Source organism: Winogradskyella sp. PC-19, from assembly GCF_002163855.1.
GTDB lineage: Bacteria > Bacteroidota > Bacteroidia > Flavobacteriales > Flavobacteriaceae > Winogradskyella.
Window position 1 is genome coordinate 723,145 of record NZ_CP019332.1, and the last position, 57,671, is coordinate 780,815.

At 33.4% G+C, this 57,671-nt stretch carries 49 protein-coding genes and 1 other RNA gene; 24 read left to right on the forward strand and 26 right to left on the reverse strand.

Annotation, left to right across the window (positions count from 1 at the left end; all coding sequences use genetic code 11):
• The 4 genes from BTO05_RS14090 to BTO05_RS03360 all read left to right on the forward strand — a co-directional run.
• Positions 1–6,801 (forward strand): Ig-like domain-containing protein (locus tag BTO05_RS14090; RefSeq protein WP_087491296.1); only part of this gene is annotated, 6,801 nt, incomplete at its 5' end.
• Between the two features lie 27 nt (positions 6,802–6,828).
• Positions 6,829–7,746 carry a type IX secretion system membrane protein PorP/SprF gene (locus BTO05_RS03350; RefSeq protein WP_087491297.1) on the forward strand — a complete coding sequence of 306 codons (918 nt, stop codon included), beginning with the start codon at positions 6,829–6,831 and terminating at the stop codon, positions 7,744–7,746.
• A 15-nt stretch (positions 7,747–7,761) separates the two neighbouring features.
• Complete coding sequence (locus tag BTO05_RS03355; RefSeq protein ID WP_087493276.1) at positions 7,762–9,681, forward strand: OmpA family protein; 1,920 nt, start codon at positions 7,762–7,764, stop codon at positions 9,679–9,681.
• 433 nt (positions 9,682–10,114) lie between these two features.
• Positions 10,115–10,672 (forward strand): DUF1572 family protein, encoded by a 558-nt coding sequence (locus tag BTO05_RS03360; protein WP_087491298.1) that lies wholly within the window; start codon positions 10,115–10,117, stop codon positions 10,670–10,672.
• Positions 10,673–10,826: 154 nt separating this feature from the next.
• Here BTO05_RS03360 and BTO05_RS03365 read toward each other — a convergent pair whose 3' ends face one another.
• The 7 genes from BTO05_RS03365 to rpsA all read right to left on the reverse strand — a co-directional run bounded on the left by BTO05_RS03365 (position 10,827) and on the right by rpsA (position 16,853).
• Entirely contained in the window at positions 10,827–11,324 is a 498-nt protein-coding gene (locus BTO05_RS03365; RefSeq protein WP_087491299.1) for a CAP domain-containing protein, read from the reverse strand.
• A 186-nt stretch (positions 11,325–11,510) separates the two neighbouring features.
• Positions 11,511–12,158, reverse strand: coding sequence for a pyridoxamine 5'-phosphate oxidase (pdxH, locus tag BTO05_RS03370; RefSeq protein WP_087491300.1), 648 nt, complete (start codon positions 12,156–12,158; stop codon positions 11,511–11,513).
• 12 nt (positions 12,159–12,170) lie between these two features.
• Entirely contained in the window at positions 12,171–13,076 is a 906-nt protein-coding gene (locus tag BTO05_RS03375; protein WP_087491301.1) for a ribonuclease Z, read from the reverse strand.
• Positions 13,077–13,079: 3 nt separating this feature from the next.
• On the reverse strand, positions 13,080–13,412 hold the full coding sequence (locus tag BTO05_RS03380; RefSeq protein ID WP_087491302.1) for a ribonuclease Z: 333 nt from the start codon (positions 13,410–13,412) through the stop codon (positions 13,080–13,082).
• Positions 13,413–13,414: 2 nt separating this feature from the next.
• Complete coding sequence (locus BTO05_RS03385; RefSeq protein ID WP_087491303.1) at positions 13,415–14,344, reverse strand: aspartate carbamoyltransferase catalytic subunit; 930 nt, start codon at positions 14,342–14,344, stop codon at positions 13,415–13,417.
• 4 nt (positions 14,345–14,348) lie between these two features.
• Positions 14,349–14,888: a bifunctional pyr operon transcriptional regulator/uracil phosphoribosyltransferase PyrR gene (pyrR, locus tag BTO05_RS03390; RefSeq protein WP_087491304.1), complete on the reverse strand. Its 540-nt coding sequence runs from the start codon at positions 14,886–14,888 to the stop codon at positions 14,349–14,351.
• A 123-nt stretch (positions 14,889–15,011) separates the two neighbouring features.
• Positions 15,012–16,853 carry a 30S ribosomal protein S1 gene (rpsA, locus tag BTO05_RS03395; protein ID WP_087491305.1) on the reverse strand — a complete coding sequence of 614 codons (1,842 nt, stop codon included), beginning with the start codon at positions 16,851–16,853 and terminating at the stop codon, positions 15,012–15,014.
• 286 nt (positions 16,854–17,139) lie between these two features.
• On the opposite strand from rpsA, the gene BTO05_RS03400 reads away from it, so the two are divergent.
• Complete coding sequence (locus BTO05_RS03400; protein WP_087491306.1) at positions 17,140–17,517, forward strand: LysM peptidoglycan-binding domain-containing protein; 378 nt, start codon at positions 17,140–17,142, stop codon at positions 17,515–17,517.
• A 48-nt stretch (positions 17,518–17,565) separates the two neighbouring features.
• Here BTO05_RS03400 and cmk read toward each other — a convergent pair whose 3' ends face one another.
• From cmk to lon, 3 genes are all read right to left on the reverse strand, one after another.
• Positions 17,566–18,252, reverse strand: a complete 687-nt coding sequence (gene cmk, locus BTO05_RS03405; protein WP_087491307.1) for a (d)CMP kinase — start codon at positions 18,250–18,252, stop codon at positions 17,566–17,568.
• A gap of 1 nt (position 18,253) precedes the next feature.
• Entirely contained in the window at positions 18,254–19,273 is a 1,020-nt protein-coding gene (gene porQ, locus BTO05_RS03410; protein ID WP_087491308.1) for a type IX secretion system protein PorQ, read from the reverse strand.
• A 97-nt stretch (positions 19,274–19,370) separates the two neighbouring features.
• Positions 19,371–21,824, reverse strand: coding sequence for an endopeptidase La (lon, locus tag BTO05_RS03415; protein WP_087491309.1), 2,454 nt, complete (start codon positions 21,822–21,824; stop codon positions 19,371–19,373).
• Between the two features lie 229 nt (positions 21,825–22,053).
• Between lon and BTO05_RS03420 the strand changes: the two genes are divergently transcribed.
• Genes BTO05_RS03420 through BTO05_RS03435 form a run of 4 tightly spaced genes read left to right on the forward strand, consistent with a single transcriptional unit; the run spans position 22,054 to position 25,011 of the window.
• Positions 22,054–22,605 (forward strand): RNA polymerase sigma factor, encoded by a 552-nt coding sequence (locus BTO05_RS03420; RefSeq protein WP_087491310.1) that lies wholly within the window; start codon positions 22,054–22,056, stop codon positions 22,603–22,605.
• 3 nt (positions 22,606–22,608) lie between these two features.
• The gene (locus BTO05_RS03425; protein WP_087491311.1) at positions 22,609–23,160 is read left to right on the forward strand and encodes a hypothetical protein; all 552 of its coding nucleotides are present in this window, start codon (positions 22,609–22,611) and stop codon (positions 23,158–23,160) included.
• On the forward strand, positions 23,138–24,229 hold the full coding sequence (locus BTO05_RS03430) for a hypothetical protein (RefSeq protein WP_087491312.1): 1,092 nt from the start codon (positions 23,138–23,140) through the stop codon (positions 24,227–24,229). Before BTO05_RS03425 ends, BTO05_RS03430 begins: the two co-directional genes overlap by 23 nt.
• A gap of 47 nt (positions 24,230–24,276) precedes the next feature.
• Positions 24,277–25,011 carry a head GIN domain-containing protein gene (locus BTO05_RS03435; RefSeq protein WP_087491313.1) on the forward strand — a complete coding sequence of 245 codons (735 nt, stop codon included), beginning with the start codon at positions 24,277–24,279 and terminating at the stop codon, positions 25,009–25,011.
• Positions 25,012–25,079: 68 nt separating this feature from the next.
• Here BTO05_RS03435 and BTO05_RS03440 read toward each other — a convergent pair whose 3' ends face one another.
• From BTO05_RS03440 to BTO05_RS03455, 4 genes are all read right to left on the reverse strand, one after another.
• Positions 25,080–26,270, reverse strand: coding sequence for a lipocalin family protein (locus BTO05_RS03440; RefSeq protein WP_087491314.1), 1,191 nt, complete (start codon positions 26,268–26,270; stop codon positions 25,080–25,082).
• Positions 26,271–26,312: 42 nt separating this feature from the next.
• Positions 26,313–27,692 (reverse strand): MFS transporter, encoded by a 1,380-nt coding sequence (locus BTO05_RS03445; protein ID WP_087491315.1) that lies wholly within the window; start codon positions 27,690–27,692, stop codon positions 26,313–26,315.
• A 69-nt stretch (positions 27,693–27,761) separates the two neighbouring features.
• Entirely contained in the window at positions 27,762–28,589 is an 828-nt protein-coding gene (locus tag BTO05_RS03450) for a M48 family metallopeptidase (protein ID WP_087491316.1), read from the reverse strand.
• Between the two features lie 84 nt (positions 28,590–28,673).
• Positions 28,674–31,076: a TIM-barrel domain-containing protein gene (locus tag BTO05_RS03455; protein WP_087491317.1), complete on the reverse strand. Its 2,403-nt coding sequence runs from the start codon at positions 31,074–31,076 to the stop codon at positions 28,674–28,676.
• Between the two features lie 328 nt (positions 31,077–31,404).
• On the opposite strand from BTO05_RS03455, the gene msrB reads away from it, so the two are divergent.
• Both msrB and lpdA read left to right on the forward strand, forming a co-directional pair.
• A complete protein-coding gene (gene msrB / locus BTO05_RS03460; RefSeq protein ID WP_087491318.1) occupies positions 31,405–31,884 on the forward strand; it encodes a peptide-methionine (R)-S-oxide reductase MsrB in 480 nt (159 codons plus the stop codon).
• A 128-nt stretch (positions 31,885–32,012) separates the two neighbouring features.
• Positions 32,013–33,389 (forward strand): dihydrolipoyl dehydrogenase, encoded by a 1,377-nt coding sequence (gene lpdA / locus BTO05_RS03465; RefSeq protein ID WP_087491319.1) that lies wholly within the window; start codon positions 32,013–32,015, stop codon positions 33,387–33,389.
• Positions 33,390–33,463: 74 nt separating this feature from the next.
• Here lpdA and aroQ read toward each other — a convergent pair whose 3' ends face one another.
• Both aroQ and BTO05_RS03475 read right to left on the reverse strand, forming a co-directional pair.
• Positions 33,464–33,880 carry a type II 3-dehydroquinate dehydratase gene (aroQ, locus tag BTO05_RS03470; protein WP_087491320.1) on the reverse strand — a complete coding sequence of 139 codons (417 nt, stop codon included), beginning with the start codon at positions 33,878–33,880 and terminating at the stop codon, positions 33,464–33,466.
• Between the two features lie 75 nt (positions 33,881–33,955).
• Positions 33,956–34,498 carry an outer membrane beta-barrel protein gene (locus tag BTO05_RS03475; RefSeq protein WP_087491321.1) on the reverse strand — a complete coding sequence of 181 codons (543 nt, stop codon included), beginning with the start codon at positions 34,496–34,498 and terminating at the stop codon, positions 33,956–33,958.
• A gap of 214 nt (positions 34,499–34,712) precedes the next feature.
• Here BTO05_RS03475 and xerD point away from each other — a divergent pair, with 214 nt between their 5' ends.
• A complete protein-coding gene (gene xerD / locus BTO05_RS03480; protein ID WP_087491322.1) occupies positions 34,713–35,621 on the forward strand; it encodes a site-specific tyrosine recombinase XerD in 909 nt (302 codons plus the stop codon).
• A gap of 49 nt (positions 35,622–35,670) precedes the next feature.
• Here the strand turns inward: xerD and rny are convergent, their stop codons facing one another.
• From rny to BTO05_RS03500, 4 genes are all read right to left on the reverse strand, one after another.
• Entirely contained in the window at positions 35,671–37,248 is a 1,578-nt protein-coding gene (rny, locus tag BTO05_RS03485; RefSeq protein WP_087491323.1) for a ribonuclease Y, read from the reverse strand.
• 61 nt (positions 37,249–37,309) lie between these two features.
• Positions 37,310–37,435: non-coding RNA, 6S RNA (gene ssrS / locus BTO05_RS03490), on the reverse strand.
• A gap of 61 nt (positions 37,436–37,496) precedes the next feature.
• The gene (locus BTO05_RS03495; RefSeq protein WP_087491324.1) at positions 37,497–37,784 is read right to left on the reverse strand and encodes a cell division protein ZapA; all 288 of its coding nucleotides are present in this window, start codon (positions 37,782–37,784) and stop codon (positions 37,497–37,499) included.
• Between the two features lie 15 nt (positions 37,785–37,799).
• Positions 37,800–38,090, reverse strand: coding sequence for a hypothetical protein (locus tag BTO05_RS03500; RefSeq protein WP_087491325.1), 291 nt, complete (start codon positions 38,088–38,090; stop codon positions 37,800–37,802).
• 176 nt (positions 38,091–38,266) lie between these two features.
• On the opposite strand from BTO05_RS03500, the gene BTO05_RS03505 reads away from it, so the two are divergent.
• From BTO05_RS03505 to BTO05_RS03515, 3 genes are read left to right on the forward strand one after another with little or no spacing between them, the layout of a single operon-like run.
• Entirely contained in the window at positions 38,267–39,955 is a 1,689-nt protein-coding gene (locus tag BTO05_RS03505; RefSeq protein WP_087491326.1) for a M23 family metallopeptidase, read from the forward strand.
• Positions 39,956–39,966: 11 nt separating this feature from the next.
• Positions 39,967–42,435, forward strand: a complete 2,469-nt coding sequence (locus BTO05_RS03510) for a carboxypeptidase-like regulatory domain-containing protein (RefSeq protein ID WP_087491327.1) — start codon at positions 39,967–39,969, stop codon at positions 42,433–42,435.
• 8 nt (positions 42,436–42,443) lie between these two features.
• Positions 42,444–43,073 carry a hypothetical protein gene (locus tag BTO05_RS03515; RefSeq protein WP_087491328.1) on the forward strand — a complete coding sequence of 210 codons (630 nt, stop codon included), beginning with the start codon at positions 42,444–42,446 and terminating at the stop codon, positions 43,071–43,073.
• Between the two features lie 2 nt (positions 43,074–43,075).
• Here the strand turns inward: BTO05_RS03515 and BTO05_RS03520 are convergent, their stop codons facing one another.
• Positions 43,076–44,221, reverse strand: coding sequence for a cysteine desulfurase family protein (locus BTO05_RS03520; protein WP_087491329.1), 1,146 nt, complete (start codon positions 44,219–44,221; stop codon positions 43,076–43,078).
• A gap of 87 nt (positions 44,222–44,308) precedes the next feature.
• Here BTO05_RS03520 and BTO05_RS03525 point away from each other — a divergent pair, with 87 nt between their 5' ends.
• The gene (locus BTO05_RS03525; protein ID WP_157662528.1) at positions 44,309–45,262 is read left to right on the forward strand and encodes a hypothetical protein; all 954 of its coding nucleotides are present in this window, start codon (positions 44,309–44,311) and stop codon (positions 45,260–45,262) included.
• Here BTO05_RS03525 and BTO05_RS03530 read toward each other — a convergent pair.
• Both BTO05_RS03530 and BTO05_RS03535 read right to left on the reverse strand, forming a co-directional pair.
• The gene (locus tag BTO05_RS03530) at positions 45,259–45,819 is read right to left on the reverse strand and encodes a Smr/MutS family protein (RefSeq protein ID WP_087491331.1); all 561 of its coding nucleotides are present in this window, start codon (positions 45,817–45,819) and stop codon (positions 45,259–45,261) included. The genes BTO05_RS03525 and BTO05_RS03530 overlap by 4 nt on opposite strands.
• On the reverse strand, positions 45,809–46,024 hold the full coding sequence (locus BTO05_RS03535; protein ID WP_232459770.1) for a hypothetical protein: 216 nt from the start codon (positions 46,022–46,024) through the stop codon (positions 45,809–45,811). Before BTO05_RS03535 ends, BTO05_RS03530 begins: the two co-directional genes overlap by 11 nt.
• Before the next feature lie 75 nt (positions 46,025–46,099).
• Between BTO05_RS03535 and BTO05_RS03540 the strand changes: the two genes are divergently transcribed.
• Positions 46,100–46,366: a DUF2752 domain-containing protein gene (locus BTO05_RS03540; protein ID WP_317041915.1), complete on the forward strand. Its 267-nt coding sequence runs from the start codon at positions 46,100–46,102 to the stop codon at positions 46,364–46,366.
• A gap of 10 nt (positions 46,367–46,376) precedes the next feature.
• Positions 46,377–46,712: a CCC motif membrane protein gene (locus BTO05_RS03545; RefSeq protein WP_087491333.1), complete on the forward strand. Its 336-nt coding sequence runs from the start codon at positions 46,377–46,379 to the stop codon at positions 46,710–46,712.
• A gap of 73 nt (positions 46,713–46,785) precedes the next feature.
• Here the strand turns inward: BTO05_RS03545 and rocD are convergent, their stop codons facing one another.
• Positions 46,786–48,066, reverse strand: a complete 1,281-nt coding sequence (gene rocD / locus BTO05_RS03550; protein WP_087491334.1) for an ornithine--oxo-acid transaminase — start codon at positions 48,064–48,066, stop codon at positions 46,786–46,788.
• 189 nt (positions 48,067–48,255) lie between these two features.
• Between rocD and rlmD the strand changes: the two genes are divergently transcribed.
• From rlmD to BTO05_RS03565, 3 genes are read left to right on the forward strand one after another with little or no spacing between them, the layout of a single operon-like run.
• A complete protein-coding gene (rlmD, locus tag BTO05_RS03555; RefSeq protein ID WP_087491335.1) occupies positions 48,256–49,710 on the forward strand; it encodes a 23S rRNA (uracil(1939)-C(5))-methyltransferase RlmD in 1,455 nt (484 codons plus the stop codon).
• On the forward strand, positions 49,710–50,294 hold the full coding sequence (locus BTO05_RS03560) for a DUF6452 family protein (RefSeq protein ID WP_087491336.1): 585 nt from the start codon (positions 49,710–49,712) through the stop codon (positions 50,292–50,294). The genes rlmD and BTO05_RS03560 overlap by 1 nt, the downstream gene beginning before the upstream one ends.
• Positions 50,275–51,033, forward strand: coding sequence for a DUF6048 family protein (locus tag BTO05_RS03565; protein ID WP_087491337.1), 759 nt, complete (start codon positions 50,275–50,277; stop codon positions 51,031–51,033). Before BTO05_RS03560 ends, BTO05_RS03565 begins: the two co-directional genes overlap by 20 nt.
• A 152-nt stretch (positions 51,034–51,185) precedes the next feature.
• Here BTO05_RS03565 and holA read toward each other — a convergent pair whose 3' ends face one another.
• Complete coding sequence (gene holA, locus BTO05_RS03570) at positions 51,186–52,190, reverse strand: DNA polymerase III subunit delta (RefSeq protein ID WP_087491338.1); 1,005 nt, start codon at positions 52,188–52,190, stop codon at positions 51,186–51,188.
• A gap of 84 nt (positions 52,191–52,274) precedes the next feature.
• On the opposite strand from holA, the gene BTO05_RS03575 reads away from it, so the two are divergent.
• The 3 genes from BTO05_RS03575 to BTO05_RS03585 all read left to right on the forward strand — a co-directional run bounded on the left by BTO05_RS03575 (position 52,275) and on the right by BTO05_RS03585 (position 54,663).
• Positions 52,275–52,721, forward strand: coding sequence for a type I restriction enzyme HsdR N-terminal domain-containing protein (locus BTO05_RS03575; RefSeq protein WP_087491339.1), 447 nt, complete (start codon positions 52,275–52,277; stop codon positions 52,719–52,721).
• Positions 52,718–53,704, forward strand: a complete 987-nt coding sequence (locus BTO05_RS03580; RefSeq protein ID WP_087491340.1) for a glycosyltransferase family 2 protein — start codon at positions 52,718–52,720, stop codon at positions 53,702–53,704. The genes BTO05_RS03575 and BTO05_RS03580 overlap by 4 nt, the downstream gene beginning before the upstream one ends.
• Before the next feature lie 101 nt (positions 53,705–53,805).
• Positions 53,806–54,663 (forward strand): flagellar motor protein MotB, encoded by an 858-nt coding sequence (locus BTO05_RS03585; RefSeq protein ID WP_087491341.1) that lies wholly within the window; start codon positions 53,806–53,808, stop codon positions 54,661–54,663.
• Positions 54,664–54,717: 54 nt separating this feature from the next.
• Here the strand turns inward: BTO05_RS03585 and BTO05_RS03590 are convergent, their stop codons facing one another.
• A complete protein-coding gene (locus BTO05_RS03590) occupies positions 54,718–57,423 on the reverse strand; it encodes a TonB-dependent receptor plug domain-containing protein (protein ID WP_087491342.1) in 2,706 nt (901 codons plus the stop codon).
• Positions 57,424–57,671: the final 248 nt, after the last annotated feature.

Consider the following 57,671-nt stretch of genomic DNA (forward strand, 5'->3'; position numbering starts at 1 on the left):
AATGTTTCTTGCTTCGGTTTTTCTGATGGTGCTATTACGATTAGCTTTGCTGGTGGAACGAGTCCTTATGATATTTCTGGTGACTTTACGGCTACTGATGTAACTACTGACCAATCACATACTGGTCTTGCTGCTGGAACTTATAACTATACGATTACTGATGCTAACGGATGTACAGAAACTGCTAGCACTACTATTGCTCAACCTGACGCTGAGCTTACCGCACAAGCTACTGGTACAAACTTATCATGTAATGGAGATAATTCAGGATCCATTAACTTAACAGTAGATGGAGGTACTTTACCTTACTCTTACGCGTGGACTAATGGAGATAATACAGAAGATATTTCTGGTCTTGCTGCTGGCAATTACAATGTAACAGTTACTGATGCTAATGGTTGTACTGCAACATTATCAACTCCTATTCAAATTACACAGCCTGAGGTAGTAAGTATAGAATTGACAAAAATTAATGCGAATGCAACAGCAGGATGTGCCAACGGTACCGCTACTGCGAATCCTTCTGGAGGTACTGCGCCATATACTTATCTATGGAGTGATGGTCAAACGACTGCAACTGCTACAAACCTATCTGGAGATATCATTGGTGGTACACAATACTCAGTTACAGTTACTGATGCTAATGGTTGTACCGCAGTACAAAGTGTAGTAATCAATTGTGTTAGTGATTGTGATGCAGTTATAGCTGTTGGAGACATAGACAATATATTATGTAAAGGTGATAGTACTGGTAATGCTACTGTTAGTGCAAGTTCTATAGCAAATCCAAGTGCCACATTTACTTTTGTATGGAACACTACACCTGTCCAGGTTGACAGCGGTGTTACCTCAAGTACAATAAGCAACCAAATAGCTGGAGTTTACACTGTGAGTGTAACAATTGACGGAACGGTCTGTTCTCCAGTCGAAGAAAGTATTACAATTACAGAACCTTCAACTAGTGTAAGTGTTACAGCTACATCTACTGATGAAACTGGACCTACAACCAATGATGGTACTGTAACTGCAAATCCTTCTGGAGGTACACCAGATTATACTTACTTATGGTCTCCTGGTGGAGCAACAACGCAAACTGTAAATGGTTTAAGTGATGGAAACTATACAGTTACTGTAACTGATGAAAATGGTTGTACAGCTACAACGACTGTCACAGTTAACAATGGAGATTGTAGAAATTTATCAGCTGTTGCTTCTTCTACTGCTGTTTCATGTAATGGAGGAGATGATGGAACTGCAACAGTAAACGTAACTGGTGGTTTAGGTAATTTTACATATTCGTGGAGTAATGGAGAAACTACACAATCTATATCAGGTTTGGTAGCTGGAACATATACTGTTACTGTTAGTGATGTTGATACTGGTTGTGATTCAGTAAGTTCTACAACTATTAATGAACCAACTGCTTTGAGTACAGGAATTGCTGTTACCGATGTAGCTTGTCATGGAGAAAATACTGGTTCCTTAGATTTAACAGTCAATGGCGGAACTACAGATTATACTTTTTTATGGTCAAATGGAGAAACTACTGAAGATATTACCAATCTTCCTGCAGGGAATTATTCTGTAACTATTACAGATGCAAATGGATGTACTATTACTGATAGTGCTACTGTTGAAGAACCTCTTGTTGCTCTATCTGCCAATATTACTTCTCAAACTGATATTGTTTGCTCTACTACAGGAAGCGTAACGGTTGAAGGTCAAAATGGAACTGCACCATACACTTATAATATTGATGGAGGAACAAACCAAAACAACGGAACATTTAATGATTTATTGGCCGGAATCTATACTGTAAATGTTATTGACGCTAACTTATGTACAACTACAGTTGAAGTTACTATTCTTGCTAATTGTATAACAGCTATCAATGATATTAACGATACGTTTATCGATACACCTGTGTCTGGTGATGTATCTACGAATGACTTAAATCCTGATGGACCTGCTGGAACGGAAACGTTTACTGCAACCACTCAGCCTAATAATGGTACGCTAGTCTTTAACCCTGATGGTACTTATACGTACACGCCTAACCCTGATTTTACTGGTACTGATACATTTACTTATGAAGTATGTGATGCTGGTAACCCGATTGCTTGTGATACTGCAACGGTAACTATTGAAGTTGCGCCTATGCCTACTTCTGGTAATGAGCCGCCTGTAGCTAACGATGATACCAATACCACGGAAGTCGATACGCCTGTATCTGGTACTGTTATTTCTAATGACTTTGACCCTGATGGAGACACGATAATCGTGACTGGAAACACAGACCCGACTAACGGTACTGTCGTGGTGAACCCTGATGGAACGTACACCTACACGCCTAACCCTAGTTTTGAAGGTGAAGATACGTTTACATACACCATCTGTGATGATGCAAATCCTGCCGCTTGTGATACTGCTACGGTAACTATTCAAGTTGTACCAGACGATGCTAACATCGTAGTGGCTAATGATGATACATATAATGGTGAAGTTGATACAAATATCACTGGTAACCTTACTGATAATGATAATGACCCTGAAGGTGATGACTTTACTGTAACTAGTAATACTAACCCTGCTAATGGTTCGGTAACGGTGAACCCTGATGGAACGTTTACTTACACACCTAACTCTGGCTTTAGTGGTACAGACTCATTCACATATACCATTACAGATGATAATGGAGCTACAGATACTGCTACAGTATATATCACTATTCAATTAACTCCTGCTCCTGGAATTGCATTAGTCAAAACTGGAATATTTGTAGACAGTAATCAAGATCAATGTTCTGATGTTGATGAAACAGTAGTTTATACTTTCACTGTAACAAATCAAGGTAATGTACCTTTAAGCGCTGTTACTATTTCGGATGAGTTGTTCCAAGCTCCAAATCCAATAGTGGATATTGTATTAACTAGTGGTGATGATAATTCTAATGATTTATTAGATTTAGATGAAACTTGGGTTTTTAACGCAACATATTCTATAACTCAAAATGATATAGATACAGGAAGTATAACAAATCAAGCAACAGTTGAGGGGACATCAACTGGACCTAATCAAGATGTTGTTACTGATTTATCTGATAATAACGTAGTTACAGAAAATGATGCTACAATAACAACTTTATGTAATACAGCTTCTATTGATTTAGTGAAGACCGGTGTCTTCAATAATGAAAATGTAAATCAATGTTCTGAAATTGGAGAAACAATTACCTATACTATTACATTAACTAATACAGGTAATACTAGTCTTGAAAATGTTTCAATTGAAGATACCTTATTAGATAATTCAATTCCTGCTATTCCACTTGTACTTACTTCAGGTGATACAGATAATGATTCAGAATTAGACACTGACGAAATTTGGGTTTATAATGCAAATTATCCAATAAATGAAACTGATATAATTGAACTTGAAGTTGACAATACTGCAGTAGTTACAGCAACTGATGTAACAAATGGAAGTACTGTAACTGATTTTGATGAAATTACAACTGATCTAGTCGCTGATACTACTCCACCAGATTCGTCACAATGTGAACCATTAGATGAAACTATTGAATGTGATGGCGATAATAATGAGATGTTAGCAAACGCATGGGATGCCGCTAATATACAAGCATTGTTGGATTGTGCTACAGATAATTGTGATAATAACTTCACTGTAACTTCTAATTACTCTTACAGTAATTTAGTAATTACATGCGGAGCTTCTGGAATAATAGATGTAATATACACTTTAACAGATAGTTCTGATAACGTGAGTACTTATTCAGCAAAGTTTACTATAGAAGATAATACAGCTCCAGTAATAGATACATTACCTGCTGATTCAACTATAAACTGTCCTGATACGCCTAGCTTCGAGCAAGCTACTGCTACGGATGCTTGTGGTTCTGACTTTACATTAACATTCGAAGATGTAACAACTAACGGTGATTGTGCTGGTGAATACAGCATAACTCGTACTTGGACGGCTACGGATGCTTGTGGTAACGCATCTACTGCTACACAAACTATTAATGTAATTGATACGGATGCACCAGTTATTGCTGCACTTCCTGCTGATTCAACTATAAACTGTCCTGATACGCCTAGCTTCGAGCAAGCTACTGCTACGGATGCTTGTGGTTCTGACTTTACATTAACATTCGAAGATGTAACAACTAACGGTGATTGTGCTGGTGAATACAGCATAACTCGTACTTGGACGGCTACGGATGCTTGTGGTAACGCATCTACTGCTACACAAACTATTAATGTAATTGATACGGATGCACCAGTTATTGCTGCACTTCCTGCTGATTCAACTATAAACTGTCCTGATACGCCTAGCTTCGAGCAAGCTACTGCTACGGATGCTTGTGGTTCTGACTTTACATTAACATTCGAAGATGTAACAACTAACGGTGATTGTGTTGGTGAATACAGCATAACTCGTACTTGGACGGCTACGGATGCTTGTGGTAACGCATCTACTGCTACACAAACTATTAATGTAATTGATACGGATGCACCAGTTATTGCTGCACTTCCTGCTGATTCAACTATAAACTGTCCTGATACGCCTAGCTTCGAGCAAGCTACTGCTACGGATGCTTGTGGTTCTGACTTTACATTAACATTCGAAGATGTAACAACTAACGGTGATTGTGCTGGTGAATACAGCGTAACTCGTACTTGGACGGCTACGGATGCTTGTGGTAACGCATCTACTGCTACACAAACTATTAATGTAATTGATACGGATGCACCAGTTATTGCTGCACTTCCTGCTGATTCAACTATAAACTGTCCTGATACGCCTAGCTTCGAGCAAGCTACTGCTACGGATGCTTGTGGTTCTGACTTTACATTAACATTCGAAGATGTAACAACTAACGGTGATTGTGCTGGTGAATACAGCGTAACTCGTACTTGGACGGCTACGGATGCTTGTGGTAACGCATCTACTGCTACACAAACTATTAATGTAATTGATACGGATGCACCAGTTATTGCTGCACTTCCTGCTGATTCAACTATAAACTGTCCTGATACGCCTAGCTTCGAGCAAGCTACTGCTACGGATGCTTGTGGTTCTGACTTTACATTAACATTCGAAGATGTAACAACTAACGGTGATTGTGCTGGTGAATACAGCATAACTCGTACTTGGACGGCTACGGATGCTTGTGGTAACGCATCTACTGCTACACAAACTATTAATATAATCGATGAGACTGCACCAGAATTAACTATTCCTGCTGATGTAACAGTTGAGTGTTCTGACGACACTTCTACAACTGCTACTGGTGTTGCAACTGCAACGGATACTTGTAGTACAACTATAGATATTGTTTCTTCTGATGTTACAACTCCTGGAACATGTGATGGAGAATTTACGATAACACGTACTTGGACTGCTACTGATGAGTGTGGCAATGTTGCTACCGAAATTCAAACTATTAGTGTCGTAGATACTACTGCTCCAGAATTAACGATTCCTGCAGATGTTACAGTAGAGTGTTCTGATGACACATCAACAGCTGCTACAGGAGGAGCAACAGCGACAGATTTATGTAGTAATACAATAGATATAGCATTCTCTGATGTTACAACTCCTGGGGCTTGTGATAATGCATTTACTATTACTAGGACTTGGACAGCTACAGATTCTTGTGGTAACCCAGCAACGGCAGTACAAACTATTAATGTTGTTGACACTACTGCTCCAGTAATTACTACTACTCAAGGAGATTTAGATGTAACAATAGAATGTTCTGATACAACTGCTTTGGATGATGCTTTAGCTCTTGAGCCTACAGTAACTGATAATTGTTCAACGACTTTAATAACTACATTAGTTAGTGACGATACAGTTCAAGACCCAGATTGTCCTAATGCTTCTGTAAGAACTAGAATATGGACTTTTGATGATGGTTGTGGTAATATTTCTGAATCTTTCACTCAAACAATAAGCATTATAGATACTACTGCTCCAGTATTAATCACTGACTTAGACCTCAATATTACTGTAGAGTGTGATGCTATACCAGAAATTCCTGAATTAGTATTTGAAGACAATTGTTCTTCTAATGTAACTGTAACATTTAATGAAGACATTAACTTCTTCCCTAATGTTGATGATTACGAAATTATTAGAGATTGGACAGCTGATGATGGTTGTGGTAATATTACTGCTATTACTCAAGTAATTATGGTAACTACACCAACAATTACTGCTAACGATGGTGATAGATGTATAGATGATGGAATAATCAATTTATTTGACTTCTTACAATCAGATGTAGATACGAGTGGTACTTGGTCTATAGTAATAGGTAATACCATTACAATAAATGATAACTTATTTGACCCACAAAACGGTGGAGAAGTTGGAGAGATATACACATTTAGATATTCTCTAGGTGATACATGTCCAGTAGAAGTAGATGTAAACATTACATTAAACGGTGATTGTATAGTACTACCTTGTGGTCAAGAAGATGTAAATATTTCTAAAACGATTACACATAACGGTGATGGAATAAATGAGTTCTTCGAAATTACTGGAGTTGAAACTTGTGGTTTTGTAACAGAAGTTCAAATATTTAACCGTTGGGGTGCAGTAGTTTATAAAAACAATAATTACCAAAATGATTGGGGTGGACAAACAATTAGCTCTTCAGTCGGTGATTCAAATAATGTCCCAACAGGAACTTACTACTATGTAGTAACATTAAGAAACAGTGGTTTAGAGCCATTTGCTGGTCCACTTTACGTAGTAACTGGCAACTAATAAAAAAGAAAGTAAAAACTGATACCTATGAAGTTAAATAAATTTTACGGCATTGTATTCATGTTACTGTTAACCTCAGTAACGTTTGCCCAGCAGCTTCCGCAGTTTACGCAATACATGTTTAATACCATTTCTATTAATCCTGCTTATGCTGGATCAAGGGAAACATTAAGCGTAATTGGATTGCACAGAAGCCAATGGGTAGGTCTAGAAGGTGGTCCCCAAACTCAGACACTATCTATACATGCACCTTTGAGAAATGAAAAAGTTGGACTTGGACTATCCGTAATTAATGACGAGCTTGGATTTGAAAATTTTCAATATGTCTATGGTGATTTCTCTTATACAATAACAACTGGTTTAAATTCTAAATTAGCTTTTGGTATTAAAGGTGGAGTAACTGCTTATAACTTAGATGGTGATTTTGTCCTATCAGAAGCTAATGACCCAGTAATTTTTGGTTTTGAGGATCGTTTAGATTTTAATGTTGGCGCCGGAGTATATTGGCATAGTGATAGATGGTATTTAGGTTTGTCTGCGCCAAGAATATTGAATAATGACAAAATAGAGGCCAATGGTTTCGAAGCTCTTGACCGTGTGAGTTACTACTTCACTGGTGGTTATGTATTTGATTTAAGTGATAACATAAAATTAAAGCCATCTGCTTTACTTAAAGCTACAAATGGTGCACCATTATCATTTGATATTTCTGCAAACTTTCTATTTAATGAAAAGTTTTGGATAGGTGGTGGATACAGAATTAACGAGCAAGCAGCAGCACTCGGTGGAATTGTAGATTTCCAAGTCTCAAAGCAACTTCGTATAGGATATGCTTACGAATATCCACTTTCTGATATTAGACCTTTCACAAGTGGAACTCATGAAGTTTTATTAATGTTTGAAATCTTTAAAAGTCGTAGAATCAAATCCCCTAGATACTTCTAAAATATGCAGTTTAATATGAAAACAAGATTAATTCTTATCGTATTCACCCTTTGTTTTTCTTCAAGCTTTGCACAGTTGAAGTTAGCAGACAAATTCTTTAAAAGTTACGGCTATGTAAAAGCTGTAGAACTTTATAAAGAAGTAGTAAAAGATGGTGATAGCTCAATGCATGTACTTACTAGAATAGGAGATGCATATTATAACAACTCACAAACTGAAGAGTCTGCCTTATGGTATGGCTTAGCGGTCGATAAATATGAAAAGAAATTAGATTCAGAATACCTTTTCAAATACATACAATCACTTGTTAGTATTAAAGACTACGAAAAGGCTGAAATTTGGGTTCAAAAACTCAAAGGTCGACAAGACGAAGACTCTGATGCAAAGAAATATATTCAAGATAATTTTGATATCTACAAGCTTTCAGAAACTACGGACGAAAAACGTATTGTCAATTTATACAACGTAGATTTCAACACTAAATATTCAGACTTTGGAGCTTATGTAAAGGACGACATCCTCTATTTTGCTTCATCTAGAGATGAATCATCAAAAGTTTATGATTGGAATAAAGAACCTTTCTTAGATATTTATCAAGTTGAAATTAAAAGAGGAAATAAAACTCTATCCTTCAATGAGCCTAATAAAGTCTCAGGAGAAAGAATTAACTCTAAATTTCATGAATCTTCAGTAGCTATAACAAATGATGGCAAAACAATTTATTTCACTAGAGATAATTTGACAAAAGGAGATCGTTTAGATTATGACAAAAAAGGAACTACTCACTTAGAGCTTTTTAAAGCTACTAAAGATGAAGCATCTAACTCATGGACTAATTTAGAGATATTACCTTTTAATGTAGAGGTCTACTCTACTGGTCATCCGGCACTAAGCCCAGATAACAAACAATTATACTTTGTTTCTGACCGCGAAGGTGGTTTTGGTCAAGCCGATATATACGTTGTAGATATCAACGATAACGGTACATACTCAGAACCACGTAATCTTGGAGAAAATATTAATACTCCTGGTAGAGAATTATTCCCATCTATTTCTAAAGATGGAACCTTTTATTACTCATCAGATGGATTAGTAAATTATGGACTTTTAGATATTTATAAGTCAAATATTATTAACGATGCTAATGCAAAAAGTGAGAATCTTGGAGAACCTTTTAACTCTGGTTTTGATGATTTTGCATACATTTTTGATAACGAAACAGAAGAAGGATACCTATCCTCTAACCGTGAAGGCGGAAAAGGTGGTGATGATATTTACAGTTTTAACACATACCTGTGCGAACAAAGCATTGCAGGTTTTGTAAGAGACGAGCTTACAAACGAAGTTATTCCTGGAGCAACTGTTAGACTTATTGATGAGTCTGGTAAAGTACTAACTGAGCAAACAACAAATACTGAAGGTGCTTATGAGTTTGTAGATTTGACTTGCGAAAAAACGTATACAGTTGTTGGTAGTAAAGAAGATTACAAAGACGACCAAAAAACAGTTGTCACTTCTGACGTAAACGATAAGGTAAATGTAGCAGACTTAGTATTAACACCATTAATCATAGATAATCAGATTGTGATTAACCCAATTTTCTTTGATTTTGACAAAGCAAATATTAGAACAGATGCACAGTTTGAATTAGAAAACATAGTAGACGTTATGCGTAAGCATCCTACAATGGTTATAAAATTAGAATCACACACAGATAGTCGTGGTGGCGAACGCTATAACATGAGACTTTCTGATAGACGTGCCAAATCTACTAGAGATTATATAATCTCTCGTGGTATTGATGCGAATAGAATTGAGAGTGCTATTGGATATGGTGAGTCACAGTTACTCAACAGATGTTCTAATGGTGTACCATGTACAAAAGAAGAGCATCAACTAAATAGACGTTCTTATTTCTATATCTTAAAAGATTAACTAAACTAATAAATATCGCTAATTAAAAAGCCCAGCAAATGCTGGGCTTTTTTTGTTTAATGATTAGAAGCAAAATGGTAATAAATACTTAAAGTAAAAATGTTAACTTTACCCTATAACAACAATAATAATACTTCTATATCCTGATTTATATGCGGGATAACAGTAATAAAAGTTATTATATAACTAGTTGGTATGTAATTGCCTGCGGCACGTAGAATCGCGTTTTGCAAACGCTCCTTTTCTACTAATTACATACCAACGTCCACTGTTAATCACGCCTCCCTAATTTGTTGTATATTTAGTCAAGTCTACGAGAACTCCTCACAAAACTACACACAACTGTATGTATAACAAATGAGGCGCAATTATGGCTTCCCGTGAGGCGCGCCTCACTCGCCATACACAGTGGACGTTGTAGCTAATTTGACAAATGGAAAGAAATTACATAAATAGTGTCAAAAAACAATTTGAGTATTATAAAATACTTGGAGAAAAGACTTTCGACCAATTGAATAAAAAAGAATTGTTTTGGCAGTTCAATGAAGAATCAAATTCAATAGCGATTACTGTAAATCACCTTTGGGGAAATATGAAATCAAGATGGACAGATTTTTTGATTTCAGACGGAGAAAAAGAATGGAGAAATCGAGATATGGAATTTGAATCAATAATAAAGACAAGAACTGAAATGCTCGAAAAATGGGCTGATGGGTGGAATTGTCTTTTTGATGCTCTGAATTCAGTATGTGAATCCAATTTTGATTCTGAAATTTTTATACGTAATCAAAGTCACTCAATAGTAGAGGCCGTTAATAGACAAATGATGCATTATTCTTATCATATTGGACAAATAGTATATGTAGGTCGTATGATTAAAGGAAAAGAATGGAATAGTTTATCAATACCAAAAGGAAAATCAAAGGACTTTAACGATAGAAAGTTTTCTCAGGGAAAACACAAAGGGCACTTTACAGATGAAATAAAATAAATTGGCTACAACAAAGTATATCAAATCATAGCCGCCTATAGCATGCTACGCTTCATAATATAAGCGTTTGTGAGTAATTACAACACATACAGTAATATATCAACTAAAAAAGACCGCAATTGCGGTCTTTTATTATTATATATATAATTTGTGTTTATTTTTTTATAAATATGTTGGTAAAATACCAATCACCTTCTTCGTTTTTTTCAGCTGATATATCAAAATGTGTATAGTTACCTTCGATATTACTTCTGTGTGATGGACTATTAATCCAAGCGTTAACAACAGATTCTGCTGATGTAAAGCCATAGGCTACATTCTCAGATACTATTTGTGCATTTTCATTGTTTTGTAGACTCTGCTTACGTTCAAAAAAGTTTGCGTGTGAAACATCGTCAACTTCTACCATATAGTCAGTATGTGTATAAGCAACAGCTTTTACTGTATCATTACTATTTAAAGCATTCATACCATTAGTAATGCGGTGGTAATTTATAAGTTCTAGAATTTCTAATTCAAGTGGTTTTGCTTGAGGTGCTACGACTAAATCTAAATTTATTGATTCTTCTTCATTCAGACTTTCTGAAGAACAAGATGAGAACGAGATTAAAGCACAAATTGCCAAAATTGGCATGAGTCTAGATAGTTTCATAAGTAGGTATTTTTGTTTGGGATTACTAAAGTATACCTACACTAAGACTATATATGTTAATGAAATGTTAAAATCGATGAAATACATACATTTAATCGATTATTTATGTTTTTAATCGTGTTTTTAAGTTTAAATACTGTATTTAATCTAATAAATTTAGCTTTTTATCGATTTGGCAAGTCAAAATTAAGGAGCTAAACGATTAATCTTCCAATTATAATTATTCTGAAGTTTATACCGTATCCTGTCATGAAGGCGATTAGGTCTACCTTGCCAAAACTCAAACTCTACTGGCTTTACTATAAAGCCACCCCAATTTAGAGGACGTTCAATCTCCTTGCCTTCAAACTGACGTTCCAAATCTTTTAATCTATTTTCTAATTCTGTTCTGTCTTTTACCACCTGACTTTGATTAGATGCTATCGCTCCTAATTGACTTCCTCTTGGTCTAGATTCAAAATAACCATCACTAAGGTTTTCAGCAATCTTCTCAGCTTTTCCTTTAATAATAATTTGACGCTCGGCAGCTGGCCAAAAAAAAGATAAACAGACATTCGCATTATTAAGTATGGCTTTTCCTTTTTCACTATCATAATTGGTGTAAAAAATAAAACCTTCGTGAGTATATTTTTTGAGTAGCACTACTCTACTCTTTGGAAAACCATCTAAACCTAAAGTAGAAATTGTCATGGCATTTGTCTCTCCTACATTAAAATGAGTATCTACTTCTATAAACCAATCTCTAAATAGTTCAATAGGATTTTCAGGAGCGTTAGTCAATAACAACTCTCCTTTTTCATAAGACTTTCTGTAATCTCCTAAATCTTTTTCCATTGCTTAAGTTTATTAAATTTCAAAAACTTTACCGTCGTCTGCTAACTCTACATTACTAAAAATAGGTTCGGCTTCAGTTTTAAACAAAGATAAGTCATCGTAGCGTGTTGAGTAGTGTCCAAGTATAAGTTTACCAACATTAGCTAATTTTGCAATAGTAGCAGCTTGTTTTGCCGAACTGTGCCTTGTAAGCTCGCAGAGGCTTGCATTTTTTTCTAAAAATGTAGATTCGTGATACAAAGCGTCTACTTCTTTTATAATTGGCACAATTGCTTCATTATATGCTGTATCACTACAAAATGCGTATGATTTTGCTTTTGGCGGTGGTAATGTTACAGTTTCGTTTTTGACTAACACTCCATCTTCATTGGTGATATCTGCGCCTTGTTTGAGTTTTCTATAATAGGAAATATCAATATTATTATTAAGTACTGCATTCATATTTAATTTACGCTCTCCGTCTTTTTCCTTAAACAAGAAACCGTTGGTGTAAACACGATGTATAAGAGGTATTGTATGTACTTCAACTTTATCATCTTCAAAAATAAGTTCAGATTCTTTAGATTCTAATACATGAAAGTATAAGTTATAATTGGTCCAAGAGTCAGACAATTTCATCTGAAGTGTAATAACTTCTTTTAAACCTTTTGGCCCATAAACATGAAGGTCAGCTTCGCGCTTTAGAAGTCTAAATGTAGATATCAATCCAACCAAACCAAAATAGTGGTCTCCATGAAGGTGAGAAATAAAGATGTGCTTTATTCTAGAAAATTTAATTTTATTTTTTCTGAGTTGTACTTGGGTACCTTCGCCGCAATCTATTAAAAAAAGATGGTTTTTTATTTCTAAAACTTGAGATGTGGGATTTGTGAATGTTCGCGGTGTAGCACTATAGCAACCAAGAATGTTTAACTTCATATTTTAAAAGCCTAAATCACGTTCAATATCCTCCATTTCAATAATATCATAGGCTTCGTGCATTGTTGGTACAACACAAATTTCGTCTGGCATCATATCCAAATCTACTTTATCAGATACAACTACAAAAGATTTTTTATCGGCTCGATGCATATTACTTACTCTAAGAAATTCAATAATATCCTCAAGTGAAATATCGTCTAAACTCGATAGATTAACAATAATATGGTCATTTTGATATTTGTCGTAGACTTGCTCTATATTATTAACTAAAGTCTTTACGGACGCTTTTTCCTGAGTGATAATAGTAATATTTCCGTCTTTATCGAATATCATAACTACTGTTTTATATTAGACGCTAAAAGATAAATAACTGCCATCCTAATTGCAACTCCGTTTTCAACTTGATTTAGTATAATTGATTGGTTAGAATCTGCTACATCGCTCGTAATCTCCACGCCACGGTTAATTGGTCCTGGGTGCATGATTGTTATTTCTTTGTCTAAACTATTCAATAAAGCTTTAGTAACACCGTATTGCTGTGCATACTCTCGTGTTGAAGGGAAGTAACTAATATCCATTCGCTCGTTTTGTACACGTAACATATTGGCTACATCACACCATTCTAGAGCTTTTCTTAAATTGGTTTCAACTTTGACACCTAAATCCTTTATATACTTAGGCAATAATGTTTTTGGTCCACAAACCATAACATTAGCACCTTGTAATTGTAGTGCATAAATGTTTGATAAAGCCACTCGACTATGCAATATATCACCTACGATAACTACATTTTTTCCTTTTACACTTCCCAAATCTTCACGAATAGAATAAGAATCTAAAAGTGCTTGTGTAGGATGTTCATGTGCACCATCACCTGCATTAACGATACTTGCATTAATATGTTTTGAAAGAAACACACCTGCACCTGGACTAGGATGACGCATCACCACCATATCGACTTTCATAGATAAAATATTATTTACGGTATCGATAAGTGTTTCTCCTTTTTTGACTGATGATTGCGAAGCTGAAAAGTTAATAACATCAGCAGAAAGTCTTTTTTCCGCAAGCTCAAATGAGAGTTTTGTTCTAGTTGAGTTTTCAAAAAATAAATTAGCAATGGTAATATCTCTTAATGAAGGTACTTTTTTAATCGGACGATTAATAACCTCTTTAAATTGGTCGGCGGTTTCAAAAATAAGTTGAATATCCGCTTTATTCAGATATTTAATTCCCAGTAAGTGATTGACACTTAATTGACTCATGCTCTTATTTATTTATTAAGTAAACGACATCTTCACCTTCGTTCTCTGCCCAGTTTACTATAACTTTTTCTTTATTTATGGCATCTACTTGACGACCTCTATAATCAGGTTGTATTGGTAAATGTCGGCTAAATCGCCTATCTATTAATGTTAGTAATTCTATATGACTTGGTCTTCCAAAAGATTGTATAGCCGTTAAAGCAGCTCGTATACTTCTTCCTGTATATAAGACATCATCTACAAAAACAACGTTTTTATCTTCAACGATAAAATCTATTGACGTTGCATTAGCTTCTAATGGTTTTTCACCACGGCGAAAATCATCTCTAAAAAAAGTAATGTCTAAATCGCCATATTTTAAATCCTTGACCTTATAGTCTACTTTTAAAATTTTTGCAAGTCTTGCAGCAAGAAATTTTCCTCTTGGCTGTAATCCAACTAAAACAGTGTTAGAAAAGTCGTTATGATTTTCAATGAGTTGACAAGCCAATCTGTGAAGGATAATGTTTACTTCTTTAGAATTAAGTAATACTTTTTGACTCATATAACTTCCAAACGTGTTTGGTTGGCAAAGTTAAACTAAATAATTTGAGTATCAAACTCATATTTTGACACAAAAAAGCCCCACAAAAATGTGAGGCTTTTAATTTTATAAAATTTGGAAGAATTATTTCTTACCGTCCATTTTATCTTTAAGTGCTTGTAATGCATCATTAGCATCACCTAAAGTAGGCTTCGCTTCTGCTGCTTGAGCTTCTGCTTTACGTACAGCTTGCTTTACAATCTTAGCTTCTTCTGCTCTAAATACTGCAGTGTGAGATGCTACAACTCTCTTGAATTCTTTATTAAATTCAATAATTTTGAATTGTGCTTCTTCACCCTTCTTTAATTTAGAACCGTCTTCTTTTTCTAAGTGACGTTGTGGTACAAATGCCACGATATCTTCGTTAAAGTCAATAGTAGCACCTTTGTCAACGATTTCAGTAATCGCTGCTGTGTGTACAGACTCTAAAGCAAATTCAGTTTCGTACTTGTCCCAAGGGTTTTCTGTAGTTTGTTTGTGACCTAAAGATAATTTACGTCCATCTACATCTAACTCTAATACAACAACATCTAATTTATCACCTACGTTACAGAACTCAGATGGATGCTTAACTTTCTTAGTCCAAGATAAATCAGAGATATAAATTAATCCATCAATACCTTCTTCTAATTCAACAAATACACCAAAGTTTGTAAAGTTACGTACAATACCAGTGTGCTTAGAACCTACTGGATACTTAGTTGTAATATCTGTCCATGGGTCTGGTGTTAATTGCTTAATACCAAGAGACATTTTGCGATCTTCTCTATCTAAAGTTAAGATAACTGCATCAATCTCATCTCCTACCGATACGAAATCTTGAGCTGATCTTAAGTGCGTAGACCAAGACATTTCAGATACGTGAACTAATCCTTCAACACCTTCTTCTACTTCGATAAATGCACCGTAATCTGCGATTACAACTACTTTACCTTTTACTTTATCTCCAACTTTTACGCCTTCACCTAAAGCTTCCCAAGGATGCTTAGATAATTGCTTAAGACCTAATTGTATTCTTGACTTGTTTTCATCAAAGTCAAGGATTACAACATTTAATTTTTGATCTAACTCAACAATCTCATTTGGATGGTTGATACGAGACCAAGAAAGGTCAGTAATATGAACTAAACCATCTACACCACCAAGATCAATAAACACACCGTAAGAAGTAATGTTTTTAACAACACCTTCTAATACTTGTCCTTTTTCTAACTGGCCAATGATTTCTTTTTTCTGTTCTTCGATATCTGCTTCGATAAGCGCTTTATGAGAAACAACAATATTTTTGAATTCGTGGTTGATTTTTACAACTTTGAATTCCATTGTTTTGTTTACATACTGATCGTAATCTCTAATAGGCTTCACATCGATTTGAGAACCTGGTAAAAAAGCTTCAATACCAAATACGTCTACAATCATACCACCTTTAGTTCTGCATTTTACAAAACCGTTAACGATTTCGCCAGTATCATGTGCATTATTTACACGATCCCATGCTTTAATTACACGTGCTTTTCTGTGAGATAATACCAATTGACCTGTTGCGTCTTCACGAACGTCAATTAATACTTCAACCTTATCACCTACAGCTAAGTTAGGGTTGTAACGGAACTCGTTAAGAGAGATTACACCTTCTGACTTTGCGTTAATGTCAATAATTGCGTCACGGTCTGTAATAGTAATTACAGTTCCTTCTACAACTTGATCATCTAAAGTATCTACAAAATTTTCTGATACTAATTTCTCGAATTCTTCAAGTTTAGTGTCTTCTACTTGCTCAATACCTTCTTCGTAATTGTGCCAATCGAATTCTTTTAAGAATTTTTCTGGATTTGCCTGAGCTTCAGATACTACAGGTGCTTGGGTTGCTTTTGCTTCAGTTGCTTCTACAGCTACTTCTGCTTCTTTTGTTTTGTTTTCAGCCATTGCTGATAAAAATTTGTATTCTGTGAGTCTTGAAAGTTTTTTGGAGAAACTTCACAGAAGATTATTAGTTTGTTTTTGTTTACCCTTAGTAGTCTTTCTATAACTCCGCTAAAAGGAGCGCAAAAATACAGTTTTTTATTTTTATAAACAAGCTAATAAACGCGTTGTTTTTACTTAAAAAACTATCTTGATATAATTGTGTTTCAATTAGATAAAATGAAATTTAAAGTTTGGCATTTATTTTGATATATTTACGATAGTACTAACAATTAAACATTAAAACACTATGTACAAAGCAAAATATCAAGCTGTATTAGATTTAGGAGAACAATTAAACATCGCAGACGGAAAAGTTGAAGAAGCTAACGACAAACTAAAAGTTTGGGGAACAGCAGCTACTCAATATGAGAAAGACTTGATGTGGAACAAAATCAAAGAAGTCGGTGGTGACAATCCTTCTGATATTATGGCAGATATTAAAGTTGCAGATGAGTCTGTGTATGCAAGACATACCGTATCATCTGGAGAGACTTTAGGAAAAATTGCAAAACATTATTATGGTGATGCCATGAAGTATAAAGAAATTTTTGCTGCAAACACAGGAATTTTAAAGAATCCTGACGTAATTCATCCAGACCAAGAGTTAGTTATTCCTAACTTATAGAAATTATATTTTTCAATAAAAAAGCGACTCAATTGAGTCGCTTTTTTATTATGCTAGTTTTTGTTCTACAAGTTTTCTTATGGCTTCGAGTTGTTGTTCAATTGTCATGTCAGAATTATCAAACTCAATGGCATCATCTGCCTTTTTTAGAGGCGAATCTTCTCTTGTAGAGTCAATCTCATCTCGTGTAACTACATTTTGAAGCACCTCATCATAACTCAAATTATGACCGCGTTCTAGTAATTCTTTATAGCGACGTGTAGCTCTGGTTTCGGCAGAAGCTGTCATGAAAATCTTTAATTCTGCGTCCGGAAAAACTACAGTAGCAATATCTCTACCATCCATAACAACACCTTTATCTTTTCCCATAAGTTGTTGTTGCTGTACCAACTTACGTCTTACTGCAGAAATTTCGGCAATATGGCTGACATGCTGAGATACTTTTAGTGTTCTGATATCGGTTTCAATGTTTATACCATTTAAATACACCTCAGCTATATTAGAATTATTATTTAATTTAAAATTGATATGAATATCTTCTAACTGAGCATTGAGTTTTACTCTGTCTATCTCACCTTTACAAATTAAATCGTTTTTAAGTGCAAAATAGGTTACTGCCCGATACATAGCACCAGTATCTACATAGATGTAACTCAATTCTTTTGCTAATAATCTAGCAACAGTACTTTTTCCTGTTGACGAAAATCCATCTATAGCAATTACTATTTTGTTCATTTTAATTTAAATCTATTTGCAAGCCAAAAAAGCTTGAATTTGCAGAAGCTGTGTATCTTGCGTGTGTATAACTAAACTTCATCTTATTAATTTTTAATCCTACACCAAAAGATAGGCCAGAAAAGTTTCGTTGGTCCAAAATTCTCAATTCTTCTGCACGTCTAAAGTTATAACCTATTCTTAAATTAAAACCTCTATCAGGCCACAATTCTGCACCTAAAATAGTATGGCGCATAAGGTTGTTTAAAAAACCAACTTTCTCTTCGGTTTGATTTCCGCTTAGATCTGTAGTTGCCCTAGCTGGGTTTGAAACACCAATTGGCCATTGTTGCAAGTTTTCGAAAGTCACATGCCAACGAAGTGGAATATATTGTAAAGTTTGTGACAATCCTAAATTAACTTCGAATGGTAGTGGTTCATTTAACTCTGCATAAGTTTTAAATTGTGCACCAATATTCCTTACGGAAAGTGCGGCATGAAAATCTAAATCTTCATTAATGTACATCGCACCGATATCTAAAGCACCACCTATAGAATTATACTGTTCTAGCTGTGATGTTATGATTTTGGCATTAGCACCAACATAAAAATCTGTAAAAGGAATATTATAGTTGTAACCAAATGAAAGCGCAACTTCATTTCCATTGAAAGAACCTGTAGAGACACCATTTAAATCATAACCATCAAACTCTCCATAATTAATGTAAGTCACACCAAAATGAAAAGTCTGGATGCGCCTATCCCAAGTGTAAGCATAAGCGGCTGTTCCGTATGTAATTCCACCTAAATAATTTGAAAAATTCAGAGCAGCTTGGTTGTGCATATCACTATTAATTGAAGCAGGATTATATAACGCTTCAGTAACATCTTTATCGAAATTTGTGATGATTTTTCCGCCTAAAGCGGCCTGTCTTGGTGAAGAAACAAGATTAAGAAATTGGTACGTAGATTCGCCTCCCAATTGGGCGAAACTCAATGACGCAAAGCCTAAAAAAAACAGAGCGGTAATTCTCCTAATCATACCGTGCAAAATAACTAAATCTATCTTAGAACGTAGTTGTTATTCTTTTATTTTTTGAAAAGTAAAAACCTCAATATTTCTACTGAGGTTTTTATTATTATAATGTTTTAGGATTCTTGACCTTTTGTTTAGTTATTGCTAAATCTAAAACTTCATCCATATCCTTTACATAATGAAATGTTAGACCTTTTAGATATTCAGGTTTAATCTCGTCAATATCTCTTTTATTATCTTCACAAAGAAGGATTTCTTTGATTTTGGCACGCTTTGCTGCTAAAATCTTTTCTTTAATTCCTCCAACAGGCAATACTTTTCCTCTAAGCGTAATTTCACCAGTCATAGCAATACTCTTTTTTACTTTACGTTGTGTAAATAATGATACTAAAGACGTTAACATCGTCACACCTGCACTTGGCCCATCTTTTGGTGTTGCGCCTTCTGGCACATGAATATGGACGTTGTATTTTTCAAACATCTCATGCTTAATACCAAACTTATCTGCATTAGCCTTAATATATTCCATGGCTATAGTCGCAGACTCTTTCATGACTTTACCTAAATTACCAGTGATAGAAAGACTTCCTTTTCCTTTTGACAAAATAGATTCGATAAATAATATATCGCCTCCAACTCTTGTCCATGCTAAACCTGTAACTACACCAGCAACATTATTATTTTCGTATTTGTCTCTTTCTAATCTTGGGCTTCCTAAAATCTCAATAACATCTTCGTTAGAAACTTTGATGTTATACGCTTCTTCCATAGCTATATTTTTGGCAGCATATCGTACCATCTTAGCGACTTGTTTCTCAAGACCACGAACACCAGACTCACGAGTATAACCTTCGACAATTTTCTCTAATTGTGGTTTTGCTATTTTTAAAGCTTTATCATCAAGGCCATGCTCTTTTAATTGCTTTGGCAATAAATGTCGCTTTGCAATCTCTACTTTTTCTTCAATAGTGTAACCTGTAACATTAATTATTTCCATACGGTCACGTAATGCTGGTTGTATGGTATTTAAACTATTAGAAGTTGCAATAAACATAACCTTAGAAAGGTCGTAACCCATTTCTAAAAAGTTGTCATAAAATTCGCTATTCTGTTCTGGGTCCAATACCTCTAGCATTGCTGAAGATGGATCACCTTGATTTCCTGCAGATAATTTATCTATTTCATCTAAAACAAAAACAGGGTTAGATGTTTTAGCCTTCTTTAAACTCTGAATAATACGTCCTGGCATAGCACCGATGTATGTTTTACGATGACCACGTATTTCAGCTTCGTCACGTAAGCCACCTAAAGAAATACGTACATATTCTCTACCTAGTGCTTCTGCTACAGATTTTCCTAAAGATGTTTTACCAACTCCTGGAGGTCCATATAGACAAAGTATTGGTGACTTCATATCATTACGAAGTTTCAATACCGCAAGATATTCTATGATTCGCTTCTTAACGTCATCTAAACCAAAATGGTCTCGGTCTAGGATTTTCATTGCTCGCTTTAAATCAAATTGATCTTCGCTAAACTCATTCCAAGGTAAATCTAAAAATAAATCTAAGTAGTTGCGCTGTATAGAATACTCTGCGACCTGAGGATTCATTCGTTGCATTTTCGCTAATTCTTTATTGAAGTGTTTCTCGACTTTCTCATCCCACTTCTTAGATTTAGCGCGTGTTTTCATTTCTTCAATTTCCTCACCAGAAGATACACCACCACCTAATTCTTCTTGAATAGTCTTCATCTGTTGATGCAAGAAGTATTCGCGTTGCTGCTGGTTCATATCACTCTGAACCTTGTTTTGAATATCATTCTTAAGTTCTAATTTTTGATATTCGAGATTCATGTATTTAAGCGTCGCTAATGCGCGTTCTTTTAAATCATTAATTGTCAATAGCTCTTGCTTCTCTTCTACCTTAAGATTCATATTAGAAGACACAAAATTCACAAGGAAAGAGTTACTCTCAATATTTTTGATAGCAAAACTTGCTTCTGAAGGGATGTTTGGACTTTCCTTTATAATCTCTAAAGACAAATCTTTTATTGACTCTATTATAGCCTTAAACTCTTCGTTGTCCAGTGCTGGCTTTGCCTCTGCTAAATCTGAAATCGTTGCAGTTAGATAAGGATTCTCAGAAATAACTTCTTTTATCTGAAAACGTTTTTTTCCTTGAATGATAACTGTTGTATTACCATCTGGCATTTTTAACACCTTCAAGATTCGAGCTACTGTTCCTGTTCTATAAATATCTTTTTCAGTAGGATTTTCTATAGCTTCATCTTTTTGTGAAACAACACCAATCACTTTTCCGCCATTGTTAGCATCGTTAATTAATTTAATCGAAGCATCACGTCCAGCAGTAATTGGTATTACAACACCTGGAAATAAAACCGTATTACGCAATGGTAAAATAGGTAATGATTCTGGTAAGACTTCGTTATTAATTAATTCTTCATCTTCTGGTGTCATTAAAGGAATTAATTCTGAATTTTCATCAAAATCCTGAAATGACAAACTGTCAAGCCCTAAAAATTTTTGTTTTCCCATAGTATATTTTAAGTCATTCTGTCATTAAAACTCACAGAATGCATGTATCTTTCGTTCTACATTTTCTAACTTTATGCTAGATATCAAGGTTTTATGGTATTTAAACCACACCTGTCTCTATACTAAATTCAATTGTTATGCCATTCAGTTTTAAAAACTATAAAACTTTTTTTTCAAAAAGTGTAACACTCATCTTTTAATAACATCTATAAATAAAAGCATTAGTTTTTTGTTCACAACCAATCAAAATATAGAACAGTTACTCACGCTTTGTAGTTCTGGCAATCAACGTGCACAATTAGAAGTATACAACCGTTACTACAAAGCTATGTATAATACCTCTTTGAGAATTGTAAGAGATTCTTATAAGGCTGAAGATATTATGCAAGAATCATTTTTAACTGCGTTTTCGAAACTAGAATCACTGAAAGACACTTCTGTTTTCGGAGCATGGTTAAAAAGAATAGTTGTAAATAACAGTATTGCAGATTACAACAAAACAACAAAAGAAAACACTATTGCTTTAGAAGATGTATTGTATAAGGTTGAAGACCCAATTGGACTTGAAGAGAATGATTTACAAAAAGATAAAGTAAAGCATATTCTAAAATCTATTAAACAATTAAAATCCAATTACAGCATTGGCTTAACATTACATTTGATTGAAGGCTATGATTATGAAGAGATTTCAGAAATCATGAATATTTCTTATGCCAATTGCAGAACATTAATCTCAAGAGCCAAAGAAAGTTTAAGACAAAAATTAAGTATAAGCGCATAAATTATGAGCAAAAAAGACAACTTTAATAATCTATTTGAAGAACTACAAGGGCAATTTGACCTTGAAGCACCAAATAATGGTCATGAAGCACGATTTTTAGAAAAGCTTGAAGCAAATTCTAGTACGAAAAAAGAAAGTGACTCTAAATCCTTCTGGAAACCATTTTTAGCAATAGCTGCAAGTTTACTAATAGGTCTTTCGGTTTTTATAGGGATTAACCAACAGCCTGAGGCAACAGGTCTTGCTAGTGTGTCTCCAGAACTGTCAGAAGCTCAAGATTTTTTTACTGCAACAATTACAGAGGAATTAAAAAAATTAGATACTGAGCGCTCTCCTTTAACCGAAAATATTATCTACGAAGCAGAACGTCAACTAAAAACATTAGAGAGTGATTATACTGTTTTAAAAAATGACCTTAAGGAAAGTGGAAATGATAAGCGTGTTATATATGCTATGATTTCTAACTTTCAAAGCCGAATTGAAATTCTTGAAAATATATTAGACCAAATAGACGATTTAAAAAACACTCAAAATGATACAGAAATTACACTATAGATTACTAACAGTTTTGTTACTGTTACCTGCATTAATTTTCGCAAATTCAATGCCCGTTAACACCTATAAGACGTCTAAAGAACGTATTATTCAAAAAACCTATAACGTTGATAATGATGCGACTTTAAAAGTAAATAACCGATTCGGTAATATTGACATTATCACATGGGATAAGAATACTATAGAATTTGATATTTTAATTCGTGTTAGTGGTAATGACGATGAAAAAGTCGAAGACCGTTTAGATAGAATTGATGTCGATTTTTCAGCAACAAACACCTTAGTCTCTGCCATTACTAAAATTGATAAAAACAAATCAAATTGGTGGAATTGGGGAAAGAAGATGAACTTAAAAATTGAGATTAACTATGTTATTAAAATACCCATTACCAATAGTATAAATATTGATAATGATTTTGGACGCGTAAATATCGATACTCTTAAAGGTGTAGCAAAAATTAGCTGTGACCATGGAAATATTACCACTAAAGAATTGATGGCAGATGGCAACGAATTAAATTTTGACCACACTAAAGACAGTTATTTTGAATATATAAAGAGTGGAAAAATAAATGCTGATTTTAGTAGTTACACTGTAGCAAAAGCAAAGAATCTGATTATCAATGCGGACCATACATCTAGCCATATTGAAGTAGCTGAAAATGTAGAGTATAACTGTGATTTTAAATCTCTTGTAATAGATAATGTTAACAATGTCACTGGTAATGCAGACCACTTAACATTACGAATCGGAAATGTTTATAAAAGTGCCTCTATAAAATCTGATTTTGGAAGTATAAAGATTGGAAAAGTAGCATCAAATGCGCAAAATATAGAGATAGACGCAGAACATGCTGGCATTACAATGGGTTATGACTCAGCTTACAATTTCACTTTTGATATTAGTTTAGAACATGCCTCACTTAGAAATAGTGATGATTTTAATTTTATTAAAAAAAGAATTGAATCTACAGATAAATACTATTCTGGAAGCTATGGTTCAAATAGCACTAAAAACTTAGTCAAAATTAATTCTGAATTCGGAAGTGTAACTTTTAAAAAACAATAAACAATCAAAAAACTAACAGCTTATTATAAGCGCTAAAACAAAACATTATGAAAACTCTAAAAACATTATTCACTTTAGCTCTATTATCAACGATTACAGTTTCTCAAGCACAATGGTGGGGTGGAAAAGGTGTAAAAGGAAATGGAGATGTTACCACAATTACAAGATCTACTGGAGAGTATGACAACATCAAATGCGTTGGTTCTATGGACTTTAAACTTGTTGAGGGTAAGGAAGGTCAAATTACCATAAAAGGCGAATCTAACTTATTAGAATACATTGTTACTGAAGTAAAAAATGGAACATTGGTTGTAAAAGTTAGAAATGGAAAAAACATTAATCCAAGTAACAACAAGCCTTTATTAATTACAATTCCTTATAAAGATATTGATGGTGTTTCTTTAGCAGGCTCTGGAGATGTATGGAACGAAGGTACAATTAGATTTAATGACTTTAGTTCTGCTGTTGCGGGCTCTGGAGACTTAATTCTAAGCATTGATGTAGAAAATGCAAAAGCTAGTGTATCTGGTTCTGGAGATTTAACCTTAAAAGGAAAAGCTACCAGTTTTAAGGCAAGAGTGTCAGGTTCTGGAGATATTCATGGATTTAAGCTAGACTCTAAAAATGTAGATGCATCTATTGCAGGTTCTGGAGATATCTCTGTTAACTGTAATGGTGGAGAACTTAAAGCAAGAGTTGCAGGTTCTGGAGATATTGAATATCGTGGTAATCCATCATCTGAAGACACTAAAGTTGCTGGTTCTGGATCTATTGAAAACTAATATCAATATTTATTAAAAAATAAAAGCCGCTAAAATAGCGGCTTTTTTATTGATATTTTTTAAAATGGTTAATAGGTTATATTAATCATTCCTGAGGTTAAATTTAAATCACCATTATCAGCGTTTCTAGTATTACAACAAAACGTTCCCGTAAGACTACCATCTGGATTTGCTGAAATGTTAGATCTAAAAGGCTCAATACCATCAAAATAAGGGAAGAACTCCGAAGTAAAGAATATTACAAATTCAGCATTAATAATATCGTCTCCTGTTTCTCCTTCTTCAACTTCAAAGTAAATAGTATAATTATTTGCTGCGGAGGTAGATCCTGATACTTGCAAAGTCGTACCAACTACCTCAACATTTATTTCGTCAAAAACAATATCTAGCGTCCCAGCTGTAACAGTAATCTGACCAGCTGGATTAGTTGTATTAACTTGTCTTTCAAAAGTATATATATCAGTAAAAGTCTCACCACCTTCCATATAAACATCTTGGTATCTTAAAATATCATCAGTTAACTCTATAACCTCAACAGAATCGTTACCATTTGCAAAGGATATAATATTATTCTCAAAAGTATAACCAGTTTCATCTGTTACTGTTTCTATATCACAATCAGTACCAGAAAAATCTGTTTCTGTAAGATCTGTTTCCGTATACATCTCTTCATAGAAACAAATATTGGCAGCATCAAGCTCATCTTGTAATTCTTCAACACCGTTAGATGTTAAAGATGTTATACGCCATGTTCCAACCAAGCTTGCCGTTGGGCTCGTAGTTAAAATACAATTTCCTAAACCTTCTAATTGATCCTCTAACTCTTGAGTTGAACCACAAATATCAATAACATTCTGAATGGCTTCTTTTAAAGCATTACAATTTTCAGTATAATCGGTGTCTGTTGAGTTATTAAAAATTTCTTCAGCTTCATTCTTCAAAAGAATAGCTTCTTGACATTCTGCTAGGTTATCAACAGAACAATCTCCTAATTGGTCTATTATTGCTTGTAGACTGCCGTCTTCGTCACCACATGCTATTATTTGAGCTTCAAGTGCTGTTTTGTAGGCTGAACAAATGTCTGTAAATGTATCGTTTCCTGCACCAAGAAATTCTAACGCGGCTTCAGCAGTATCAATTATTGCTGCCTCACAAGCTGCAGCCTCATCGGTAATAAATTCGCCTTCTAATGGTTCGTCATCACACTGAAATGCAGAACACAATAAAAAGACACATAGTAATCCTAGTATTTTTTTCATGATTGATATAATTATGATTTGGAGTTACAAACATAACATTAATTATATATTTTTATTTTCCGGAACTCTGAAAAGAAGAATTATTCCCACTAAAAAGAAAATAAATAAGAATAAAATAGCATAACGCATAGAGCTTATTTGATCTACAATCGCAAATATGAGCATACCAATAACAATTCCTATTTTTTCGGCTACATCATAAAAGCTAAAATAAGATGTAGTGTCTTCTGTTTCTGGTAAAAACTTGGAATATGTAGAACGTCCTAATGATTGTACGCCACCCATTACCATACCAACAATACCAGCCGCAATGTAAAATTGAACTGGTGTTACCATAAAATAAGCATAGACACAAACAAGCATCCATATAGCGTTTACTGCGATAAGCGTCTTTATATTACCATATTTAGATGATGCTCTTGATGTTAAAATTGCTCCAAGTATTGCCACTAACTGTATTACTAAAATACTTATGATAAGCCCCATTGTTTTCTCACTATCAGAACCCCATTCTATTTCCTTCTCCCCAAAATATACAGCCATTAACATTATAGTTTGTACGGCCATACTAAATACAAAGAAAGCATTGAGATAACGTTTTAATCTTAAATCTCCTTTAAGCTCAATCCAAACCCCTTTTAATTCTCTAAATCCATTAAACAGAACTTCTTTAGTGACTTTATGACCACTTGAAGCTCCTTTTGGCAGTATATAAAATGTATATTGACTAAAACCTACCCACCATAAACCTACCATGATAAACGAAATTTTCATGGCAGATACTGATGCCAAATTTTTAGCAGTTTCTGTGGCTTCAGCTATAGCGATTTCGTTACCAGAATTTGCAATCTTTTCTGAAATACTAATATCAAAACCAAAAAACTCAGGAAACATGACCATACCTAAATTAAGAAGCAATAAGAGTACACTACCTATATAACCCAATGAAAACCCTTTTGCACTTGCTGCATCTTGCTGCTCTTCAAAAGCAATGTCTGGCAGGTATGAGTTGTAAAAAACTAAACTTCCCCAATATCCTAAAAGTCCCATGAAATAAAATAACAAGCTGGTGTGTATATAGTCTAGATTAAACCAATACAAACCAAAACAACCTATACCTCCCATATAACAGAAAAATTTCATGAAATTTTTCTTATTACCAATGTAATCAGATATACCTGATAATATCGGAGATGAAATAGCAACAACTAAGAACGTAAATGCTGTGATTATAGAAATTAGTACTGTTTGTTTCATTTCAAAACCAAAAGCAGAAACTAATTCGTCTTTATCCTTAAACAATGTTGAATAAAAAATCGGGAAAATTGAAGATGCTATAGTTAGTGTGTAAACTGAATTTGCCCAATCGTAAAATGCCCATGCATTGATTAGTTTTTTACTTCCTTTTTCGAATGTACTCATATGATATTATATAAAAAGCCGTTCTTATTGAACGGCTTCTAAAGTAAACAATATATTGTTATTTGTAGACTAATTTATTGGTCTAAACGATGTAATCCCAAATTTTGCAGCTTCTTTTTTTGCAGCAGGTGCCCATTGCTTCAAATTTGTAATACGCGTATCATTACTTGGGTGAGTACTCATAAATTCAGGCGGTGCTTGTCCTCCACTTTTTGCTTTCATACGCTCCCATAGTCGAGATGCCTCATCGGGATTATACCCTGCAAGTGCCATTAATCTCAATCCAATTTCGTCGGCTTGAGTCTCATGAGAACGGCTAAATGGCAACATACCTCCAACAGTAGTCACTACACCATAAGACTGATTAAAAATAGCTTGTCCGTTTGAATCATTTGCTAATGCAACATTTCCAGCTAATGCTATACCTTGTTGTAAATAAGCAGCACTCATACGTTGCTGTCCATGATTTGCTAGGGCATGTGCAACTTCGTGCCCCATAATAGTAGCTACACCTGTCTCATTATCAGCAATTGGTAAAATACCTGTGTAAAAAGCGATTTTACCACCTGGCATACACCACGCATTGATTTGTTCTGACTCTATTAAAGTGTATTCCCATTTATAATCTTTTAAATAACCTTGGTTACCATTGGCATTTAACCAACGTTCTGCTGCAACAGCTATTCGTTGACCAACACGTGTAATCATATCTGAATCCTTGGTGCCAGTAATTATTTTATTTTCACTTTTCACCTGATTATATTGTGCAAAAGATGATGGGAATAATTGTGCATTAGATACAAACGCCATAGTTTTTTTACCTGTAAAAGGGTTAGTCGCACATGAAATAAATATTAGTAAAAGTCCTATTATGACTATAGATTTTTTAAAATTCATGATTAAAGGTATTATTTAATTATACTAAGATACAAATATCATTTATATAACGTAAGACACATAATAAACTAAAAGTCACTACTTCTATCCTTTTAAATGTAGTTCAGAAAAGTTTTTATCTACACTAATTGTATGAACTCTATTGGTTTTAAGGTGTTTCAAAGAAACCGCTTCATTATCCAATTGAATTTCTTTAATCTCAAACGGAAGTCCATGAACATTAATCTTAAAACTTTTATACTGTGTAATATACTTTCCTTCTTTATGCTGGTTAATTATGATTTCATTATCTCTTCCTGTAAATTTAAAGTTTCGTAAACTAAATCGTCCTTTTGTATAATCATAACCATCATTAGCATCACTAAACAATTCACTATTTTCTTTTCCTTTCATATAGTAAACATCTAGAGTTATCTCTTTAATCTCTTTTTCTCCAACATATTGTTGGACTGGGAACTTTGGTATAATAGCACCTTCCTTAATAAATATTGGCATGCTATCTATATCTGCATCAACCCACATTTCTTTACCTCCTTTAACAAGCTCATCAGTCCAGTAGTTATACCAATTACCATTTGGAATATACATACGCCTACCTTTTGCGTTAGGTTCTAAAACTGGACAAGCTAATATATGTTCTCCAAAAATAAATTCGTCTGTTCTGTAATGTGTATGAACATCTTTTTGGTCATATAAAACTAATGACTTTAGCATAGGTGTGCCATGGTCTACATAATTCCAAAAAACAGTATAGAGATATGGTAAAAGTTGGTATCGAATCTCAATAAACTTTCTTACAATATCAGTAACATCTTCATCAAAAGCCCAAGGTTCTTGGTCTCCATGATCTCCTGAAGAGTGTACTCTAAAAAATGGATGGAAAATACCTAATTGAATCCACCTGGTGAATAACTCGCCTTGAGGCTGTTCTGTAAAACCTCCGATATCGCTACCTACAAAACCAAAACCAGACATTGCCATACGTTGAGCTTGAATATTCGCTATCCATAAATGCTCCCATGTGGCAACGTTATCTCCTGTCCAAGTAGATGTGTAACGCTGAGTACCTGAGTAAGCAGCTCTTGTAATTACAAAAGGGCGTTTTGGATATCTAAACTTTTTGAGTCCTTGATATGTAGCTCTGGCCATTTGCATACCGTAAATATTATGCGCTTTTCTATGACTACACGGGTTACCATCATAATCATGCCTGACATCATCAGGGAATGTTTTATTAGGTACTTCCATAACAGCTGGCTCATTCATATCATTCCAAACACCTTTGACGCCAATATCCTCAATTAATTCTTTAAAAAGACCCGACCACCATTCTCTAACTTCTGGTTTTGTAAAATCAGGGAAATAACATTCTCCAGGCCATACTTTTCCTTTCATATAAACGCCATCTGCTCTCTTACAGAAATAGTCTTTATCAAGACCTTCGTTAAATACTGAATAGTGTTTATCAATTTTAATTCCTGGGTCTATAATAGCAACCGTTTTAAAACCATCTTCTTCTAATTCTTTTACCATACGTTTTGGATCAGGAAAATGTTCTTTATTCCAAGTAAAGCAGCGGAAACCTTCCATGTAATCAATATCTAGATAAATTGCATCACATGGAATTTTTAATTTTCTGAAGGTAGATGTAATCTCTTTTACTTTTGTTTCTGGATAATAACTCCATTTGCACTGATGAAAACCCAAAGCCCACATTGGAGGTAATTGGAGAGGTTTACCTGTTAAGTCAGTATAGCTTTCAACAACATCAGTCATTTTAGGACCGTAAAAAAAATAATAATTCATTTCTCCGCCTTGCGCCCAAAAACTAGTTACGTTTCTGCGCTCATTTGCAAAGTCAAAAAAACTTTGAAAAGTGTTATCAAAAAAGACTCCATAAGCTTTTCCGTGGTGAAGTCCTGTGTAAAATGGTATTGATTTATAAATTGGATCTGTATCCTTTCCATATGCGTAAGAATCTGTAACCCAATTGGTGAATCGCTTACCTTTTAGATTTAGATGATTAGGCTTATCCCCTAAGCCGTAGTAGCTTTCGCCATCATTAGAAATCTTGCTCATCTTTACAATATTACCACCATATTGGTAACTCTCTTCCCAATGAAAGCCTATTTCGTCTTGATTTATAAGTGTATTGTCTTTTGCATCAAAAATGCTAATGCGTAGACTTTCTTTAGAAATTTCACAACATAACTTTGAAGTTGTAATAATGTAATTATCTTTTTTTTCTTCTATCTCAAGTTTATTGTAACCAGTACTCGCATACTTTGTAATCGCATAGGAAAAGTCCTTATCAAAATTACCTACTGTAGTATATCTAAATCGTAATAAACTATCTCTAACAACAGTAATTTGCAAAATCACATCATTATCCGTAGAAAAATATAAAGTATCAACGTCTTTCCTAAACTCTACTATTTTTGAAGGAAAAAGATTTCCTTTATTTTCTGATTCTGTATTCGTTATCATAATTGATTAAACTGTATGTTTTTTGTAAATGAAAGCAAAAAAAGCAACTTTATGAAAGTCTCTTAAGGCTATTTATAATGAATTATCAACTACAACGATTTAGTTATATTTTATTAAAGTATATTCATTTTAGAGTGATCAAATAAACTATAAATGAAGTTTTATAAAAATTTAAAAACTACCAATCCAATGTTGGAATATTAATTTCAGGTGAATTCTTACTAAACTGGCAAGAATATTAATTAGTTGAAAAAAAATTACAATTCTTTTGTAATTAATGAAACGTTAATACGACCTATTTTTTATTATAAATTCTATAAATTTGAATATGAAAAAGATAATTTTACTACTTGTGTTAAGCTTTGCATTATCATGTAATACTTCAGCCCAAAAAAAAGAAAAGAAGACAGAGTTTCCTATTACCAAAACTGATTCAGAATGGAAAGCCCAACTTTCTAATGAAGCCTATTACGTCCTCAGAAAAGAAGGTACAGAACGTCCTTTTACGAGTCCGCTAAACAAAAATTATAAAGAAGGTGTTTATCATTGTACGGCCTGTGATACACCGCTTTTTAAAAGCGAGCATAAGTTCGATTCTGGAACAGGGTGGCCTAGTTTTGATCGTGAGATTAAAGGAAATGTTGCTTACGGTACAGATAATAAGTTAGGATATACTAGAAATGAAGAGCACTGTGCAAATTGTGGTGGACACCTTGGTCATATTTTTAATGACGGACCCAGAGCTACTACTGGTAAAAGACACTGTATCAATGGTGTAGCACTAAAATTTGTACCAGCAGAAAAATAAAATAATTCATTTTAAAAAAAAAATTAAGCTTCTCCTGTAGAAGCTTTTTTATTACATTTATATCTAACTCTTTTATAGCTTAATTTATTACTTTTGCTTTATTAAATTTTCAATTAAAAATTCATCTCATGAGTAAATACGATATTATAGTTTTAGGAAGTGGCCCAGGCGGATATGTCACTGCAATTAGAGCTTCTCAACTTGGTTTTAAAACCGCTGTTGTAGAAAAGGAAAGTTTGGGTGGTGTATGCCTTAACTGGGGTTGTATTCCAACGAAAGCGCTTTTAAAATCTGCTCAGGTTTTTGAATATCTCAAACATGCTGAAGATTACGGTCTTAAAGTTGAAAATGCTGAACACGATTTTGATGCTGTTGTTAAACGAAGCCGTGGTGTTGCAGAAGGCATGAGTAATGGTGTAAAATTTTTAATGAAAAAAAATAAAATTGATGTTATTGAAGGTTTTGGAAAATTAAAGCCCGGAAAAAAGATTGATGTTAATGGTACTGAATATTCTGCAGATCATATAATAGTTGCCACCGGCGCACGTTCTCGTGAGTTACCTAGCTTACCACAAGATGGTAAAAAAGTGATTGGCTACAGACAAGCTATGACCTTAGAAACACAACCTAAGAAAATGATTGTTGTTGGCTCTGGTGCTATTGGAGTTGAGTTTGCGTATTTTTATAATTCAATGGGTACAGAAGTAACTATTGTAGAATATTTGCCAAAAATTGTGCCATTAGAGGATGATGAAGTATCAAAGCAATTAGAACGTAGCTTTAAGAAGTCTGGCATTAAGATTATGACTTCTGCAGAGGTCACATCTGTAGATACATCTGGCAAAGGTGTTAAAGCTACTGTAAAAACGAAAAAAGGTGAAGAAGTACTAGAAGCAGATATCGTATTATCTGCAGTAGGTATTAAATCAAATATTGAAAATATTGGTTTAGAAGATGTTGGTATTGCAGTAGACAGAGATAAAATTTTAGTAAATGATTATTATCAAACAAATATTCCTGGTTATTATGCAATTGGCGATGTAACACCTGGTCAAGCTTTAGCTCACGTTGCTTCTGCCGAAGGTATTCTTTGTGTAGAAAAAATAGCAGGACACAACGTAGAAGCTTTAGATTACGGAAATATTCCTGGCTGTACATATGCGTCTCCAGAAATCGCTAGTGTAGGTTTGACCGAAGCACAAGCAAAGGAACAAGGCTTAGATGTTAAGATTGGAAAATTCCCTTTCTCAGCTTCTGGTAAAGCAAGTGCTGGTGGTACTAAAGATGGCTTTGTAAAAGTAATTTTTGATGCCAAGTATGGCGAATGGCTTGGCTGCCATATGATTGGTGCTGGTGTTACAGATATGATTGCCGAAGCTGTTTTAGGACGTAAATTAGAAACTACAGGTCACGAAGTGTTAAAAGCTGTTCATCCTCACCCAACCATGAGTGAAGCAGTTATGGAAGCCGTTGCTGATGCTTATGATGAAGTGATTCATTTGTAAGACAAATAGTATATATAATATAAAAAAGCGGTTCTTTTAGAATCGCTTTTTTGTTTTAATATTCTTAATAATAGTTATAAAAAACTATTTATGCCCAATTCATAACTCTTTAGCCCAAAGCCAATAATAATACCCTTTGCATTTGGAGCTATATATGATTGGTGTCTAAATTCCTCTCTAGAATACGTATTAGATATATGAACTTCTACAACAGAAGTTTCAATTCCTGCTACAGCATCACCAACACCTACAGAAGTATGTGTATAGGCTCCTGCGTTTAAGACTATACCATCATAAGAGAATCCAACTTCATGGAGTTTATCAATTAACTCACCTTCTATGTTTGTTTGATAGTACTCTAGTTCTATATTTTGAAATTCACTTTTTAATGTATCAAAATAATCTAGAAACGTTTGTTTGCCATAAACTTCTGGCTCGCGCTTTCCCAAAAGGTTTAAGTTAGGCCCATTGATGATGATGATTTTTTTCATGTAGTAAAGATATTAAATTTGGGTATAAAAAAACCGGAGCAATTGCTCCGGCTTTAGTATGAGTTTTTAGCTTTCTTAGAAATGTAAAGCAAATCCAATATTAAATTGGAAAACACCTTCATCTGTAAAGTCTTCGTTTAAAGACAAGTTATATCTTAAACCTGGCTCAATAGAAATGTTGTCTGCAACAAACCATGCATAACCAGCACCTAAACCTAACCAAAATGGTGTATCACCAGTTATGTTTTCTACAGCGTCTCCTGAAGCACCTGTTAAATCAACAGTAATAGGGAATTGTCCAGATAAATAATACTTAGCACCTAATCTGTAAGAAAAAGAACTAGCACTAGAACCTCCAATATCAGCTCCACCAAAACCTAAACCAGCTTTGATAGCTAAATTATCAGAAACAAAATAACCACCATCTAAACCTAAGTTGTAAGTTGTGTTACCATCTTGAGAACTAAACATAAATGAAGTAGAACCTAACATAGCATTACCAGTATTAGCTTCAATTAACCATTTTCCTTGAGAAGTTGCTCCTGAAGAATCATCGTCTTGTGCATTAGAAAAACTGAATGCAAATACAGTTAAAACTGCAAAAAATAATTTTTTCATAATTAAAAGTTTTTAAAATTGATAATGCAAACTAAACACATTTTTTTGATATATTAAAGACTATATTTGGCTTTATTAACAATTTTATACACAATTAATATTAAGTATTTGAAAATCAAATACTTAAAATATCGGTTATTAACAATTTTTACTTAAAATTGTTAAAATTGTGGTAAAATCATGATTTTTATCGATATTTTTACGTAGTTAAACGATGAATTGGAACACATTTATAATAGATTTTAAAAACTATCTAAAGCTAGAAAGAGGCTTGTCAAATAATACTATTGCCAATTATGAGTATGACATAAAGCGTTTCATTTCTTTTTTAAATAATAACTCTAACCCTAAGTCTCCAATAGCTACAAATGACGATGATATTCAGCAATTTATATATAAAATATCCAAAGAGTTAAGTCCAAGAACCCAAGCTCGAATTATTTCAGGACTCAGAAATTTCTTTGATTACTTAGTGTTTGAGAATTATAGAGAAACAAATCCTGTTGACCAAATAGAGTCACCACGTTTAGGACGTAAGCTTCCAGATACGCTTTCAATAAAAGATATAGACAATATTATAGATGCTATTGACTTAAATTATCAATTTAGAGGCGTTAACCTTGGACACAGAAACAAAGCAATCCTCGAAACACTTTACAGTTGTGGTTTGCGTGTTAGTGAACTTACTGGTCTTAAAATTTCTGATTTATTCTTCGATGAAGGCTTTATTAAAGTTAGTGGTAAGGGCAACAAAGAGCGTTTTGTACCGATAGGAAAAATAACTAAAAAATTAATATATATTTGGCTTGATGTCAGAAAACATATTGAAATAATCCCTGAAGCCAAAGATATTTTATTTCTTAACTATAAAGGTAATAAACTGACAAGAGCTATGGTTTTTACAATTATTAAGAAGCTTGTGGAAAAAATAGGACTTCAAAAAACAGTGTCGCCTCATACCTTTAGACACTCTTTTGCTACACATTTATTAGAAAATGGTGCAGATTTGAGAGCTATACAAATGATGCTTGGGCATGAGAGTATAACAACTACAGAAATTTACACACATATTGATAAATCTCATTTAAACAAAGTAATTAATAAATTTCATCCTAGAAAATAAAAAAGCACTTAAATAATAAGTGCTCTTTTAGTATATATTTAATTAGAAGTTACTTGGCTATATTAACTGCTCTCGTCTCTCTGATTACAGTAACTTTTACTTGTCCTGGATAAGTCATATCTGTTTGTATTTTCTGTGAAATCTCAAAAGACAAACTTGCTGCTTTATCATCTGTTACTTTTTCGCTTTCTACAATAACACGCAGCTCTCTACCTGCTTGTATAGCGTAAGCCTTCTTAACACCAGGGAAACCAAAAGCTACCGCTTCTAAATCTTTTAAACGTTGTATGTAAGAATCTAATACTTGACGTCTTGCTCCAGGTCTTGCACCTGATATCGCATCACATACTTGAATTATAGGTGATAACAAAGTAGTCATCTCTATCTCATCATGGTGAGCTCCAATAGCATTACAAACCTCAGGTTTTTCACCATGCTTTTCAGCCCATTTCATACCTAAAATTGCGTGAGGTGTTTCAACATCAGCTTCAGCATCTGGAACTTTTCCTATATCGTGCAAAAGACCTGCTCGTTTTGCCAGCTTTGGATTTAACCCTAATTCTGCTGCCATAACCCCACATAACTTTGCGACTTCTCTAGAGTGCTGCAATAAGTTTTGACCGTAAGAAGAACGATACTTCATACGACCTACCATTTTAATTAATTCTGGATGTAATCCATGAATTCCTAAATCAATAACGGTACGTTTACCAACTTCAATAATTTCTTGCTCTATTTGCTTTTGTGTCTTGCGAACAACCTCTTCAATTCTAGCTGGGTGAATACGACCGTCTGTTACTAATTTGTGTAAAGATAAACGTGCAATTTCACGTCTAACTGAATCAAAACAAGATAAAATAATTGCTTCTGGAGTATCGTCTACAATAATCTCGACACCTGTTGCAGCTTCAATAGCACGAATATTACGACCTTCACGACCAATTATTCGACCCTTTACATCGTCAGATTCGATATTAAATACGGAAACACAATTATCAACAGCTTCTTCAGTTCCTATGCGTTGAATCGTGTTTATAATTATCTTTTTAGCTTCTTGCTGCGCAGTTAGCTTAGCTTCTTCTACTCTATCTTGAACAAATGCCATAGCATCTGTCTTTGCTTCTTCTTTTAAAGATTCTACCAATTGTTCTTTTGCATCGTCGGCAGAAAGTCCTGAAATCACCTCTAATTGCTTGATTTGGCTTTTATGAGCTTTATCTAACTCTTCACTCTTCTTTTCTACAAATTGCAATCTAAAATCGTAATCCTTTATTTTATCTTCTAACGATTGATTTGACTTCTTAGCTTTTGACAACTCATTAGAAGCCTGAGATTCTTTATCTCTTATACGCTTTTCTGCTTCAGCCATTTTTTTATCACGAGATAGTATTACCTTCTCGTGTTCTGCTTTGAGCTCAATAAATTTTTCTTTGGCTTGAAGAATTTTCTCTTTTTTGAGTGCTTCCGCATCTGCTTTTGCACCTTTTAAGATAGCTTTAGATTCGCTCTGCGCATCAGAAATAAGCTTAGATGCTTTTCCTTTTTCTAGTGATTTTGCGATAACAAATCCAATGACTAATCCTAAAACTACAGCTCCTGCGATATATAAAATTGTATTAGTATCCATATGTTTAGTTTAGTTGATGTATGTCTATAAAAAAAGCCTACATAAGTACGTAGTTTTGTATAAACTCCTTAAAAACAAGTTTAGGGCTAACAAGCTGCTCAAAAATCTGCCCAGATTCTAAATACATAGAAACAGCAGCACGGTTTTACAACTTCAACTCACCCTTTTTAAAGAATTAACGTTGAGTTTATCAAAAAATATAACTAATGTAGGCAGTAACCTTATTGTTTATGTAAAGAACGTACGAGTTAAATATGGTTATGCAAAAGTTCGTTTAAAGCTACTAACTTTTCCTGAACTTCTTCATTCACATACTCTTTATCTATTGTTTTTTGCTCTACTTGAGCTGCAAATTGTAAGGCACACATCGCCAAAACATCTTGCTTATCTCTAACAGAGTAGCTTTGCTCAAACTGTCCAATCATAGCCTCTATCTTCTTTGCTGCTTTTCGCAAACCTTCTTCCTGGCTAGGATTGATAGTTAATGGATATACACGATTAGCTATAGAAATTTTTATTTTAAGCTGATTTGACATCCACTATGTTTTACACTATTCAGACAATTGCGCTATACAATGGTCAATATCTCTGATTAGTGAATTTATTTTGAGCTTTGTTTCTCGTTTATTTTCGTCACTACCAAGCATTGCATTTGCTGTTTTGAGTGTTTCATACCTATCGGACCATTCGCTTATTTGCTCTTGATATTCTAAGATTTGTTTTTGTTGATTTTCTAATTGTTCCGAAAGCCTTACATTAGTTTGCTTTAGGACTTCTTGCTTGTGTAAAACCTTTGAAATTCGGTTTTCAAGCGTATCAACAATGTCTTCAATTTTACTCATTTGCGTTATTCAACACTATATAACAAAGTTAACATACCTAATTAAAAAACCCAATTCTTTTACAATTATTTTTGATTAATATAACATCAATAAGATTAAATCGTTAGCAAAATATTACGCATTTAGCGTTTGCTTTTCTAACTCAAATTAATATTTTAGCTACAATTGATTCATAAATGAAAAAAATCCTTCTCTGTTTTTTATTATCTACAAGTTTATATTCCCAATCGGAATATCCACAAGATTATTTTAGAGAACCATTAGATATTACTTTAGTATTGTCCGGAACTTTTGCCGAGTTACGTTCAAATCATTTTCATTCTGGATTAGATATAAAAACTCAGCGTAAAACTGGTCTTAAAGTATACACAGCAGCAATGGGTTATATCAGTAGAATTAAGGTGTCGCATTATGGTTATGGAAAAGCATTATACATAACACACCCAAATGGCTACACTACTGTCTATGGGCACTTAAAGAAGTTTTCTCCAAAAATCGAAGCCTACATTAAAGACTGTCAATACGAAAAAGAGAGTTATGAAGTCGAGATGTTTCCAAATAATACTGAGCTCTTAGTTGATACGAATGAAATCATTGCATACTCAGGAAATACTGGTGGCTCTGGTGGTCCACATTTACATTTCGAAATTAGAGACAATGCAGAACGCCCAATCAATCCAATGCTTTTTGGTATTAATATCAAGGATAGTAAAAAGCCATTTATTTCGTCAGTCTATGCCTATCCAAAAGATAAAAATTCTTTTATAAACGGAAAAAATAAAAGAATTCCCTTACGACTTATTCCCAAAAAAAACGGAGACTATAAAGTTGAAAAAATAACTGCTTATGGTAATATTGGTTTTGGAGTTGTAAGCTATGATAAACAAGATTTGGCTCCTAATAATAATGGTGTTAGTAATATTTCGTCTTACTTAAACGGAAATAAAGTTTTTGAAATGGATTTTAAACGCTTCAGCTTTAGCGAAACCAAACATCTAAATCGCTATGTTGATTTTGAACTCTGGAAAACTAAAAAAACAAGAAGTCAAAAACTTTTCGTTGAAGAAAATAATCCTCTAAGCATGTACAAAAATGTAGTTGACGACGGCTACATAAAAGTTGAAGATAGCACATCTTCAGTCTACAGAGTAGATATTAAAGATTTTAAAGGTAATACCTCAGAATTAGAAATACCAATTATAGGAAAAGCTAAAGTGTTAGAAATAGAAGTAGATTCTTCAGCTACAGAAAAGCGCTTAATAAAAAATCAAGAGACTACGACTTTAAAAGAACGTAACACTCAAGTAACTTTTTATCCAAATACAGTTTATGACGATATTTTAGTAGATTTTAAAGTTAGTGGCGACACCATTCATCTTCATAAAGATGTTGTTCCTCTTCAAAAAAACTTTGTAATCAATTATGATATTGGTAATTATAAAGACGTTGACAAAAGTAAATTGTTTATCGCTAGACTTTACGGTTATTACAAAAAGCCTAGCTATGTCAATACAAAACGAAAAGGCGATACACTTACAGCTAGAAGCAAAACACTTGGTTTATATACATTAGCGTCAGATACTGAAGCTCCTAAAATTAAGCCTATAAACTTTACAAATAAAAAATGGTTAAGTAAGTATCGCTACTTAAAAGTGAAAATTAGCGATGACTTATCAGGAATTTCAAAATATAGAGCGACTGTTAATGGCAAGTGGATTCTAATGGAGTATGATTATAAAACCAATACATTAATACACGATTTTAACGATGCTGTCGTTACAGATACAGAAAACAATTTAAAAATTATTGTAACTGATAATGTGGGAAATAGTTCTACATTTGAAGCAACATTTTTCAGAAAATAAAACCTAATTATTTGAAACCGCTACAACACTTACTTTTAATATTCTTTTTATTTACTTCATTTACAGCAATATCACAATCAGCTACGATAAGAGGTATTATACTAGATGAAAACAACACGCCTATAGAAAGCGTAAATATAAAAGCAAGTACTGGCCAAGGTACTACAACCAATGCAAACGGTTTCTACGAGCTAAAAATAACAGCAAATACTGAAGTTGTAGTAATATTCACGCACTTGTCTCATAAGCGTGTTGAAGCAAAATTTAATCTGAAAAACGGTAGCGAAATTGAATACAATCCTGTTTTAAAAACTGATGTAGAACAAATCGCGGTTGTAGTCATAAATAGTAATACAAGACAAAGTCGTGATGGTGTAGTAACCATTTCTCCAAAAGTTATTCGAACAATAAAAGGTGCTCAACCTGGTGTCGAAAATATATTAAAAACATTACCAGGTGTAAATATTTCTAATGAGTTAAGTACGCAATACTCGGTTCGTGGCGGAAATTTTGATGAAAATTTAGTATACGTCAACGAGATTGAGGTTTACAGACCTTTTTTAATACGCTCTGGAAATCAAGAAGGATTAAGTTTTGTTAATACCGATTTGGTATCAAATGTCGATTTTTCGGCTGGTGGATTTCAAGCTCGATATGGAGATAAACTTTCTTCTGTATTAGATATTACATACAAGAAACCTTCAAAGTTTGCTGCAAGTGCAGATTTAAGTCTCTTAGGTGGTAGCCTTGCTGTTGAAACGGCTTCAGAAAATGGTAAATTTTCTAGCATCTCAGGAGTACGTTACAGAGACAATAGTCTGGTCTTAAATAGTTTAGAAACAAACGGTAATGTAGAGCCTGTTTTTGCTGATGTACAAACCTATTTGACTTATCGTTTTTCAGATAAATTTCATTTAAATTTTCTTGGAAACATTTCTTTAAATCAATACAATTTTGAACCAGAAAATAGACAAACCAATTTCGGTACTATTGACGACCCTGTTGCCCTTTTGGTATTCTATGATGGGCAAGAACAAACCGAATATCAAACCTATTTTGGAGCGTTTAAAGCCAATTATTTTTTGAATGATAAAACCACTTTAAAATTAATTGGTTCTGCATATCATGCAACAGAGCAAGAACATTTTGACATTTTCGCTCAATATAGATTAGGAGAAGTCAACACCAATATTGGTGATGATAATTTAGGTGAAGTCGAATTTAGTGAAGGTATTGGCTCACAGTTAACAAGAGCACGTAACGATTTAGACGCACTAATATTTAATTTAGAACATCGTGGTGACTATAACATCAATGAAGACAGTAATCTAGAATGGTCAGTCAAATATACTAGAGAAGATATCCGAGACCGTTTGGTAGAATCAGAAGTTATTGATTCTGCAGGGTTTTCAATAAGACCTCCTTTTTTAACACAGCCTAATTTTCAGCCAGAAACACCTTTTAATGGTCCATTAACCGCCTTTCAAAATATAAGAGCGTTTAATCAAGTAAAGATTGATAGACTCCAAGCTTTTGTTCAATATAAAAAGAGTACAAAAATTGGAGAACATGACGCCTATTACAATATTGGTGTTAGAGCACACAACTGGAATGTCAGCGGCGATGGTATAGAAAGTAATAATCAAACAGTTTTTAGTCCTCGTGCGCAATTTGCTATAAAACCTAATTGGGATAGTGATATGCTGTTTAGAGTTGCCGGTGGTCTGTATTACCAACCACCATTTTATCGCGAGTTAAGAGATTCTTCTGGCGTTGTACAACCAAATGTGAAGGCGCAAAAATCATTTCATGTTGTCGTAGGTAATGAATATAGTTTCAAAATGTGGGATAGACCATTTAAATTGGTTACTGAAGCGTATTACAAAGGTTTGTCTGATGTTAATCCATATACTTTAGAAAACGTTCGTATTCGTTATCGTGCCAATAATAATGCAAAAGCCTATGCATATGGTTTGGATATGCGCTTGAATGGCGAGTTTGTTCCAGGAACAGAATCATGGTTTAGTTTTGGCTACCTTAAAACTGAAGAGAATATTGATAATCGTGGTTTTATTTCTAGACCAACAGACCAAAGACTCAAGTTTGGTGTGTTGTTTCAGGATTATGTACCAAACATGCCAGATTTAAAAATGTATTTAAATTTAGTTTATAATACAGGATTGCCTGGAGGATCCCCAAGTTATGCCGACCCATACGATTTTCAGTTTAGATTACGTGACTATCGTCGTGCTGATTTAGGAATTTCTTATGAGATTGTAAATCCTGAAAAACAATACACTTCTAAATGGAAAAAATCCTTCAGAAGCTTGTCATTAGGTATCGAAATTTACAACATGTTTAACAACCAAAATGCAATTACAAATACTTGGGTACGTGACGTCAATAGTAAACGTCAGTTTGCGATTCCAAACTTTTTGACGCCTAGGGTTTTTAATGTGAGGTTGTCTGCTAGATTATAACATTGAATATGAAAAAAACATTATTCATATTATTTATACTATTTTTTTTATTTACACATGGCCAGAAAAAACATTTCCTAAATAGAGAATTGAAATATTTTGATATTGATAGTAATGAAATATCAAAAAAGCAATTTTCAAAATTCTTAAAAAGTAAATCTGATGTTAAACCATATCAGGTAATATCTTATCCAAGCAAAAAAGTTTTAATACGAAAACTAGTTATAGATAAAGACCATGGAGTTTTATCAATTGAGGAATATGATACTATAATTACCACTTTAAATAAAGAATCTTTTAAACCTTTAGGAAAATACACCCTAATTCAATTTAGTAATAAAAGTAATTTTTATGGAAATAGATTTGATGAAAAATATTTAGCAAACTTAAAGAGAGACTTTAGTTTTACTAATTATTTTGTTTTTAAAAAAGATATTAAAGTAACTCTTAATAAAACCAAAAATTTTAAGTCTTTAATAGATACAAATCAGGTTATTGAAAAAATGTTTTTCAGACATCCATATGCGTGTTGCAGCTTTGTTATTATTAATAATGAGTCAAAAGAATATTATTCATATTACGGTGAGTATGCGGATTCTAGTGTTGTAGAAGCTTTAAATAAATTCGCTCAAAAATAATTCTAAGACTTCGCAAACTCGCAAAGCGTATCCACTACATAATCAATCTCGTCTTTAGTATTGTATTTACTTAGAGAAAAACGTACTGATGGTCTTTGCAATCTATCTTCTGGTAAAAATGCAGATAAGACATGTGATGCCATTGAACTGCCGCTTTGACAAGCACTACCTTTAGAACACGCAATACCTTTTAAATCTAATTGAAACTGTAACATTGCTGCTTTTTCTGGTGGTAAAGGCAAGCAAACGTTTATCAAAGTATAGGTGCTTTTTTCTATATCGCCTGACGTCCCATTAAAATGGCAACCCACTAATTTTTTATTTAAGCTATCTATAAAATATCGCTTAAGACTCTTAATATGTTTACTTTCAACTTCAAGGTTTTGATAGGCGAATTTTAAAGCTTCATCCATACCAACAATATTATGCAAACTCTCTGTTCCTGCACGATAGCCTCGCTCCTGCTCTCCACCAAAAATTAAAGGTTTAAGTCCAGATGCTGCCCTTACAAAACAAAAACCAACACCTTTTGGACCATGAAATTTATGAGCACTTGCAGCTAAAAAATCAACTTGGATGTCTTGCAAATCCAAATGGTAATGTCCAACGGATTGTACAGTGTCTGTGTGAAACAGTGCATTATTAGCCTTACACATATCACCTACACGTTTAATATCTAAAATATTTCCTATCTCATTATTGATATGCATTAGACTAACTAACTTTTTAGAGTCACTACTCAACAACGTCTCAAGATGATTATAATCTACTGTTCCATTTTTATCTAATTGAACATATGATACTTTGATATTATACTCGGTTTGTAGTTGTGTTGCAGTATGTAAAACAGCGTGATGCTCAATTTTTGATGTAATAATCTCGTTAACTCCCAAATCTCTAACTGCACTTCTTAACGCCAAATTATCAGCTTCTGTTCCGCCAGACGTAAATATGATTTCGGCTGTTGAAACATTAAAATATGAAGCAATGTTTTTTCTGCATTTCTCCATAATAGATTTTGACGAACGTCCAAAACTATGAGTTGACGATGCATTACCGTAATTATTTTGCAAAACGTCAGTCATTTTTTCAATCACTTCGGGACGCAAAGCTGTAGTTGCTGCGTTATCGAGATAAATATTTTTCATGTTACAAAAGTAAGTCATAAAATTATTTTATCTAAGCCGCGTTATAATTTGACAAATGGATTATTTTTGTTAAAAACTGAAAAGCTTATGCGTAATATTTTTGTGGTTTTAGTAGCTTTATTTTTAATGTCGTCTTGCGATGATGGAGACGTCATTACTATAGATTTAGATTTTGACCAAGAATTAAGTTTATGTTCAAATAATACGGATTCCTTCATTATTTACGATTTAAGAAATGACCCTTCAGAATCACTTTCTCTGGTGATACCAAGGTCAACTAGTGAGGTTGTACCATTTTTTAATCCAACACCTTTAGATAATCCAGAGAGTATCACAATAGATAATGCTTCTAATCGATTTTTATACCGTACATATAATAGAGATTTACTAGATTCAGGCAGTAATCAAGAACTCTGCTCTGCTGTAATTCCTTCGGATTTAATTATCCAAGAAAGTTACGAAGCTACAGGCGGCACTGCAGAAATCACAACAACTATAGTTGACGATGATAACGATGGTATTCCTTCTGAATTTGAAGGTCGCGGTGAAGCTGATGCCAATGGTAATTTTCCTGATGCTGAAGATTTTGATGGTGATGGTGTTCCAAATTATTTAGACCAAGATGATGACGATGATAATGTCCCGACACTATTTGAAATAGATACAGAGAATGCAGATGGCGATGATAATCCTACAACCAACTTTCTTGATACTGATGGTGATACTATTCCTGACTATTTAGATGAAGATGATGATGGAGATGATATACCAACAATCAATGAAGATGCTAATGGAGATAAAAACCCTAGAAATGACACGTCTATCAACTCCAATGGTATTCTAATTGCAGATTACTTAAGTGATGAAGTTAGCATAAATCATGAATCACCTGGCAAGGTACTTATCAACGAATATACAAGGGTAACTACTTCTCGTATCTTCATAAAAGATTACAATTTAGAAATTCTGAGTGGCGACTTGATTGATTTTGGCACACTGATTAATACAATTACGGTACAACAAGAATTTGAAGAGGATTAAGGTGCTATATTCTGAAATATTTTAACTTCAGTAGCACCTAAGCCATATTCCTTATAATCTGCGTCATAAAATGTAATATTATTATAACGTCTTAAGACTGTATATAGCTCTTGTCTCAGTACACCTTCGCCAACACCATGTATAAATACCATTTTTGGCATACGTTGTTTAATTGCAAATTCTAATTGTCCACGAGCAGTATCTAACTGCTTATTTAGCATATCAAAATTTGTCATACCACGAGTAGAATCTGTCAGTTGGTGTATGTGCAAATCCACTACAAATGTAGGCCTATGACGCTTTTTTGTATTACTTATAGGTGTTTTTCGTTTTTTGGAACCTTCTTTTTCTCTTGTGATTTCAGCGATGGATTGATTAGAAAGAGAGCCTAAATTTACAGAGGTATCGGTGCTGATTTTTATCAATTCGTTCGAAGTAAATTCAAATTCAAAACCATCTTCTACTTCTATTAAAATCATGTCGCCTTTAACTTTTACAACAACGCCTTTTATGGCATCATCAATAGTTTCGACAGTATCACCAACCTTAATCATCATCTTTTTCTGTTTTAATAAAAGCTTCTTCTTCTTGATTATCAAATTTACTTGGTACGTTTCTAGATATTCTGTAAATACCAAACATTAAAAGAACAATACCGCCTACTAATAGATATACATTTTGTTTTTCTTCAGCTTGTGCATAAATGGCTATTATACCACCAATAACAATGCAAATGATATTGATTATTCTAGATAAATTCATATTACAAAAGTAATCTATTATTAAAACATTTATATTTGAAAAATGAAGCTATTCTCACTTCAACTTGAAGATTATATGTTACCATGCGTTAACAAAACACTATTTGGTTTTGACTGTATGGGTTGTGGTATTCAAAGATCAATAAATCTATTAATACATGGAGAGTTTGTCGCGGCATTTTTTATGTATCCAGCAATTTATCCATTGATAGGATTGTTTGTGATTATAGGAATTAACATTTTCAAAAAAATAAAAAATTTCAATAAAATTATTACTATTTTGGGCGTAATTACAGTTTCGACTATTATAGTATCGTTTGTAATAAAAACCTTTATCAACTAAATAAAATAAAATGGAAAAAGAAAGATTGAATCCCGCATTAGTATATGTATTAGCAATAATAGGACTACTATGCTGCTGTATTGGTGGTATAGGTTTTGTACTCGCAGGAGCAGCATTTTTTATTGCTCAAACTCAAATTAAAAAAGCGACCGATAATCCAGAAGCTTATGATTTGACTTCAGTAAAAGCTATGAATACGGCTAAAATTGTAGCTCTTGTTATATTAATAATTAATATACTGATGTTAATCAGAACTATTTATGTAATATCTACTGTTGGTTGGGATGAAATGTCTGAGCAGATGATGAAAGCTATTGAAGAAGCACAAAAAGCACAAGGTCAATAAAAACTATACCTTATTACATAAAAAAGCCTTTTCTAAAGTAGAAAAGGCTTTTTTATTTGACGACAATTTGTATCTAAGCTTCAAATTCTTGAAGTGTCTTAATAATAATACCAATACAGTCTAGTAATTGCGCTTCGGTCATAACTAAAGGTGGTGCAAAACGAATGATATTTCCGTGTGTAGGTTTAGCAAGTAGACCATTATCTCTTAATTTCATACAGATATTCCAAGCGGTATCACTCTCTTCTGTGTCGTTGATTAAGATAGCATTTAGTAAGCCTTTTCCTCTAACACCATTAACAATATTGCTGTTATCAATATATTTTGATAATTCATTTCGAAATATTTGTCCTAATACTTCAGCATTATCAGCTAATTCTTCATCTTTTATAACTTCTAGAGCAGCAATACCTATAGCAGCAGCAACTGGATTACCTCCAAACGTACTTCCGTGGTTTCCAGGGCGAATGACATTCATAATATTATCATTAGCCAAAACTGCAGAAACCGGATATGCTCCACCAGATAAAGCTTTACCTAAAATTAATATATCAGCTTTAACCTCTGGTGTACCTGAACAATGTTTATCCGAACACGAACAATTTCCGCAAGTTGCTAACAAACGTCCTGTACGTGCAATACCAGTTTGTACTTCGTCAGCGATAAACAATACATTATGCTTTTCACATAAAGCTTTTGCAGCAGCTAAATAACCTTCACTCGGTACATAAACTCCAGCTTCACCTTGTATTGGCTCAACTAAAAAACCTGCAACGTTACTATTGATACTTAGAGCATCTTCTAAAGCTTGAAGATTGTCATATTCAATTTTAATAAATCCATCTGTATACGGTCCAAAATTCTTTCGAGCAACTGGGTCATTTGAAAAAGAAATAATCGTAGTTGTACGTCCATGAAAATTATTTTCACAGACAATGATTTGTGCTTCATTTTCATTAATGCCTTTGACTTCATAAGCCCATTTGCGACAAATTTTCAAAGCAGTCTCAACGGCTTCGGCACCAGTATTCATTGGTAATAACTTATCGTAATTAAAAGTTTCAGTTGCAAACTTTTCAAACTTACCGAGCATATCATTATAAAATGCTCGAGAGGTTAAGGTTAATGTTTGCGCTTGACTTGTCATTGCGCCTACAATTTTTGGGTGACAATGTCCTTGGTTTACTGCAGAGTATGCAGAAAGGAAATCGTAATACTTCTTTCCTTCGACATCCCATACATAAACACCTTCGCCTTTGCTTAATACTACAGGCAACGGATGATAATTGTGTGCTCCGTACTTGTCTTCTAAATCTATCGCTTGTTGCGATGTTAATTGGTCTAAAACAGCCATTTTAATAGTTTTTAAAGTGAATAAAATACTGTTTCTTATCTACCTTTATCCTTTCAAAAAGTTTGAAAATTCAGCGTGGGAAAGAAATCATCCCTAGAATTTGCAAATTAATAATTAAATAGAAATTATAAAAGTCTTCTATAATTCAATTTCACAAATAAAGATATCTTTGCAATCTAATTTTAGAGCATGCCAAAAAGAGAACGGAATAAATTTGTAAAACGCGGACAAATCCTCGAACTTTTAATCGAAGATTATGCGTATGGCGGAAAAGGAATCGCGCGTATAAGAAACGAACATGGCGAGTTTGTAGTTTTTGTACCCAATACTTTACCTGGGCAACTAGTTAAAGCACAGGTAAAAAAATCAAGCAAGACTTATGCTGAGTGCAAGTTGTTTGAAGTTCTGAAATATTCTGATGATGAAGTAGATATGCCTTACCAGACAATTCCAGGTGCGCCATACATAAAATTACCTATCGAAAAACAACATGCCTACAAAAAGCAAAGCACATTAGAACTTTTTAAACGTATCGGAAAAGTTGCCGATATAGAAGATAAGTTTGATGAGTTTGTGACCTCACCAAATACCTTTCATTATAGAAATAAAATGGAATACGGCTTCTCTGCTATAGGTTACAATCATGAATTAAAAACTGATGTAGATGAGTTTACTCTGGGATTCAAAAAACGAGGTACTTGGTGGTGTGGCGATAATCTAAATGATGATTCTGGCTTGTTTGATGCAGAGTTTGAAAGTCAATTGAAGGATATACGTATATATTGTGATGCTACAGGTTTAGCGCCTTGGCATGCGCCTCAAAAAGTTGGCTTTTTTAGATATTTTGTAGTCCGCAAATCTTATAAGACAAATAAGTTGTTATTTAACTTAGTAACTACGTCTTATGATTTGCCAAAATTTGATTTAGATAAATTTGCCAAATTTTTAGTTGAACTTTTTGGAAATCGAGTTGCTGGTTTATTACATACCATCAATGATGAAATTGGAGATAGAACTATTGCGACATCTGGAAGTATTAATTTAGTGTATGGTAAAGACAAAATAGTTGAAGAACTATTAGATTTAAATTTTGAAATTAGTATGAAAAGCTTCTTTCAAACCAATCCAAAATCTGCCGAAAAGCTTTACAAAAAAGTTATCGACTTCGCTTTAGAAAAGAAAGAAGCTATTGATAATACAGTCGTAATGGATTTATTTTGTGGCACGGGAACGATTGGGCAAATTTTAGCATCACGAAGTAAAAACACTAAAATTGTTGGTGTAGATATTGTAGCATCAGCTATCGAAGATGCAAAGAAAAATGCTAAGCGTAACGGTATTGAAGGTCTTAAATTTTATGCTGCAGATGTTGGTAAATTTTTGAATGAGCACCCAGAATATGCAAACAAAATACGTACAATTATCTTAGATCCAGCACGTGCTGGTATTGCGCCTAAGACTCTTAAAAAAATAATAAACCTTAATGCAGAACGTTTGGTTTATGTATCTTGTAATCCTGCAACACAAGCAAGAGATACGGAGCAATTAATGCAAGCAGGTTATACGATTAAAAAGTTTAGTTTAGTAGATCAATTTCCACATACAGCACATATTGAAACTGTAGTTTTATTTGAAAAAGCCTAATGAGATTTTATAAATTTTCGATTTTATTTTTAGCCATTTTATTTTTAGGTTGTGAACGTGATGATATTTGCGCCGAAGGCACACCTACTACACCTAGACTTTTAGTTGATTTTTTTGATGCTACTGATACAGATATACCTAAAACAGCGGTTAGACTATCAGTCTATGCAGTAAATTTAGTTACTGACGAAAACACAGGTGTTATCTCTTTTCCTGAAGTAGCAAATGAAACTACTCTTGTATTCAATTCTAATACAGATGCTATAGAGCTACCTTTAATAATAGGCAATGAAGGTGAAGAAATTACAACACGCTATTTTTTTGAGACAGACACCAATCTAAGAATTGATGGAGACACATCAACTAATTCTAATATTGATATTTTAGAAATAAAATATACTCATGATTTTATTTATGTGTCAAGAGCTTGTGGTTTTAAAAGTATTTTTAATATGCTAACAGCTACAGATAATCCTGGTGACGATTCTATAGATTGGATTCAAAATACAGTTCTAGCCAATACAACTGAAACATCAATAACCGTTGAAAACGAAGAAGCAACACATGTACAAATATTTCATTAAGAGTTTAGTTATTTTATTGTTATGTTCTTCGACTGTATTTGCTCAAGAAGAAGAACAAGAGACCACATCAGACACCATTGTTTACAAACAAAAATATGGTCTTAGGCTTGGTGCAGATATTTCGAAATTGGCACGCTCATTTTTTGATGATGATTATCAAGGATTTGAAATAAATGGTGATTATCGTCTGACACAACGCCTATATATTGCTGGGGAATTAGGTAACGAAGAACGTACTCTAAGTAATGAAGCTCTAAATGTAACATCAAAAGGAAGCTATTTTAAAGCCGGCGTAGACTACAATTTATATCAAAACTGGCTGGATATGGAAAACATGATTTATTCAGGTTTTAGGATTGGCGCAAGTACGTTTAGTCAAACTTTGAATAGTGGTACTATTTACGACGTAAATAATCAATACTTTGGAAACCAACAACCTATTACTGCTCCTCAGGATTTTGATGGGCTTTCCGCTATTTGGGGTGAAATTATTTTAGGTATCAAAGCCGAAGTGCTAAATAATCTTTTTATGGGGTTGAACCTACAATTAAAGTTCTTGGTCTCAGAAAACAGTCCTGATAACTTTGAAAACCTTTATATTCCCGGATTTAACCGTACTTACGATAGTGGTATTATTGGCGCAGGATTTGGATATGATATTTCTTATTTGATTCCAATTTATAAAAAAGCGAAACCTGCTAAGAAAGTAGAAGAAAAAGAAGAAATCAAAGAAAACTAGTTTCAATTTATTTTTAAAAGTTAGTTAGATAATAAAGTAATATTACAAACTGTCATTTCGAACGCATGTGAGGAATCTCATCTTGAATGACATATTTGAGCAAACTCTAAGATTCCTCAATCGTACCTTATTTCGGAATGACAAAAAGAAAATTAACCAAAAATCTTTACCAATAATTCTTTAAGTAAATCGCCTTGCGGTGTTGCATTGGCACCTACACCTTTACCTTTAACATCAAACTGACGCAGTAAAGCTACTGCTCTACTGACATTTTTCATTGGATAATTACGAGCAGCACTAGTATATTCATTTACAAAATAAGGATTGATTTTTAATGCAGACGCTACACTTCTAGGCGATTTATCATTCAACCCATGGTATTGCAAAAGTTGAGAAAAGAAATTAAATAATAACGAAACTGTTACTACCATAGGATTATCCTTTGGGTTATCCCCAAAGTACTTTACTATTTTAAAGGCTTTAGTCATATTTCGTTCGCCAACAGCCTTACGCAATTCAAAATTATTGTAATCTTTACTGATACCAATATTTTCCTCAATAGCCTCAGGTGTAATTTGAGATTCTTTTGGTAATACTATTTTTAACTTATTGAGTTCGTTTTCAATCTTGGACAGGTCTGTTCCCAAAAATTCAACGAGCATCTGTGATGCCTTTGGTGTTATCGTATAACCTTGACCAGCTAAAACGCGACGAATCCAATCAGGCACTTGATTGTCGTACAATTTTTTACTTTCAAAAACCGCTTCAATTTTATTTAATGCTTTGTATAATCCTTTGCGCTTATCAATCTTTTTGTATTTGTAATTAATAACAAGCACTGTAGTGGGTTGTGGATTATTGACGTAATCAACAAGCTTTTCGATAGTACGGCTTAAGTCTTGAGCTTCTTTTACAATAACAACTTGGCGATCCGCCATCATTGGATAACGCTTAGCATTACTTACAATATCATCAATTGAAATGTCGCGTCCATAAAGCACCATTTGGTTAAACCCTTTTTCAGCTTCATCCAAAATACTATTTTCTATGTAGTTAGAAATCTTATCAATATAATAAGCCTCTTCACCCATTAAAAAATAGATAGGTTTTATATTACCTTTTTGTATGGCAGTGACTATTTGCTTTGCTTCTTCCAAAAACTAATTGATTGCGCTAATACTTCTCGATAAAATTTTCTAAGAAAATCACTCGAAGTGACGTTAAAATTTTAATTTTGTGTAGTGCAAGACCTTAATTTTCCAAAGTTCGACTACCGTTTCAAAAGTACAGAAAATAAAGTTTCTATTTTTGATATCATCCGCAAAAAATTTGTCGTTTTACAGCCTGAAGAATGGGTACGTCAACATTGCGTACATTACCTCATTTCTAATAAAAATTATCCGAAATCTCTAATTAATGTCGAAAAAGAGCTTACTATCAACGGTTTAAAAAAGCGTTATGATATTGTAATTTTTAATCCTGACGGCTCAGTCTTTTTAATGATTGAATGCAAAGCACCAAAAATTACAATCAATCAAACAACATTTGACCAAATCGCACGCTATAACTTAAAGTTAAACGCCACATTTTTGATGGTTACTAACGGAATTAATCATTATTATTGTCAGATGGACATGGAAAAAGAGCAATATACTTTCTTACAAGATATTCCGGATTATACGAAATGAAATATACAACAAAAGACATAGCCGTTGTAATCCTTAATTGGAATGGAAAAGCCTTATTGGAGCGGTTTTTACCTTCCGTAATTTCATTTTCAAACGAAGCAAATGTATACGTTGCTGATAATTGCTCTATTGACGATTCTATCGATTTTTTAAAATCAAATTATCCTGAAGTAAGTATTATTCAGAATACTGAGAATGGAGGTTATGCAAAAGGATATAATGAAGCATTAGAACATATCAAAGAGCCTATACTTTGTCTTTTGAATAGTGACATCGAAGTCACAAAAGATTGGTTGGTTCCCATCGTGGAAACATATAATTCAGTGAAAGAGGTTGCAATTATTCAGCCAAAAATATTAGACCAAAAGCAGAAGACACATTTTGAATATGCTGGTGCTGCTGGCGGTTATATTGATAAATATGGTTATCCTTTTTGTCGTGGTCGTATTTTTAATACCATCGAAGAAGATAAAGGACAATATGATGATATCATAGAAATTTTTTGGGCTTCAGGCGCTTGTTTATTTATAAAAAACAAGGTTTTTAAGTCACTTGACGGATTTGACGAGACCTATTTTGCTCACATGGAAGAGATAGACTTATGTTGGCGAGCTTTCAATAATAACTATAAGTCGTTATATGTCGGAAGATCTACAGTTTATCATGTTGGTGGTGCTACACTTCAAAGTACAAGTCCACAAAAAACGTATTTAAATTTTAGAAACAGTTTATCTACACTAGTAAAAAACACTGACAAGAATGTATTTGGACGAGTCATTGTAAGAATGATTTTAGACGGTATTGCAGGTATTCGGTTTTTGACTCAACTTAAGCCTCTGCATTTTGTAGCCATATTAAAAGCTCATGGAAGTTTTTATGTCGCTCTACCTCGATTATTTAAACAAAGAAAAAAGCTAAATCAACGTCCGAATTATAGTAATCGAACATCAATTGTTTGGGATTATTTCGTTAAAAAAAGGTAAAATTTTAACTGTTTATAAATCTGTTAAAATTTTTGTTAATCAACGACGTAGTCGCTTTTCTTTTCAATAGTTTTGTAATGATTTAAAACAAATAATTCATTATGAAAAAATCAATTCTTCTAAGCATAGCCGCAATGCTAATTTTAACGGCATGTGTGTCTAAAAAAGATTATTTAGCATTACAAGAAAAACAAAAGGAAACTCAAGACTTATTAAATACAGCTACTGTAAAATTAAATGCATGTTTATCTGACCAAGCGGCTGCAAATGCACGTCTTGAAGGCTTAAAAGAGCAATTAGCAGATATGCGTCGTAGTAACGAAGCATTAATTAAAAGTTCACAAGATTTAACTGAATTGACTAGCAAAGGAGCTGAAAACCTTGAAAAGTCATTAGAGTCATTAAAAGAGCGTGATTTAAAAATTACACGTTTACAAGATGCTTTAACAAGAAAAGATAGTGTAACTCTAGCAATCGTTACAAGTTTGAAAAAAGAAGTTGGAATTAACGATCCTGACATTGAAGTAAACGTTGAAAAAGGTGTTGTCTTTATTTCTATAGCTGATAAATTATTATTTAAAAGCGGAAGCTACAACGTTACTGACAGAGCAAACGAAGTCTTAGGGAAAGTTGCTAAGGTTATTAATAGCAAGCCTAACTTTGAAGCTATGGTAGAGTCTCATACTGACAACGTATCTTACAGTAAGCCACCATTATTAGATAACTGGGACTTAAGTGTTAAACGTGCAACATCTGTAGTAAGAGTTTTAGAAAGTCTAGGTGTTAACTCTCAACAACTTATTGCTGCTGGTCGTAGTTCTTACGTACCGTTAGTAGAAAACGATACTGCTGAAAACAGAGCAAAAAACAGAAGAACTAGAATAGTTGTTTTACCTAAAATTGACCAATTCTATGAAATGATAGAAGAAGAAATGAAAAATCTTTCTGCAGGCAATTAATTTTAGTTTTTTGATATTATAAAACCCCGATGCATTGTATCGGGGTTTTTAGTTTTAGATACTTAACGTATCAGCTTTAATCTTTCCTTCTTCATCTGTAAGTCTTAAAATTTTAATTTCCTTGGTTTGGTTAGACTTCCCATAGTTTTTAAATATAGTTACTTTTAAACTGGTTGGACCCGTAATCTTTTGGACGCTATCTGAAAAATATTTTACACTAATCTCATATTTTCCTTTTTGAGCTTTCTTTATTTTATAAGTTTCTGGACCATAACCGTCGGTAAAATCTTCTGATATAGCACCTCCAAATTTAGACTCCGTTTTGCCATAATACAATTCGTCCCCATTTGGATTTTTGATATGTAAGTCTAGGTCTGTATTTGCGTGATTCCAATCAATCACAACTCTTATATCTGTCTCAATTTTTGGAAACACATTTCGATACGTCTTTAAAACATCGCTTTTATTAACAAGATTACTTAATTCTAAGTATGCTATTTTTTCGATTCCATAATATCTGTTGGCTTGACCTTTTTCTAATAGATCTCCTTCTACAATTTTATTGAATAAGTCAAAGGCTTTTTTATCTTCTCCTATGGCTTCATATGCTAATGCTAAATCTCTATACGATTGAGGGTCTTCAGGTCTTAAATTCAATACTTCTTTGTAAACATAAACAGCTAAATCATCTTCTTTATATTGATTTAACTTATATCCTAAAGCTCTAATTAATTCATGATTATCTATTTCAATCTCTATTAAATTAGTTGCTATTCTCAATGCATATTCATACTTATCCTTTGATTCAAAATATTCTGCAACATCTAAAAAGAAAGATGGCATATTACTATATTCTAACCTTAATTCAAGATACAACTCATAAGCACTATCAATATTAGTTTGTTCATTCAATAAAGCTAAGTAAGGCGCATTTTTTTGCCAAGACTTTAATTTTGATTGCTCTGCAATTTTATTTTCTAACATTTCGATGGCTTCAGATTTGTTTTCTAATCCTGTTTTTGTAGTTAAAACTATAACACCATTTGCTCCTCTATTTCCGTATATCGCTGTAGCTCCAGCATCTTTTAAAACTGTTATAGCTTCAATATCTTCTGGCTTAAGGTTTCTAAATTCGTTTTCAGACACTGGAGCACCATCAATAATAAATAATGGTTCTGTGTTACCTGATATTGATGAAACACCTCTTAACTGAACAAGGCTATTCCCGCCAGGTTGCCCTGTAGAAGTTGTAATATTTAAACCAGGAACTTGTCCTGATAATGTCTGTACAAAACTTGCGTTTGGTTTATTTTCAATGGTTTCACTGCTAACTCTAACCGATGAGACTGAAGATTTGGCTTTGGTTGTAGTTCTATAACCTGTAATCACAACTTCATCTAAGCTTGCAGTGTCGTCTTTCATGACTACATTTAATTCACTCAAGCTTGATAATGTAAATTGAACTGTCTCCATACTAACAAATGAAAAAACTAATGTTTCTCCAATTTCAACATTAATAGCATAATTTCCATCAAAATCTGTTTGCACACCTCTAGTAGTTCCTTTTACAAGAACATTTACACCTGGTAATGGTATATTATTAGAATCAGTTATTATACCTGATACACTATTTTTTGTATCAACAAATTCGGGTCTAGAACTAACTCTTTGTTGATTTTGTGATGATGTATTATCAGGTTCAATAGAGTTTGAAACTGCAATGCCCTTTTTTATATCTTTTTTAATGACTGGCTTTGTACTATAATCTTTAGTGTACCATTCTAAAAGTGATTTATAATCATCATTTAAGCTTTGTCTTCTACTATTAAGTATTTTTGCATTAGAGACTTCTTGTTGCTTATTTTGAGTTATCATTCTCTTATATTGTGGTAATAATTCTTTTGGTGGCTCGATTTTATACCTGACGTAATCTTGAATTCTATCTAACACAATCATTGATGTGTAAGATGATATCAGATGATTTTCCTTAGCGTGTTCAATAATTTTATCTTTGTTGTTTTCTTGAGATTTAGAAAGTGATTGTAGCTTTCTTTTAGACCAAAGTCGTTTTGCTAACTGAGAATTTGTTCCAAACTTAAAATCAACACTAATAGTATCTGACACTTTACCATCATAACCGAATAACAATTCTACTACATCCGTATTAAATCGCTTTCCACCTATTGTAAAACTTCCATTAACCACTTCATTAGCTTTTGGAAATACCTCAAAAAGTCTATTATTTTTGCTGATACCTAAAAACTGATATGACTCATTAAGCAACTTTTCTAGGCTCGCATCTAGAGACACTCTGTTTAGATTAATATAGTTTCCTCCAAAAGTATTAGCTTGCTTTTCTAAAAACTGATGATTGGCAGACTTTACTGAGTTTATAGCATAGAATTTATTGATATTCTTCTCATACAAATCCCCTAGATTATGCATCCCATCAGAAACTAAAATAATTTCATCTGTATTATTTATTGGTAAATTCTGAAAAGATGTGCCGCCATCATAAACAACATTATTCAATTCATTTTTTAACGTATTCCAATTTCCATTTTCAATTATGTACCTTTTTTCTTGAATTATTGTATTGCTAAATACTATCAAATCAACTTTAAGATTACCAATCGTCTTAAAGTAAGATTCTAATAATTGAAACTCTTTATCCTTATTTTTATACAGCATAGAATAAGACGCATCCCATAAAAGCGTAACAGACTTTGGTATTACCTTAGGTCTAGATTTTGATGGCATATTAAGATTTACAAAAAAATAATCATCATTTACTAATATATTTTTCTCTAGACTTGTCGGAATTTTTAGGTGTAAATTCTTCTTAGCACTAAAATTTTTACTTTTAAATTTTGCTATAAATTTTCCATTTGATTTTCTAAAATTGAGTTCATTACTGCAAAAGCCTTCAACAATTGGTTTTATAGCTCTAGAATTATGAATAATTTCTAGTTGAAAATCGTCTAGTTTATTTTTAAAATCAAAAGGAA

What these genes read in the sequence shown, in the direction of transcription:
- BTO05_RS03350 (WP_087491297.1), top strand. Translation starts at nt 6,829, where the DNA reads ATGAAGTTAAATAAATTTTACGGCATTGTATTCATGTTACTGTTAACC.
- BTO05_RS03355 (WP_087493276.1), top strand. Translation starts at nt 7,762, where the DNA reads ATGAAAACAAGATTAATTCTTATCGTATTCACCCTTTGTTTTTCTTCA.
- BTO05_RS03360 (WP_087491298.1), top strand. Translation starts at nt 10,115, where the DNA reads ATGGAAAGAAATTACATAAATAGTGTCAAAAAACAATTTGAGTATTAT.
- BTO05_RS03365 (WP_087491299.1), bottom strand. Translation starts at nt 11,324, where the DNA reads ATGAAACTATCTAGACTCATGCCAATTTTGGCAATTTGTGCTTTAATC.
- pdxH (WP_087491300.1), bottom strand. Translation starts at nt 12,158, where the DNA reads ATGGAAAAAGATTTAGGAGATTACAGAAAGTCTTATGAAAAAGGAGAG.
- BTO05_RS03375 (WP_087491301.1), bottom strand. Translation starts at nt 13,076, where the DNA reads ATGAAGTTAAACATTCTTGGTTGCTATAGTGCTACACCGCGAACATTC.
- BTO05_RS03380 (WP_087491302.1), bottom strand. Translation starts at nt 13,412, where the DNA reads ATGATATTCGATAAAGACGGAAATATTACTATTATCACTCAGGAAAAA.
- BTO05_RS03385 (WP_087491303.1), bottom strand. Translation starts at nt 14,344, where the DNA reads ATGAGTCAATTAAGTGTCAATCACTTACTGGGAATTAAATATCTGAAT.
- pyrR (WP_087491304.1), bottom strand. Translation starts at nt 14,888, where the DNA reads ATGAGTCAAAAAGTATTACTTAATTCTAAAGAAGTAAACATTATCCTT.
- rpsA (WP_087491305.1), bottom strand. Translation starts at nt 16,853, where the DNA reads ATGGCTGAAAACAAAACAAAAGAAGCAGAAGTAGCTGTAGAAGCAACT.
- BTO05_RS03400 (WP_087491306.1), top strand. Translation starts at nt 17,140, where the DNA reads ATGTACAAAGCAAAATATCAAGCTGTATTAGATTTAGGAGAACAATTA.
- cmk (WP_087491307.1), bottom strand. Translation starts at nt 18,252, where the DNA reads ATGAACAAAATAGTAATTGCTATAGATGGATTTTCGTCAACAGGAAAA.
- porQ (WP_087491308.1), bottom strand. Translation starts at nt 19,273, where the DNA reads ATGATTAGGAGAATTACCGCTCTGTTTTTTTTAGGCTTTGCGTCATTG.
- lon (WP_087491309.1), bottom strand. Translation starts at nt 21,824, where the DNA reads ATGGGAAAACAAAAATTTTTAGGGCTTGACAGTTTGTCATTTCAGGAT.
- BTO05_RS03425 (WP_087491311.1), top strand. Translation starts at nt 22,609, where the DNA reads ATGAGCAAAAAAGACAACTTTAATAATCTATTTGAAGAACTACAAGGG.
- BTO05_RS03430 (WP_087491312.1), top strand. Translation starts at nt 23,138, where the DNA reads ATGATACAGAAATTACACTATAGATTACTAACAGTTTTGTTACTGTTA.
- BTO05_RS03435 (WP_087491313.1), top strand. Translation starts at nt 24,277, where the DNA reads ATGAAAACTCTAAAAACATTATTCACTTTAGCTCTATTATCAACGATT.
- BTO05_RS03440 (WP_087491314.1), bottom strand. Translation starts at nt 26,270, where the DNA reads ATGAAAAAAATACTAGGATTACTATGTGTCTTTTTATTGTGTTCTGCA.
- BTO05_RS03445 (WP_087491315.1), bottom strand. Translation starts at nt 27,692, where the DNA reads ATGAGTACATTCGAAAAAGGAAGTAAAAAACTAATCAATGCATGGGCA.
- BTO05_RS03450 (WP_087491316.1), bottom strand. Translation starts at nt 28,589, where the DNA reads ATGAATTTTAAAAAATCTATAGTCATAATAGGACTTTTACTAATATTT.
- BTO05_RS03455 (WP_087491317.1), bottom strand. Translation starts at nt 31,076, where the DNA reads ATGATAACGAATACAGAATCAGAAAATAAAGGAAATCTTTTTCCTTCA.
- msrB (WP_087491318.1), top strand. Translation starts at nt 31,405, where the DNA reads ATGAAAAAGATAATTTTACTACTTGTGTTAAGCTTTGCATTATCATGT.
- lpdA (WP_087491319.1), top strand. Translation starts at nt 32,013, where the DNA reads ATGAGTAAATACGATATTATAGTTTTAGGAAGTGGCCCAGGCGGATAT.
- aroQ (WP_087491320.1), bottom strand. Translation starts at nt 33,880, where the DNA reads ATGAAAAAAATCATCATCATCAATGGGCCTAACTTAAACCTTTTGGGA.
- BTO05_RS03475 (WP_087491321.1), bottom strand. Translation starts at nt 34,498, where the DNA reads ATGAAAAAATTATTTTTTGCAGTTTTAACTGTATTTGCATTCAGTTTT.
- xerD (WP_087491322.1), top strand. Translation starts at nt 34,713, where the DNA reads ATGAATTGGAACACATTTATAATAGATTTTAAAAACTATCTAAAGCTA.
- rny (WP_087491323.1), bottom strand. Translation starts at nt 37,248, where the DNA reads ATGGATACTAATACAATTTTATATATCGCAGGAGCTGTAGTTTTAGGA.
- BTO05_RS03495 (WP_087491324.1), bottom strand. Translation starts at nt 37,784, where the DNA reads ATGTCAAATCAGCTTAAAATAAAAATTTCTATAGCTAATCGTGTATAT.
- BTO05_RS03500 (WP_087491325.1), bottom strand. Translation starts at nt 38,090, where the DNA reads ATGAGTAAAATTGAAGACATTGTTGATACGCTTGAAAACCGAATTTCA.
- BTO05_RS03505 (WP_087491326.1), top strand. Translation starts at nt 38,267, where the DNA reads ATGAAAAAAATCCTTCTCTGTTTTTTATTATCTACAAGTTTATATTCC.
- BTO05_RS03515 (WP_087491328.1), top strand. Translation starts at nt 42,444, where the DNA reads ATGAAAAAAACATTATTCATATTATTTATACTATTTTTTTTATTTACA.
- BTO05_RS03520 (WP_087491329.1), bottom strand. Translation starts at nt 44,221, where the DNA reads ATGAAAAATATTTATCTCGATAACGCAGCAACTACAGCTTTGCGTCCC.
- BTO05_RS03525 (WP_157662528.1), top strand. Translation starts at nt 44,309, where the DNA reads ATGCGTAATATTTTTGTGGTTTTAGTAGCTTTATTTTTAATGTCGTCT.
- BTO05_RS03530 (WP_087491331.1), bottom strand. Translation starts at nt 45,819, where the DNA reads ATGATGATTAAGGTTGGTGATACTGTCGAAACTATTGATGATGCCATA.
- BTO05_RS03535 (WP_232459770.1), bottom strand. Translation starts at nt 46,024, where the DNA reads ATGAATTTATCTAGAATAATCAATATCATTTGCATTGTTATTGGTGGT.
- BTO05_RS03540 (WP_317041915.1), top strand. Translation starts at nt 46,100, where the DNA reads ATGTTACCATGCGTTAACAAAACACTATTTGGTTTTGACTGTATGGGT.
- BTO05_RS03545 (WP_087491333.1), top strand. Translation starts at nt 46,377, where the DNA reads ATGGAAAAAGAAAGATTGAATCCCGCATTAGTATATGTATTAGCAATA.
- rocD (WP_087491334.1), bottom strand. Translation starts at nt 48,066, where the DNA reads ATGGCTGTTTTAGACCAATTAACATCGCAACAAGCGATAGATTTAGAA.
- rlmD (WP_087491335.1), top strand. Translation starts at nt 48,256, where the DNA reads ATGCCAAAAAGAGAACGGAATAAATTTGTAAAACGCGGACAAATCCTC.
- BTO05_RS03560 (WP_087491336.1), top strand. Translation starts at nt 49,710, where the DNA reads ATGAGATTTTATAAATTTTCGATTTTATTTTTAGCCATTTTATTTTTA.
- BTO05_RS03565 (WP_087491337.1), top strand. Translation starts at nt 50,275, where the DNA reads ATGTACAAATATTTCATTAAGAGTTTAGTTATTTTATTGTTATGTTCT.
- BTO05_RS03580 (WP_087491340.1), top strand. Translation starts at nt 52,718, where the DNA reads ATGAAATATACAACAAAAGACATAGCCGTTGTAATCCTTAATTGGAAT.
- BTO05_RS03585 (WP_087491341.1), top strand. Translation starts at nt 53,806, where the DNA reads ATGAAAAAATCAATTCTTCTAAGCATAGCCGCAATGCTAATTTTAACG.
- BTO05_RS03590 (WP_087491342.1), bottom strand. Translation starts at nt 57,423, where the DNA reads ATGCCATCAAAATCTAGACCTAAGGTAATACCAAAGTCTGTTACGCTT.